38 protein-coding genes are annotated in these 42,466 nt (G+C 71.0%); 17 read left to right on the top strand and 21 right to left on the bottom strand.

What is annotated here, in order from left to right; all coding sequences use genetic code 11:
• Nucleotides 1-780 precede the first annotated feature (780 nt).
• The 3 genes from QSK30_RS29815 to QSK30_RS29805 all read right to left on the bottom strand — a co-directional run bounded on the left by QSK30_RS29815 (nucleotide 781) and on the right by QSK30_RS29805 (nucleotide 3,720).
• Nucleotides 781-1,686, bottom strand: a complete 906-nt coding sequence (locus QSK30_RS29815) for a glutaminase (RefSeq protein WP_285507921.1) — start codon at nucleotides 1,684-1,686, stop codon at nucleotides 781-783.
• A gap of 45 nt (nucleotides 1,687-1,731) precedes the next feature.
• Entirely contained in the window at nucleotides 1,732-2,670 is a 939-nt protein-coding gene (locus QSK30_RS29810) for an XRE family transcriptional regulator (protein ID WP_285507920.1), read from the bottom strand.
• A 66-nt stretch (nucleotides 2,671-2,736) separates the two neighbouring features.
• On the bottom strand, nucleotides 2,737-3,720 hold the full coding sequence (locus tag QSK30_RS29805) for a LysR family transcriptional regulator (RefSeq protein ID WP_285507918.1): 984 nt from the start codon (nucleotides 3,718-3,720) through the stop codon (nucleotides 2,737-2,739).
• Nucleotides 3,721-3,997: 277 nt separating this feature from the next.
• Here QSK30_RS29805 and QSK30_RS29800 point away from each other — a divergent pair, with 277 nt between their 5' ends.
• Nucleotides 3,998-5,251, top strand: coding sequence for a helix-turn-helix domain-containing protein (locus tag QSK30_RS29800; RefSeq protein ID WP_285507917.1), 1,254 nt, complete (start codon nucleotides 3,998-4,000; stop codon nucleotides 5,249-5,251).
• A gap of 183 nt (nucleotides 5,252-5,434) precedes the next feature.
• Here the strand turns inward: QSK30_RS29800 and QSK30_RS29795 are convergent, their stop codons facing one another.
• Genes QSK30_RS29795 through QSK30_RS29785 form a run of 3 tightly spaced genes read right to left on the bottom strand, consistent with a single transcriptional unit; the run spans nucleotide 5,435 to nucleotide 6,841 of the window.
• On the bottom strand, nucleotides 5,435-5,758 hold the full coding sequence (locus tag QSK30_RS29795; protein ID WP_285507915.1) for a hypothetical protein: 324 nt from the start codon (nucleotides 5,756-5,758) through the stop codon (nucleotides 5,435-5,437).
• Nucleotides 5,759-5,798: 40 nt separating this feature from the next.
• Nucleotides 5,799-6,272 (bottom strand): cupin domain-containing protein, encoded by a 474-nt coding sequence (locus QSK30_RS29790; RefSeq protein WP_285507914.1) that lies wholly within the window; start codon nucleotides 6,270-6,272, stop codon nucleotides 5,799-5,801.
• A gap of 59 nt (nucleotides 6,273-6,331) precedes the next feature.
• Entirely contained in the window at nucleotides 6,332-6,841 is a 510-nt protein-coding gene (locus tag QSK30_RS29785) for a hypothetical protein (RefSeq protein WP_285507912.1), read from the bottom strand.
• A gap of 70 nt (nucleotides 6,842-6,911) precedes the next feature.
• On the opposite strand from QSK30_RS29785, the gene QSK30_RS29780 reads away from it, so the two are divergent.
• Together QSK30_RS29780 and QSK30_RS29775 are read left to right on the top strand one after the other, a co-directional pair.
• On the top strand, nucleotides 6,912-7,331 hold the full coding sequence (locus QSK30_RS29780) for an SRPBCC family protein (RefSeq protein ID WP_285507911.1): 420 nt from the start codon (nucleotides 6,912-6,914) through the stop codon (nucleotides 7,329-7,331).
• A 75-nt stretch (nucleotides 7,332-7,406) separates the two neighbouring features.
• Complete coding sequence (locus tag QSK30_RS29775) at nucleotides 7,407-7,601, top strand: DUF5302 domain-containing protein (protein ID WP_285507910.1); 195 nt, start codon at nucleotides 7,407-7,409, stop codon at nucleotides 7,599-7,601.
• 27 nt (nucleotides 7,602-7,628) lie between these two features.
• Here QSK30_RS29775 and QSK30_RS29770 read toward each other — a convergent pair whose 3' ends face one another.
• The 5 genes from QSK30_RS29770 to QSK30_RS29750 all read right to left on the bottom strand — a co-directional run bounded on the left by QSK30_RS29770 (nucleotide 7,629) and on the right by QSK30_RS29750 (nucleotide 13,231).
• Entirely contained in the window at nucleotides 7,629-8,996 is a 1,368-nt protein-coding gene (locus QSK30_RS29770; protein ID WP_285507909.1) for a WS/DGAT/MGAT family O-acyltransferase, read from the bottom strand.
• A gap of 82 nt (nucleotides 8,997-9,078) precedes the next feature.
• Nucleotides 9,079-10,524 carry a serine/threonine-protein kinase gene (locus QSK30_RS29765; RefSeq protein ID WP_285507907.1) on the bottom strand — a complete coding sequence of 482 codons (1,446 nt, stop codon included), beginning with the start codon at nucleotides 10,522-10,524 and terminating at the stop codon, nucleotides 9,079-9,081.
• A gap of 488 nt (nucleotides 10,525-11,012) precedes the next feature.
• Entirely contained in the window at nucleotides 11,013-11,216 is a 204-nt protein-coding gene (locus QSK30_RS29760; protein WP_285507905.1) for a DUF397 domain-containing protein, read from the bottom strand.
• Nucleotides 11,217-11,226: 10 nt separating this feature from the next.
• Nucleotides 11,227-12,096: a helix-turn-helix domain-containing protein gene (locus QSK30_RS29755; RefSeq protein WP_285507903.1), complete on the bottom strand. Its 870-nt coding sequence runs from the start codon at nucleotides 12,094-12,096 to the stop codon at nucleotides 11,227-11,229.
• A 268-nt stretch (nucleotides 12,097-12,364) separates the two neighbouring features.
• The gene (locus QSK30_RS29750; protein WP_285507901.1) at nucleotides 12,365-13,231 is read right to left on the bottom strand and encodes a helix-turn-helix domain-containing protein; all 867 of its coding nucleotides are present in this window, start codon (nucleotides 13,229-13,231) and stop codon (nucleotides 12,365-12,367) included.
• A gap of 283 nt (nucleotides 13,232-13,514) precedes the next feature.
• Between QSK30_RS29750 and QSK30_RS29745 the strand changes: the two genes are divergently transcribed.
• The 3 genes from QSK30_RS29745 (at nucleotide 13,515) to QSK30_RS29735 (ending at nucleotide 16,921) form a co-directional block, all read left to right on the top strand.
• A complete protein-coding gene (locus tag QSK30_RS29745) occupies nucleotides 13,515-14,705 on the top strand; it encodes an OmpA family protein (protein WP_285507899.1) in 1,191 nt (396 codons plus the stop codon).
• Nucleotides 14,706-14,820: 115 nt separating this feature from the next.
• A complete protein-coding gene (locus tag QSK30_RS29740; protein ID WP_285507897.1) occupies nucleotides 14,821-16,146 on the top strand; it encodes a hypothetical protein in 1,326 nt (441 codons plus the stop codon).
• Between the two features lie 157 nt (nucleotides 16,147-16,303).
• Entirely contained in the window at nucleotides 16,304-16,921 is a 618-nt protein-coding gene (locus QSK30_RS29735) for a class I SAM-dependent methyltransferase (RefSeq protein WP_285507896.1), read from the top strand.
• 283 nt (nucleotides 16,922-17,204) lie between these two features.
• Here QSK30_RS29735 and shbA read toward each other — a convergent pair whose 3' ends face one another.
• Entirely contained in the window at nucleotides 17,205-17,771 is a 567-nt protein-coding gene (gene shbA, locus QSK30_RS29730; RefSeq protein ID WP_502871908.1) for an RNA polymerase sigma factor ShbA, read from the bottom strand.
• A gap of 788 nt (nucleotides 17,772-18,559) precedes the next feature.
• Here shbA and QSK30_RS29725 point away from each other — a divergent pair.
• From QSK30_RS29725 to QSK30_RS29705, 5 genes are all read left to right on the top strand, one after another.
• Nucleotides 18,560-19,525: a D-2-hydroxyacid dehydrogenase gene (locus QSK30_RS29725; protein WP_285507894.1), complete on the top strand. Its 966-nt coding sequence runs from the start codon at nucleotides 18,560-18,562 to the stop codon at nucleotides 19,523-19,525.
• A gap of 190 nt (nucleotides 19,526-19,715) precedes the next feature.
• The gene (locus tag QSK30_RS29720; RefSeq protein WP_285507925.1) at nucleotides 19,716-21,011 is read left to right on the top strand and encodes an acyl-CoA dehydrogenase family protein; all 1,296 of its coding nucleotides are present in this window, start codon (nucleotides 19,716-19,718) and stop codon (nucleotides 21,009-21,011) included.
• 23 nt (nucleotides 21,012-21,034) lie between these two features.
• The gene (locus QSK30_RS29715) at nucleotides 21,035-22,240 is read left to right on the top strand and encodes an acyl-CoA dehydrogenase family protein (protein ID WP_285507893.1); all 1,206 of its coding nucleotides are present in this window, start codon (nucleotides 21,035-21,037) and stop codon (nucleotides 22,238-22,240) included.
• Nucleotides 22,241-22,305: 65 nt separating this feature from the next.
• On the top strand, nucleotides 22,306-23,109 hold the full coding sequence (locus QSK30_RS29710) for an inositol monophosphatase family protein (RefSeq protein ID WP_285507891.1): 804 nt from the start codon (nucleotides 22,306-22,308) through the stop codon (nucleotides 23,107-23,109).
• A 314-nt stretch (nucleotides 23,110-23,423) separates the two neighbouring features.
• Complete coding sequence (locus QSK30_RS29705; RefSeq protein ID WP_285507889.1) at nucleotides 23,424-25,193, top strand: tetratricopeptide repeat protein; 1,770 nt, start codon at nucleotides 23,424-23,426, stop codon at nucleotides 25,191-25,193.
• Nucleotides 25,194-26,408: 1,215 nt separating this feature from the next.
• Here QSK30_RS29705 and QSK30_RS29700 read toward each other — a convergent pair.
• Entirely contained in the window at nucleotides 26,409-27,734 is a 1,326-nt protein-coding gene (locus QSK30_RS29700) for a helix-turn-helix domain-containing protein (RefSeq protein ID WP_285507888.1), read from the bottom strand.
• Nucleotides 27,735-27,910: 176 nt separating this feature from the next.
• Between QSK30_RS29700 and QSK30_RS29695 the strand changes: the two genes are divergently transcribed.
• Nucleotides 27,911-28,090 carry a hypothetical protein gene (locus QSK30_RS29695; RefSeq protein WP_285507887.1) on the top strand — a complete coding sequence of 60 codons (180 nt, stop codon included), beginning with the start codon at nucleotides 27,911-27,913 and terminating at the stop codon, nucleotides 28,088-28,090.
• Nucleotides 28,091-28,189: 99 nt separating this feature from the next.
• On the opposite strand, the gene QSK30_RS29690 is transcribed toward QSK30_RS29695, so the two are convergent.
• A complete protein-coding gene (locus QSK30_RS29690) occupies nucleotides 28,190-28,837 on the bottom strand; it encodes a TetR/AcrR family transcriptional regulator (RefSeq protein ID WP_285507886.1) in 648 nt (215 codons plus the stop codon).
• A 95-nt stretch (nucleotides 28,838-28,932) separates the two neighbouring features.
• Between QSK30_RS29690 and QSK30_RS29685 the strand changes: the two genes are divergently transcribed.
• Nucleotides 28,933-30,417, top strand: a complete 1,485-nt coding sequence (locus QSK30_RS29685; RefSeq protein WP_285507884.1) for an MFS transporter — start codon at nucleotides 28,933-28,935, stop codon at nucleotides 30,415-30,417.
• A gap of 367 nt (nucleotides 30,418-30,784) precedes the next feature.
• Here the strand turns inward: QSK30_RS29685 and QSK30_RS29680 are convergent, their stop codons facing one another.
• On the bottom strand, nucleotides 30,785-31,843 hold the full coding sequence (locus QSK30_RS29680; protein WP_285507882.1) for an alpha/beta fold hydrolase: 1,059 nt from the start codon (nucleotides 31,841-31,843) through the stop codon (nucleotides 30,785-30,787).
• A 71-nt stretch (nucleotides 31,844-31,914) separates the two neighbouring features.
• Here QSK30_RS29680 and QSK30_RS29675 point away from each other — a divergent pair, with 71 nt between their 5' ends.
• Both QSK30_RS29675 and QSK30_RS29670 read left to right on the top strand, forming a co-directional pair.
• Complete coding sequence (locus QSK30_RS29675) at nucleotides 31,915-32,676, top strand: SAM-dependent methyltransferase (protein ID WP_285507880.1); 762 nt, start codon at nucleotides 31,915-31,917, stop codon at nucleotides 32,674-32,676.
• 93 nt (nucleotides 32,677-32,769) lie between these two features.
• Nucleotides 32,770-33,348, top strand: a complete 579-nt coding sequence (locus QSK30_RS29670; protein WP_285507878.1) for an NlpC/P60 family protein — start codon at nucleotides 32,770-32,772, stop codon at nucleotides 33,346-33,348.
• Nucleotides 33,349-34,169: 821 nt separating this feature from the next.
• On the opposite strand, the gene QSK30_RS29665 is transcribed toward QSK30_RS29670, so the two are convergent.
• From QSK30_RS29665 to QSK30_RS29650, 4 genes are all read right to left on the bottom strand, one after another.
• On the bottom strand, nucleotides 34,170-35,324 hold the full coding sequence (locus QSK30_RS29665; protein WP_285507876.1) for an acyl-CoA dehydrogenase family protein: 1,155 nt from the start codon (nucleotides 35,322-35,324) through the stop codon (nucleotides 34,170-34,172).
• Nucleotides 35,321-37,306 (bottom strand): ATP-binding protein, encoded by a 1,986-nt coding sequence (locus QSK30_RS29660; protein ID WP_285507874.1) that lies wholly within the window; start codon nucleotides 37,304-37,306, stop codon nucleotides 35,321-35,323. The genes QSK30_RS29665 and QSK30_RS29660 overlap by 4 nt, the downstream gene beginning before the upstream one ends.
• A 2-nt stretch (nucleotides 37,307-37,308) precedes the next feature.
• Nucleotides 37,309-38,922, bottom strand: coding sequence for a carboxyl transferase domain-containing protein (locus QSK30_RS29655; protein WP_285507872.1), 1,614 nt, complete (start codon nucleotides 38,920-38,922; stop codon nucleotides 37,309-37,311).
• A gap of 139 nt (nucleotides 38,923-39,061) precedes the next feature.
• Nucleotides 39,062-39,652 carry a hypothetical protein gene (locus QSK30_RS29650; RefSeq protein WP_285507870.1) on the bottom strand — a complete coding sequence of 197 codons (591 nt, stop codon included), beginning with the start codon at nucleotides 39,650-39,652 and terminating at the stop codon, nucleotides 39,062-39,064.
• A 109-nt stretch (nucleotides 39,653-39,761) separates the two neighbouring features.
• Here QSK30_RS29650 and QSK30_RS29645 point away from each other — a divergent pair, with 109 nt between their 5' ends.
• Nucleotides 39,762-40,439 (top strand): alpha/beta fold hydrolase, encoded by a 678-nt coding sequence (locus QSK30_RS29645; protein ID WP_285507868.1) that lies wholly within the window; start codon nucleotides 39,762-39,764, stop codon nucleotides 40,437-40,439.
• 43 nt (nucleotides 40,440-40,482) lie between these two features.
• On the opposite strand, the gene QSK30_RS29640 is transcribed toward QSK30_RS29645, so the two are convergent.
• A complete protein-coding gene (locus QSK30_RS29640) occupies nucleotides 40,483-41,280 on the bottom strand; it encodes an SGNH/GDSL hydrolase family protein (RefSeq protein WP_285507867.1) in 798 nt (265 codons plus the stop codon).
• 153 nt (nucleotides 41,281-41,433) lie between these two features.
• Between QSK30_RS29640 and QSK30_RS29635 the strand changes: the two genes are divergently transcribed.
• Entirely contained in the window at nucleotides 41,434-42,021 is a 588-nt protein-coding gene (locus QSK30_RS29635; RefSeq protein WP_502871906.1) for an SACE_7040 family transcriptional regulator, read from the top strand.
• A gap of 15 nt (nucleotides 42,022-42,036) precedes the next feature.
• On the opposite strand, the gene QSK30_RS29630 is transcribed toward QSK30_RS29635, so the two are convergent.
• Nucleotides 42,037-42,231, bottom strand: coding sequence for a hypothetical protein (locus QSK30_RS29630; protein WP_285507863.1), 195 nt, complete (start codon nucleotides 42,229-42,231; stop codon nucleotides 42,037-42,039).
• Nucleotides 42,232-42,466: the final 235 nt, after the last annotated feature.

The raw sequence follows: 42,466 nt of genomic DNA, 5'->3' as shown, positions 1-42,466 counted from the left end.
GAGGCGGGGCGGGCGGCCCCGGCGGGGGCGCCCTCACCGGGGGGGTGGGGTGGGGGGGGGGGGGGGGGGTGGGGCAGCCATTAGATCGAGCATTCGTAGCGGGACTTGCGTACCAGCGGGGGTGGCCTCACCGCTGTGGGTGGGCGGTTGGGTGAGTGGGTGGCGGGCAGCCACTAGATCGAGTATCCGTGGCGGGCCCTGCATAGCCTGCCTGCTGCGGTTGGGTGGGTGGGTGGGTGGGCGGTCATGCCACCCCACACCGCAGCGGGAACGACCTCGCCGGCCCCAAGCGAGTCCCGGCCCGAGGCTGAGCCCGCACCCACACGAACGCCGGCAAGCCCGGCCCAGATCTCCCGCGCCTCTCGGCGGTGTGTGAGTGGCCGGGGTCGCGTTGCTGAGTTCAGCGTGCTTGATCTTGGCTGGCCGGTCGGGGCTGGGGCCGGGAGCGTCGGTGCCGTCGGTGGCCGTCGGGCGCGGTGGTGGCGCTGCGGGTGACGGGCCGGGCCGTTATGCGTGACAGGCCCCGGTGTCGGCTCCACCCGACCTCCGGGGCCCGCCGCCCCCATCGCGCGAGGGCGCGGAGCGCGGTGTCCCGGCCGCGGCTGCCGCAATGGCGATGAGAGCGGACGATGATCCGCCGCCGACCCTGCACGGCGCGGTTCATCGTTCCGGAGGCCATCGTCCCCGGTTTTGGGCGTCGACTGCAACGACGTCCATCACTTAGCGGGTGTTTATTACGTTAACTCACTGCTCACCGATCTCGGAGTACACTCGTTTGGCTTAAAACACCGACCAGCCGGTGCGGGCCGTGAGATGCTCCAAGGCTGCCACGCCCGCCACCGAGTTGCCGCACACGTCCAGTGCCGGGCTCCACACGCACAGCACGCAGCGGTTGGGCACGACCGCGATGATGCCGCCGCCGACCCCGCTCTTGGCCGGGAGGCCGACCCGGTAGGCGAACTCGCCCGCACCGTCATACATCCCACAAACAAGCATTGTTGCGTTAAGCCGCTTGGTCGCCTCCCGGGAGAGGACCGGGGTGCCGTCCGCCCCGACGCCGCCCCGGGCCAGGAACAGGCCCGCGAGGGCGAGGTCGGCGCACGAGGCCGACAGGGCGCAGCCGCGCACGTAGTGGTCGAGGACCTCCGGGACCGGGTTCTCCAGGTTGCCGTAGCTGGCGATCAGGTGCGCCAGGGAGGCGTTGCGGTGGCCGTGCGCCAGCTCGGAGTCGGCCACCCGCGGGTCCGAGTCCAGCGCCGGGTTGCCCGACTCCGCCCGCAGGAACCCGCGCAGCGCGCCCGCGGCGTCGCCGGTGAGGGTCAGCAGGCGGTCGGTGGTGACCAGGGCGCCCGCGTTGAGGAACGGGTTGCGCGGGACGCCGCGGTCGATCTCCAGCTGTACCAGGGAGTTGAACGGGTGCGTGGAGGGCTCCCGCCCGACCCGGCCCCAGATCTGGTCGCCGTCGGCGCCGAGCACCGCCGCCAGGGCGAACACCTTCGCCAGGCTCTGCACCGAGAACGGCACCCGGTAGTCGCCGACGCCGGTGACCTCGCCGTCGAGGGTGGCGACCGCCAGCCCGAACCGCCGCGGCTCGACCTCGGCCAGGGCCGGGATGTAGTCGGCCACCCGCCCCTGGCCGACCAGGGACCGGACCAACTCGTGGACGTCTTCGAGGACCTCGCGCACGGCGCCAGGATGGGCCGGCTCCACCAGACCGGACAGCATTAAGGGTTAACTCTCCCAATCCCAGCGGAACCCGTAGCAGCCCGGACCGAAGTTCAGCGCGACCCCGTGCACCGAGGAGTCCAGGCCCAGCTCGACCTCCTCGGACTCCTCGACGCCGTGCTCGTCGCGGGTGAACCGCACGCACGTCGAGGGCGGGAAGGCCGGGTCGAAGCAGACCTCCAGCACGAACTCGCGCACCGGCAGCCGGAACTTGCGCTCGTAGTTGCCGTCCACCGGCGGCGGCCAGCTGTTGACCAGCTCGTGCTCGGTGATCACCGTGTCGCCCTTGCGCAGCGGGCGGTCGAAGAGCAGCTCGGCCACCACCAGGCCCTCGTGCGGGCGGTCCACCACCCGGCCCAGCCGGCAGTGCCGCACCGGGAGCACGGTCGGCGGCTGCCGGTCCTGCTCGTCCAGGTGCATGATCGCCACCCAGCGGTCCGGCCCGTCGGCCTCGGCGCGCAGCACCTGCCGCGAGGTGTAGGACAGCTCGCCACCGTCGCGGCCGACCAGCACGCGGTCGTGCTGGCTGATCCGGGTGAGCCGGGCGTCCCAGGTGGTGTCCACCCCCTGGGCGGCCTCCTCGATGATCCGCGGGTCGTCCCAGAAGGCGCCGATCCGCGGGCTGTTGTCCGGTTGGCCGAGCCAGCGCCCGCGCGGGCGGGGCGGACCGAGCAGCGTGGTCAACGCGCCCTCGGGCAGCTCGAGCACCGCCTCCAGGTGCGCCAGCGCGGCCAGCGACTCGCGCCGCTCCGGCCTGCTGCGGCCGGTCTGCCAGTAGCTCAACGTGGCCAGGCTCAACGAGACACCGCGGGCGCGCAGGCGTTGCCGCAGTCGTTCCAGGCCGAGGCCGCGCGCCCGGATCGCCGCCCGCAGCGCGGGAGCGAACGGCCCGGTGTCGAGCAGTCGGGCCAGTTCGGCACCGGTCTCACGGGATTGGACGGTCATTCGGGGCTCCTGGGCGGTCACAGGAAACCGACGATAACCCGTGACACCACCCGCACGGCTAAGGAGTTAACTGTTAAGCGGCCCCGGTCCGTGCTCCGCCCACCACCGCGGGTAGTGGGGGTTGCGGTCGACCAGGCGCTCGTAGCTCTCGATGATCGCGCGGCGCAGCAGCATCGGGTCGATCGGGCACGGGTCGCGCCAGGCCAGTTCCAGCCGGGTGCGGATCGGGTCGCCGCGCAGCGGGCGCACGATCAGGCCGCGGCCCTCCCGGGAGGTCGGTTGGGCCAGGCTCACGCACTGGCCGCTGTTGACGAACTCGCGCGCGGAGTTGGCGTCGCTGATCTCGTGGGTGACCCGCGGCTCGAACCCGGCCGCCCGGCACGCGGCGCGCAGCGGACCGATACCGCCGTTGTCCTCCTGCGGGTCGATCATCCAGTTCTCCTGGGCCAGGTCGGCCAGGTCGATGACGTCCTGCGCGGCCAACGGGTGCCGCTCGGAGAGCGCGACGAAGTCCGGCTCCTGCTCGACCACGACGTCGCGGTGCACCCCCTCGGCCGGGCCGACCTCGTAGCCGATCACCTCGCAGAGCACCGCGGCGTCCAAGCGCCCCGCGCGCACCCGGCCCTGCAGGGCGGCCGCCGACGGGTCGGAGTGCACCTGCACGCTCGGCGTGGGCACCCCCGGGCCGTGGACCTCGATCCACAGCTCCACCAGCCGCGGCACCACCAGCGGGAGCAGCGCGCTCGGCCGCCCGCCCAGCCGCACCTCGACCGGGCTGTCCGGGGAGACCGCGATCTGCGCCTCCCCGCGCAGGTCGGCCATCTCGTTGACCACCGACCGCGCCTTGGCCAGCACCGTCCGGCCGAACGAGGTCGGCACCACCCCCGTCCGCGCGCGTTCGAACAGCGGCGCGCCCATGGCCCGCTCGATCCGCTGAAGTTGAGATGTCAACGATGGCTGTGACAGTCCTAGGGACGCGGCGGCCTTGGTGATACTGCCCTCGTCGGCCACCGCGATCACGATCCGCAGGTGTCGGAACTCGAGTTCCATGGTCGACATGTTATGGCCACGGGCTATGCGGCCGACACGGGGAACGGCCGCGCTGCCGGTTGCCGCACCGCGCCGCCGCCCGCGGCCGGTCCGCCGGTCGGCGCGCCCATCAGGGCGGCGGTCGGTCAAGGCCGCCCCAGAGTGTGGAACAGCGGCTCGGCCTCGGCGGATTGCGTTAACGTCGAGGGCCCGTGGTGATCATCCACCGGGCCTCGGCCCTGGCCCCTCGGCCCGTGCGGGTACCCGGAAGGCCTTGAGTCAGCATCGGAGTCGACAGGTGTCCCAACGGTCCGGAAAGGTCAGCCAGCCCGAGTTCGGCGTGCGCCTGCGGGGGCTGCGGGTGCGCCGCGGGCTCTCCCAGCGCGACCTGGTCGCCGACGGGGCCATCAGCGCCAGCTATGTCTCGCTGCTGGAGGCGGGCAGCCGGGTGCCGACGCTGGAGGTCGTGCACCAGCTCGCCCGCGTGCTGCAGGTGCGCCCGCGCGAGCTAGCGGGCGAGAGCTGGCCCGACGACGCCTTCCCGACCACACCGGTCGACGCCGGGCTGGTGGTGTCCCGGCTGCTGGTCCAGTCCGCGCTCGCCGCCGGTGACCTGGCCGACGCGCTGGCGCACGCCCGGGACGCCCACGACAGCGCCACCGAGCCCACCGCGGTGATCGAGACCGGGATGGCCCTGCAGCGGGTGCTCGGTCTCGCGGGCGAACCCCGCCAGCGGCTGGCTGTGCTCGACGACGTCGTCAAGGCCGCCGAGGAGGCCGCCCTGCCCGCGGTGCTGCTGACCGCCACCATCGACCTGGCCACGGCCTGCCACGCGGTGGGCGAGCTGTGCCGAGCACGCACGCTGCTGGACGAGGCGGTGCAAGCCCTGGCGGGCAGTCCACTGGCGGGCACCGCCGAGGAGGTCCGGCTGCACACCACGCACATCCGGGTGCTGTGCGAGCTCGACGAGACAGTCGCCGCGCTTGAGCTGATCACCCCGCTGCTGGCCGCGGCGGCCGCGGTCGACCAGCCCGCCACCACCGGCCGCGCGCACTGGACGGCCGCGGTGGCCTTCGGCCGCGCGGACAAGCGCGCCGAGGCGTTGGCGCACCTCGAACTCGCCCACGACGCGCTGACCGACACCATGCCGGTGCGGGACCTACTGCGCTTCTGCGCCGACGCCGCCGCGATCCATGTCGACTGCGGCGGCGACCTGGCCGCGGCCCGGGAGCTGATCGCCGAGGCCCGCGGCGTGGCGCGGCTGCTGGGCCTGTCCCCGCACCGCGACAGCCTGGCGGCGCGCTACGAACTGGCCGTGGGCAACCCGGCCGCCGCCGTGCGGATCTGCGCGGCCGTGCTGGAACGCGGTGAGGTCACCGGTTACGAGCTGCTGCGCACCCGCAAGACCCTGGCGCTGGCGGCCGAAGCGGTGGGCGAGGTGGCGGTCGCCGTGGAACAGCTGAGGATCCTGGCGGCGGACGCGGAAGAGGAAGGCGTGCTGCCGCTCGCGGTCTACGCGTGGAAGCGGCTGGAGTCGCTGCGCTCCGCCTGAGTCCAGCGCGCGTTGTTCCGGGAGCGCTCCCCCGAAGTGGAGCGGTAAGCCCCGGCGAGGGGGAGTGCCGGGGCCTACCGACCGGCCGTTCCGCGCCGCACCAGGGGGGAGGGGCACGACGGGCCGCGACCGGGGTCTTCGGGCTCCACCCAGTGGTTACCCGGTCCCGAAAAGATCGAAACGCTAGTCGGACACGACCAGCCTGGCGTTGCCGTCCTGCACCGCGCGCAGCTCGACCCGCACCCCGTCGACCACGGCGGCCTCCCCCGGGTTGAGCGTCACGTCCACGCCGCCGCCGGTGAGCCGCACCTGCCCGTTGCCCACCCGGGCCTTGAGCCGCGCGTCGAGCACCTCCAGCGTCGACGCCCCGGACACGGTCAGCTCACAGCGGTTCTCCGAGCACTTCCCCGCGTCGTCCGCCGGGGTCTCGCACGAGGCCAGGGCCGCGGCGACAACGGCGGCGAGGGCGGCGGCCAGGCCCGTGCGCAGCAACGATCTTCGCACCATGTGCCACACATCGCGGCGCCGCGCACGGGCGTAACGGACCTCAGACCATGTACTGGTCGTGCTTGGCGTAGAACGCGGTCCACTCCTGCGGGGTCAGCTCGCGACCGGACTCGGCCAACTCGGCCAGCTCGAGGAAGTACTCCTCGCGGGCCGGGCCGGGGGCGAAGACCATCAGCATGGACGCGGGCTCGTCGGACTCGTTGCCGAACGCGTGCACCCCGCCCTCGGGGACGTAGAGGAAGTCCCCCGGCGTCGCGGACACCCAGCGCTCCCCGTCGAAGAGGCGCACCGTGCCCTCGAGCACGTAGAAGGACTCGGAGAAGGTCTTGTGGAAGTGCGGCGCCGGGCCACCCGCCTGCGGCGCCATGTCCCACCGGAACAGGCCGAACTGGCCGTTGGTCAGCGAACCGGGCGCGACGAAGTGGGCCGAGACGGTCGGCCGGTCCAAGACGGTGATCTCGTCCACCGGACGCAAGCGCGCGCTGCGCTCACCGGTGGTCCCCAGGTACGACATCGGTGCTCCTCTCGGGTACGCGCCCGAGTAGACCGCGCGGCGGCGGTCCAGTCCAGTCCTCAGTCATCACACGGAAGTGGCCTTGAGCGGACCGGGCGGGGGATCCTGGTCAACGCCCGCACCCGGCGGGTGCGCCCGTGCACGGCCAGCAGCGCGAGGAGTTCCCCGTCCACCGCGGCGGCCAGCCTGCGCTGCGCCCAGTCGGAGGCGGCCAGCACCGCGCTCACCGGCACCGGCCTGCCCGCCAGCGCGTCGTGCAGCAGGCACCACTCGGAGAGCCGGGCGCGGACGAACTCGGCCCGCTCGACCGCGGGCGCGACGCGCGCGGCCCAGCCGTGGAAGTCGCCCGCCGCCTTGGCCCGGTCGTCGATCCGGGCGACCGCGGCGGCGACCGCCATCGGCTGGTCGGGGTCGCGCAGGACCAGGTCGAGGAACGCCCGCTCGTCGAGCGGGTCGGCGCCCCGGTACCACTCGAAGCGCAGGTGCTCGTCGGCGGCCAGCGCACCCGGATCGTGGTCCGCGCGGCCGGTCAGGGCAGCGGCCGCGGCGATGTGGTCCAGCAGGTTCACCGTGAAATCCTCCGCACGGAAGGGTAGTGGGGACCTACCCGCCGACGATCATCGGCGCTACCCTGCGCCGATGCGGTTCCAGCACGAGATCGCCATCGCCGCGCCGCCCGCGCGGGTCTGGGCGGTCTACCGCGACGTCGAGCGCTGGCCGGAGTGGACGGCCTCGGTCACCGAGGTCACCCGGCTCGACCACGGGCCGCTGCGGGTGGGGCACCGGGTGCGGATCCGCCAGCCCCGGCTGCCCACCGCGGTGTGGACGGTCACCGAACTCGTCGAGGGGCAGCACTGGACCTGGACCTCCGGTGGCCGCAGCGCCCGATCCGTGGCGCACCACCGGGTGGCGCCCGACGGCGACGGCGCGCGGGCCGAGCTGTGGGTGGACCTGTCCGGCCCGCTGGGCGTCCTGGTCGGCAAGGTCATCGGCGGCCTGACCGACCGGTACCTGGCGCTGGAGGCCGAGGGGCTCAAGGACCGGGCCGAGCGCGGCTGAAAACGATTCGACCGATGGGTGTCCGACGTGCGAGGCTGACCGGACCACTCGTTTGCTTCTCGTGGAGGTCCTCCCGTGTCCGAGCCAGAACAGCCCGAGACTGAGGTCGCCGCGGAGCCGGAGGATCTCAAGACCAAGTTCCGCGAGGCGTTGGCGCGCAAGCAGGCGCAGGCCAAGTCCGGGGAGGGGCACGCCAGCGGCGGGTCCAAGGTCCACGACTCGCACGGCAAGGTCGGTGGCAAGCGGCAGTTCCGCCGCAAGAGCGGCTGATCACCGCGCTCGGGGAGCGGGTGCCGGTCAGCCGAGCACCCGCTCCTCCAGGGCCAGCAGCTCCGCGTCGAGGTGGCCCAGCAGCCGCTGCAGGTGCGGCACGGTGCGCCTGCACCCGGTGAGGCCGAACTCCAGGGAACCGTTGTAGCTGGTCACGGTGATGTTGAGGGCCTGGCCCTCGTAGGGGACCGAGACCGGGTACACCCCCAGCATCCGCGCGCCGTTCCAGTAGAGCGGCTCGGTCGGTCCGGGGACGTTGCTGATCAGCAGGTTGAACGCGGGCGGCGCGATCTTCACCGCGCCCGGCACCAGCGCCACCGCGAGCGGGGCGAACGGGATGGCGCTCAGCGCGGTCACCTGCAGCTGGCTCATCCCCCGGTAGAACTCCTTGCCCCGCCGCATCGACTCGGTGATCAGGGCGAGCCGGTCGGCGGGGTCGGGCACGTCGGTGGCCAGGGTGCTCAGGATCAGACCGACCGCGTTCCCGCCCGCGCCGTCGTCGGTCCGCAGCGACACCGGGACCGCCGCGACCAGCGGCTTGTCCGGCAGGGCACCGAGTTCGAGCAGGTACTGGCGCAGCGCGCCCGCGCACATGGCCAGCATCACGTCGTTCACCGTCGCGCCCGCCGCCTCCCCCACGGCGCGGATCCGGGCCAGCGGCCAGCCCTGGGCGGCGAAGCGGCGGGCGCCGGTGATCGGGACGTTGAACACCGACTTGGGCGCCTCGAACGGCAGCGTCGCCGACTGCTCGCGGAACACCTGGTTGGCGTACTTGGCCACGGCGGGGCCGATGCCCACCACGTCGCGCACGCCCGCGGCGAAGGCGGCGAGCGGGTCGGTGTCGCGGCGGGCCCGGGGCGCCGCGGCGGCGTCGGTGCGCACCGGCGGCGACCACGGCGGGCGCATGCCGCGCTCGGCCGGGTCGGTGGACAGCGAGGCCTGCAGCACGCGCAGCGCGGAGACGCCGTCGAGCAGCGCGTGGTGCACCTTGGTGTAGATGGCGAACCTGTTGCCCTGCAAGCCTTCGATCAGGTGCGACTCCCACAGCGGCCGGTGCCGGTCGAGCAGCGAGCCGTGCAGCCGGGAGACCAGCTCGAGCAGTTCGCGGACCCGCCCGGGGGTGGGCAGGGCGGAGAGCCGGACGTGGTACTCCAGGTCGAGCAGGTCGTCGTCGGCCCAGAACAACTGGCCCACCGTGCTCACCGGGCCGCGCGGCCTGCGGCGGAACAGCGGGCGGATGTCCACCTCGGTCAGCAGCGCGCGGTGCAGGTCGCCGACGTAGTCACCGTCCGCCCCCTCGGGCAGCTCGAAGAGCTGCAGGCCGCCCACGTGCAGCGGGTGCTCACGCGACTCGCCGAGCAGGAACATCGAATCGGTCACCGGCATCAGCGGCATGGGCGTCCTCCTCGACGGCGCGTGGTGGGCACGCTGCCATCCCGGCGGTCATCCCGCAATCAGTCCGGGATGGACACGCGGGTCAGCGCGAGTCCGAGTCGATCAGGTAGTTGCCGTTGACCGACACCACCCGCACGGTCTTCTTGGTGGTGGACTCCCCGCCCGCCGACTTGACCGTGACGTCCACCGGGACGGTCACCGAGCCGTCGGCGTTCGACGTGACGCCCTTGGCGTTGCGCGAGGACACGTACTGGAACTGCGACCAGTACTGCCCGAACCCGGCCAGGTCCCCGAAGGCGGCCTTGCCGTTGGGGCCGAGCATCGCCCAGCGCTGCTCGGCCGAGGCGTCGCCGTAGTAGTCGATCACCAGCCTGCCCGCGGTGGAGAAGTCGGTGACCTTCTGGCTCGACACCTGGGTGGTCGGCGGCGGGGCCGAGGACGGCGGCTGGGTCGCCGACTGGCTGACCGTGACCACACTGGTGATGGTGTTGGGCAGCGTGGTGACCTCGCGCCCGGAGTTGGACAGCACGAGGGTGACCGCGCCCGCGAGCACCACGACAGCGAGCAGCGCCAGGACGAGCACCCCGCGCTTGGGCCCGGGTGCCTGCACCCGGGCGGTCTCCGGCTCGTGCACGGGCTGCTGCTGCTGCTTCGGCCCGCGGACGTTGAGCACCGGGCGGGCCGGGCGGGCGGGCACGGTGCGCTGCTCGAAGGCGGGCACCTTCAGCGGCGCGGTCGGCAGCGCGAGCACGGAGGCGGCCTCCTCCATGGTCGGCCGGTCGGTGGGATCGGCGCGCAGCAACGACATCAGCGTCGGCGCGAACGGCCCGGCACCGCGCGGCGGGGAGATCTCGCCGGAGGCCACCGCGTGCAGCAGCGCCAGCGGGTTGGGGTTCATCCCGAACGGCGGCGCGCCCTCGACCGCGTGGTAGAGGGTGGCGCCGAGGGAGAACACGTCGGAGGCCTGGCTCGGGTCCTGGCCGCGGGCGATCTCCGGGGCCAGGTAGGCCGGGGTGCCCGCGAGCATGCCGGTCTCGGTGATGGTGCCGTCGTCGATGGCCCGGGAGATGCCGAAGTCGGTGATCTTCACCGTGCCGTGCTCGTCGAGCAGGATGTTGCCGGGCTTGACGTCGCGGTGAACGATCCCGGCCGCGTGCGCGGCGGCCAGCGCGGCGGCGACCTGCGAGCCGATCGCGGCGACCTGCTCCGGGGGCAGGGTGCCCTCCTCGGCGAGCACCGCGGACAGGCTGCGCGAGGGCAGGAACTCCATCACCAGCAACGGGTCGCCGTCGTGCTCGGCCACGTCGAGCATCGAGATCGCGTTGCGGTGCTGCAGCCGGGCGGCGATCCGCGCCTCGCGCATCGCCCGGCGCCGGGCCTCCTGCGCCTGGGCCTCGGTCAGGCCGGGCCGCAGGATCAGCCGCTTGATCGCGATGACCCGCTCGAGCCGCTCGTCCCTGGCCCGCCAGACGACCCCCATGGCACCGCTGCCGACCGCCTCCAGCAGCCGATAACGCCCGGCGACCAACTCACCCTGTTCGATGACCAGGTACTCCTCGCGTGTGTGGACACAAGCCTCGACTGTGGGATCCGAGACTAGCGAACCACCCCGACGGGCCGATCATTCGTCCACACGACTGACAGCGGCTTCCCCGACGGTGACGGGGAGTTCACCTCCCGGCACGCTCAGCCAGGTCGAACCGGCCACCCCTGACCGCAGCCAGGAACGCGACCCGAGCGTCCGCGTCAACCCGCACGATCGCGCCGCCGCGGGCGCGGACCACCAGCGCCGAGCCGTCGTAACCGATCTCGACACAACTGCCGGTGGCACAGCGCGAACTTTTCCGGAATGAGACCGACATGGTCGCACCCCTCCTCCAGTTGACGTTTCCGCACATAAACAGGGAATGCGAGTCACGCACCGTCGAGCGACCGTGCACCCAGTTTACCGGAATGTAACGGAACAAACCAGTACCCCGGCGCGCGCGCACCGGGGTATGGCCACGTCAACCGAGGTCAGCGGGGGTCCGCCTGCGGGCGGACGAGGGCGCCGGAGGCGACCTGGGCGGCGAAAGTACGCCAGTGTGCGGGATTCGCGAAGGGCGTCAGGCCCACCGCGCTCTTGGAATCCCGGACCGTGACGACCCCGCCGAGGGGGAAGTCCACCTGCAGGCAGGCCCCACTGGTGCAGAAGCTGCTCTGCCGAAAACGCACACTCATCGGACGGCACTCATCTTTCATCGGAATATTTCTTCAACATGTCCTCGATGACCGCGCGGGATCCGTCCGGGTCAGGACATTTCCGCACGAGGTCGGTGAAAATCGTGGTGTAGCGGGAGACCTCGGCCTCCTGCTCCAGCCAGCGGTCGTCCAGGCTGGCTTCGATGTTGACCGCGTTCCGGTCGTTCTCACTCTCGAAGGTGAACACCACGAACGTGCATTGACCTGCGATATCAGGCCCGGCACGGAACGGGAAGACCCGCAGCTGCACGTGCGGCAGGCGCGAGGCCTCGATCAGGGCGGCGAGCTGGTCGCGCATCACGGCGGCGGACCCGACCCGGCGGTGCAGCACCGCCTCGTCGATCACGAAGTTCAGGTGCAGCGGTTCCTCGCGCTCGGTCACCATGTCCTGGCGGCGCATCCGCATCCGGACCCGGTTCTCGTTCTCACCCGCCTTGGGGCGCGGGTAGATCGCCTGGAACAGCTCGCGCGCGTAGTCCTCGGTCTGCAGCAGGCCGGGCACCGTCGAGCTGACGAACCCGCGCAGCTTGGACGCCTCGGCCTCGAGCGACATGTAGATGTCGACGTTGGGCGTCACGACGCTGGAGAAGTCCTGCCACCAGCCCTGCCTGCGGCCCTCGCCCGCCAGCCGCACCAGCCGGTCGCGGACCTTCTGGTCGTCGACCTGGTAGAGCCCGAGCAGGTCGCGCACGTCGCGCGCCTTGGGCACCCCCTGGCCGGTCTCCAGCCTGCTGACCTTCGAGGTCGAGCACTCGAGGTGCGCGGCCGCGTCCTCGAGCGCCAGGCCCGCGGCCATCCGCAGCCTGCGCAGCTCGGCACCGAGCCTGCGCCGCGGGATCAGCGGTCCCTGCAATGGCATCGGTCCTCCCGACCGGACGGCGTTCGCCATCCTGCAATTGCGCGGCGAGATTGCTCGCCGATGGCGGGCAAGTTACCACTTGGGCCGACCGTGCGCGGACACCGGCCGGACCCGGTTCATGATCAGTGCACCGGCAACTTCTCCCAGCTAGGAGCGCAAATCCGCGGCGCATCGGTCCACTGGGGACAGCTCCCGGCGGGCAACCGCGTGGACCGAAGTGTCGCAATTGCACGGTGACAGCCGGGAGAACCACCCGATCGTGTGGCGGTTACCCGGGGCCGCGCGCGTGCTCGGCGACCACCGACCGGATGAGGCGGTGGGCGTCATCCCGGCACAGGCACCGGGTCGCGAGCCGGTCGAAGACCGCGCTGTAGCGCCGCACGTCCCGCTCGTGCTCCAGCCAGCGGTCGCCCGCGCTCAGCTCGATGTGGACGGCGTTGCGGTCGATCTCACTGTCGAAGGTGAACACCGCGTACGCGCACTGGATCGCGATGTCCGGTCCCGCGGCGAACGGGTAGACGCGCACGTCGACACCGGGTCGCGGGGACAGCAGGGCCAGCAGTTGGTCCGCCATGACCGCGGTCGAGCCGACCAGCACGCGCAGCGCCGCCTCGTGCAGGACCACCCGCGTGCGCGGCTCGTCGGTGCGCTCCTCGTAGATGCGCTGCCTGCCCGAGCGCAGCAGCACGCGCTTGGCGCGGTCGTCGGTCGTGTCGTCGGGGTAGACGGCGCGGATGAGCGCGTTCGCGTAGTCCGGGGTCTGCAACAGGCCGGGGATGGCGGTGCTCGCGTAGAGGCGGATGTCGGAGGCCTCGGCCTCCAGCGCGATGAACGCGTCCATGTTCGCCGACACCACCTCGGCCATGTCCCGCCACCACGCCTGGCGGCGGCCCTCCCCCGCGAGCCGGACGAGTCGGTCGCGCACCCGCTGGTCGTCGACGCGGTAGAGGTCGAGCAGCGCCCGGACGTCGCGCGGCTTGGGCACCCCGTGCCCGGTCTCCAGCCTGCTGATCTTCGACGGCGAGCACTCCAGGAACTCGGCCGGGGCCTCCAGGTTGAGCTCGGCCGCCTCGCGCAGCCTGCGCAGCTCCACCCCCAGCCTGCGCCTGGGGATCAACGGGCTCGGTGACGGCATGACCCACCTCAGCTCTGCACTTGTGCCGTGACATTGCTGGATGACACTTGAACGTAGCACTACTGACCCCACCCGTACCCAGGATCGACCAGGTTTTCCCAGCTCAGGAGCGACAATGCGCGAACCTCACCCGGTTGGGCCATTCGAGTGGAAGATCGACCAAGCTTGCGTGCAATTGCATGAGGGTATTGCTTGACGCTAGTTCCATGACGCAACCTAAGCCTGAGGTTGCGCGGCGGAGCGGATCGGGGTCCGCTCCGCCCGACCGACGGGAGGTCGGGTCATGGACGGAAGGACAGGCAACGGACGGGTCGCCCCCGCCCTCGGCACAGTTGCGCCGCGCACGGGCATCCTGCTGGGCGCGGTGCTGGTGGGCGCAGCGGTGCTGGCGAGCGGGTGCGGTGCGGCACCCGCCGCGGACGCGGGCGAGACACTGGTGATCGCGGTGACCGCGGTCGCGAACGAGCCCGCGCCGACGCTGACGACGGCGGCGCGCACGGCGGTCCAGGACGCCCTGAACACCGACCACGCACGCCTGCGGGTCGTGGTCAGCGGCATGGAACGTCCGACGGTCGTCGCGGACGAGGACCTGCGGCTGCTGCGCGGTTCCCAGGTCGAGAATGACGCGGCCCGCCGCGCGGAACTGACCGCGCGCAGGATGTCCCAGGTCGCCGAGGTCGTCGGCGGTGCGGCGGGCCAGGTGCCCAACCTCGACCTGTTCACCCTGCTCGACCACGTCGCGCGCACACCGGGCCGGGTCACCGCGGTGGTGATCAGCTCCGGCGTGCAGACCACGGGGCCGCTCGCCCTGGCCCGCCTCGGTTGGGACCAGGTCGGCACCGCCCAGGTCGTGGCGCAGGCGGAGCACGAGGGGCTGGTGCCCGACCTGCGCGGCAAGCGCGTCGTGTTCTCCTCCCTCGGCGAGGTGCGCCAGCCGCAGGAGGTGCTGCCCCCGCCGCTGCGCGAGCGGCTGGCGCGGATGTGGCTGGGCATCTGCGAGGCGGGCGGCGGTGACTGCTCGGTCGACCGGGAACCGGTGACCGGTGGCCCGCCGCACTCGAGCACGCCGGTGCCCACGGTGCCGGTGCCGCACGCACCCGCCCTCACCGCGCCCGCCGCGGCGCCGGTCGAGCTGCCCAGCGACATCCTGTTCGGTCCGGACTCCGCCGACCTGCTCCCGGACGCGGAACCCCTGTTGCGCCAAGTGGTCCAGGCCCTGCCGCCCGGGGCGCACCTGAGGCTGGAGGGCCGCACCGCCTCGGTCGGGCCCGCCGACACCGCCCGCGACCTGAGCTTGCGCCGCGCCGAAGCGGTGCGGGACTCCCTTGTGCTACAAGGAATCCCAGCGAACACCATCACCACGACCGGCCTCGGGTTCGACCGTCCACTCGCGCCTGACCGGGACACGACCGGGAACCTCATCCCCACTGCCGCACAACGCAACCGCACCGTCACCCTGGCAGTGCGGCCGTGACGTGCCGCGGCCCAGCACCCCACGAGACCAACGGCGATTTCGCGGGGCGGGCCGGAGCGGAATCCCCAAGCAGCAAGATGTCTCGACTTCCCCAGTCACAGACGGGAGTCCTGCCGTGCTCCGACGCATCGCACCACTGAACAGGCAAGCCGAACCCCGACCCGCGGAAGGGAGAACCCCCACGGCGCCACGGCACCTGCCCACGTCGCTGTGGTTGCGCAGGCCGATCACCGCCGCCACCGCCACCTTCCTCGCCCGCGGTGCCGACCACGGCGAGCTCGCCCTGGAGAGCCGCGGTCTGGCGCGCGCCGCCCGGCTCGTGCACCGGCGCGCCCGGCGCGTCGGCGCGTGGAGCGGGCGGGCCAGTGCCGCCGCCATCCGCGCGACCGACCTGTGCACCCGCGCCCTGGCCGCCGACGACCGGGAGCGGGTCGTCGGCGACGCGCGGCACGCGACCGCCGCGACGGGCTGGGCGATCAGCGCGCGGGCGGCCCGCCCGCTGCTCGACGAGACCCTGCGGCGCATCGACCACGAGGTGTCGGCTGGCGTGACCACCCACCACCAGTCCCGCGGCCGGGCGATGACCGTGGTGGCCTACGTCCTGCTGGTGGTCGACGCCGTCGCGCTGTTCACCGTCTTCGGGTTGCTGCTCAACATCGACTGGACCGCCCCGGCGGCCGTCCCCCTGGTCACCGCCGCGGCGTTCGCCCTCTTCGGCGCGGGGGTGCAGGCGAAGCTGGCGGTGGAGTTGGGCAGGCGGGTGTGGGCTTGGCGCGCCTCGGCCGCTCCCCGCGACGACGACGTCGACGAGTTCCCGCCGCGCGGGGCCGTGGTCGGGTTGTGCGCGGTGGCGCTGTTCGGGGTGAGCGTGCTCGCGGCGCTGTCGATCCTGCTGCGGGTCCGGTACGAGGGCGTGCTGGCCGAGCAGGTGGGCGTGGCCACGGTCATCGGTCTGGCGCTGGCGGGCTGCGCGCTGGCCGCGCCGTGGATCATCGTCGCGCACGAGGCGTTCGACGGCTCGCCGCTCACCCGGCTCGCGGGCGCGCTCACCCGGGTGGTCACCGCCGCCCGCGCCGAGCGGGAACGCGCCCTGGCCCGGGCCGACCGCGCGATCGCCCGGGCCCGCGCCCTCGACGACCGGGCCCGCCGCGAGCGCGCCCGGCTCCGGCTCCGGGTCGGCCGCTGCTACCTGCCCGCGCACCGGGTGATCCTGCTGGCCCGCGACCTGGCGCGCGCGGCCGTCCCGAGCCAGCCGCCGGACACCGAGCCGCCCAGCTCGGCGCTGCCGATCCGACTGCCGGTCGACGAGGCGGCGCTGACCGTGGCGCTGGCCCAGTCGGGCACCGCCATCGCCGAGGCGCGGGCCGCCCGCACGGCGGTGACCAGCACGCTGTCCCCGCCCGCCGAGCGCATCGGCACCCCGGTCCATCCCGACTGGTGACCCGCGGGGAGGTCACCAGGGACGGCGGGCCACCGGAACACCGGTGGCCCGCCGCTTCCTTTCCGTCCACAGTGGACTCACGCGGGTTACCCGCAGGTAGCGCGCTCCCCCGTTCGGCCACTGGACCTGCCGGGCGGGCGGCGGCATGCTGTGCGGCGTGGCTACCCAGAACCCCGCCCCCGCGTTCGACCTGATCGGCAGTCGCTACGACGAGTCCTTCGTGGAACGCGATGTCCAGATCGCCGAGGCGGAGTGGTTGATCTCGGCGGTGCCCGCGGGCGCCCGCGTGCTCGACCTCGGCTGCGGCAGCGGCCTGCCGACCGCCAAGCAGCTCGTCGACGCGGGCCTCGACGTGGTCGGCGTGGACGAGTCCCCGGTCATGCTCGACCTCGCCCGCGCGCAGGCCCCCGGCGCGGACTACCGGCTCGGCGACCTGCGCGCGCTCACCGACCTGGGTGAGTTCGACGCCGTGGTCACCTTCTTCGCGCTGCTGATGCTGCCCAAGGCCGACATCGAGCAGACGCTGCGCGACATCCGCGCGCTGCTGCGCGGCCCCCGGGTGCTGCTGCTGAGCATGGTGCAGGGCGACTTCGACACCTTCCCGGTCAACTTCCTCGGCTCGCCCACCACCGTCTCGGCCTACCCGCCCGACGAGCTCAAGCGGATCGTCACCGAGGCGGGCTTCACCGACGTGCGGCTGCGCGAGTTCGAGGCCGAGGCCGAGCCGGGCCGGATCGAGGTGCAGCTCTACCTGCGCGCCACCGCCCAGTCCTGACCCAACACCTCCACGTCCTGACCGAACACCCCCAGGTCACCGTTCAGGCCCGCCGGCTGTCAAACAAGGACCCTCTAGTCCTAAATTAGGACTAGAGGGTCCTCGATTAGTACCACGTGGTCCTGGGTCCGACACCGGGTGGACCTGGACAGACACCGGTGGGGACGGACGAAGCACCGCACAGTCCTGAACAGACACCGATCTGGACGGACACCGGTCCGAACAGACACCGAGGGGTGCAGGCCCGCCGCCCGCACCCCTCGATTCCCTGCGTGTCAGAGCTTTAGAGCCAGTCCCCGGCGGACAGTCCGCCGCGCAGCCGGGTGAGCGCCCGGTGCTGGGCGACGCGCACGGCGGTGGCGGTGAGTCCGATGGCGACGGCGGTCTCCTGGGCGGAGAGGCCCACGACCAGGCGCAGCACGAGGATCTCGCGCTGGCGGGGGGCGAGGGTGTCGAGCAGCTTGACCAGCCGGGTGCGCATCTCGGCGCGCAGGGTGATCTGCTCGGGGCCCAGGCCGTGGTCGATGGTGTCGGGCACGTCGGCGACGGGGTCGGAGCGATCCCGGCCGGAGCGGCGGTAGTAGTCGGCGACCTTGTGCGAGGCGATGCCGTAGACGAACGGCAGGAACGACTCGCGGTCGTCGGAGTAGCGCGGCAGCGCGCCGAGCACGGCCAGCAGGATCTCCTGGGCCACGTCGTCGGCGGAGGAGAAGGCCGACCCGGTCCGCCCGATGCGCGCGCGGCAGTACCGGATGATGGCCGGGTTGATCCAGGCGAACAGCGTCCCGATGGCCTCCTGGTCACCGGCCAGCGAGGCGGCGACCAGCTCGTGGAAGGCCGAGCTCTTCAGTCGGGCGAAGACGGCGTCGGTACTCTGACCCCGGCCCGCGGGCTGGGTCTCCGGAAGCGTCTCCGACGCGGAGGAGGAAGCTGTCGAACTCACATGAGCCCCCAGATATAGCGGCGCACCGATAGGGGAGGAACGCCGTCGAGGTCCGGAACGGCGCGGGGTGTCCCGGCTCACCGCCCCATCCGCTCACTTGACCGTCGGATTCGATGGTGGCCCTGACGGAGAGTGATGTTAGCCGGGGAAGAGGCTGTGCACCAGGGGTATCGCTGCTGCATACGAGCGATGTTTTCGTATTCAACCTCACAGCGGTAAGAGTCCAACGGCCCTATGCGCCACTCAGTGTGTTCGAAACCGCCGAACGGCCGACACCGCGGGCTGAGCTGGCGACCCCGCCGACCGGGCCGGACCCGACCCCGCCGAAGCGAGGAAACCCCAGGTGGGACCTACCCTAGCGGCTGACGGCGACGGGCGGAACAGCGCCGGCGGGGTCGCTTTCCCGCCGGCAACCCCTGCAAGATCAAGTAAGTACCCGGCCTGCACGGAAGAGTGATCATGGCTGTTACTCCATTCGAGTGGTTGGTGTCACGAATGGAGTAGCGGCCGGTCTACCGAGGCGAGCACCCTGAGGTGTGCGACCGCTGACCCGGGTGGGCGAACGCTCACCCGGACCTCCTGCCACCTGGCGAATCCGGGGCCGGCCCCGGCACGTTTGACACCACCGGGCACGCTTCCTAGCGTTGCCTGGGTTCACCCGGCCAGGCCCACCCGAATTGGGGACGCAGCCCACGATGGACTCCAGCCCACGACCGACCGTCGTGGTCCTGCACGGCACCGACCGACCGCCCGCGATGGGCCAGGTCGGCCTCCGCGCCACCGTTCGCCACACCACCGCCGACAACTTGGGCACCGCGCTCGAGGGCGCCGATGTCCTGTTCGTGTGGGATTCCCGTTCCACCGCGCTATCCCGGGTGTGGCCCGCCGCCGGCAGGCTGCGCTGGGTCCACTCGGCGGGCGCGAGCGTGGCCCCGCTGCTGTTCCCGGCCCTGCGGGACAGCCCGGTGGCGGTCACCGGCTCCCCCGGCGTCTTCGACGAGCCGATGGCCGAGTACGTCCTCGGCCTGCTGCTCGCCTTCGCCAAGGAGCTCCCGGCGACCCTGCGCGACCAGCAGCGCAGGCGGTGGCAGCGCCGGGAGACCGAGCGGTTGTCCGGCTCGTCGGCGTTGGTCGTGGGCACCGGCCCGATCGCCCGGGCCATCGGGCGCAAGCTCACCGCGGTCGGCGTGCGGGTCTCGGCGGTCGGCCCGGCCGCTCGAACGGGCGACCCCGATCTGGGTGAAATCGTCCCGATGGGACATCTGCGGCCCGCGGTCGCCCGGAACGACTGGGTGATCCTCTCCGCCGCGCTCACCCCGCAGACCACGGGACTGTTCGACGCCACCGTGCTGCGCGCCATGCGCCCGACCGCACGGCTGGTCAACATCGGCCGCGGCGGCCTGGTCGTGCAGGCCGACCTGATCGACGCGCTGGACGCGGGCATGCTCTCCGGCGCGGCGTTCGACGTGTTCGCCGACGAGCCGCTGCCGACGTCCTCGACGCTGTGGGACATGCCCAACGTGCTCATCTCCCCGCACATGACCGGCGACGTCGCCGGGTGGCGCGAGGAGCTGGTGCGGCGCTTCGTGGAGAACCTGGACCGCTTCATCGCGGGCGAGCCGCTCACCGGCGTCGTCGACAAGGCCCGCCTGCTGCGCTGACCGGGTTGCCACCCTGACCGGTTGCCGCCCTGACCAGTTGCTGCCCTGACCGGGTGACCCGGGCCACAGGGGTCGATCGAACCCACTTCCTACTCTAGAGTAGGTAGCGCGGTCGAGACGGTCCGAGACGAGGTGGCGGCACATGGTGGCGAACGAGGGAGCGGGCGGGCGGGTACCCAGGCGCGACGCCATGGGGTCGGCGCTCGCCGTGCTGAACCGGCTGGCGGGCACCGCGGTGCTCGACCGGTTCGGGCTGCGCAAGCCGGTGGAGCGCGGGGTCTACGGGGCCACCCGCACCGGCTTCGGCGCCGTGGGCGCGGCCAGTCGCACCTTCGCCGCTACCCAGCGGTTGACCAAGCCGCAGCGGCTGCCCGCGGCCGCCGACCGCGGCCAGTTCGACCTCACCCCGGACGACGAGCAGCAGCTGATCCGCTCGACGGTGGTCGAGTTCGCCGCCGAGCAACTGCGCCCGCTCGCCGCCGAGGCCGACACCGCGTGCACGGCACCGGCGGGTCTGCTGGCCAAGGCCACCGAGCTAGGTGTGACGCTGGTGGGCGTCCCGGAGCAGCTGGGCGGGCTGGGCACCGAGCGGTCGGCGGTCACCGGTGTGCTCGTCGCGGAGGCTATGGCGCACGGGGACATGGGCTTGGCCGTGGCGTGCCTGGCACCGTCGGCGGTGAGCACCGCGCTGGTGCTGTGGGGCGACGAGCAGCAGCAGGCGACGTACCTGCCCGCGTTCGTCGGCGACGACGTGCCCGCCGCCGCACTGGCCGTGCAGGAGCCACGGGCGCTGTTCGACCCGTTCACGTTGCACACCAAGGCATACCGGACGGCGGGCGGCTTCGTCCTCGACGGCGTCAAGTCGCTGGTCCCGCGCGCGGCGCAGGCCGAGCTGTTCATCGTGGCGGCCGACCTCGACGGCCGTGGTCCCGCGCTGTTCGTCGTGGAGTCGAGCACCGCCGGGGTGGGCGTCGAGTCCGAGCCCGCCATGGGCCTGCGCGCCGCCGGCATGGGCAGGCTGCGACTCGACCAGGTGGCCCTGCCCGCGACGGCACTGCTCGGCGAAGGATCGTCCGCTGTGTACGCAGAGTGCGTGCGCCTGTCGCGGATCGCTTGGTGCGCACTGGCCGTGGGCACCGCGCAAGCGGTGCTGGACTACGTGATCCCATACGTCAACGACCGCGTGGCCTTCGGCGAGCCGGTGAGCCACCGGCAGGGCGTCGCCTTCAAGGTCGCCGACATCGGCATCGAGCTCGAGGGCATGCGACTGTTGACCTACCGGGCTGCTTCCCGTGCCGAGCAAGGGAAGTCGTACGCGCGGGAGGCGGGCCTGGCCCGCAGGTTGTGCGCGGAGAAGGGCATGCTGATCGGCAACGACGGCGTGCAGTTGTTGGGCGGTCACGGTTTCGTCAAGGAGCACCCGGTGGAGCGGTGGTACCGGGACCTGCGGGCCATCGGCCTGGTCGAGGGGAGCGTCCTCGTCTGAGGGCGGTCGGGAGGAGCGCAAGCATGATCAACCTTGAGATCCCGGGCAAGTTCCAGCAGTTGGTCGACCAGGCCCACCAGGCGGCGGCGGAGTTCTTCCGACCCAACTCGCGCAAGTACGACCAGGCCGAGCACACCTACCCCAAGGAACTCGACATGTTGGCGGCGCTGCTCGACGGCCTGTCGGCCGCAGGCGGCGGCGCCGGCGCGGGCGGCGTCCGGCGCGGCTCGGACGACAGCGGGAAGGGCAACAAGAACGGCGCCAACCTCCGCCTGCTGCTCGGCACCATCGAGATGTGCTGGGGCGACGTGGGTCTACTGCTGTCCATGCCCCGCCAGGGCCTGGGCAACGCCGCCATCGGCTCGGTCGCCACGGACGAGCAACTGGCTCGCTACCAGGGCAAATGGGCCGCGATGGCGATCACCGAACCGGACACCGGCTCAGACTCAGGCGCCATCCGCACCACCGCGGTCCTCGACGGCGACCACTACGTCCTCAACGGCGAGAAGATCTTCGTGACCGCGGGCGAACGAGCGGACTGCGTGGTCGTCTGGGCCACTTTGGACAGATCACTGGGCAAGGCGGCGATCAAGTCCTTTGTGGTCGACCGCGACACTCCCGGCTTCGAACTCGTTCGCCTGGAACACAAACTGGGCATCCGCGCCTCCGACACAGCCCACTTCCGGCTCGACAACGTGCGCGTGCACAAGGACAACCTACTGGGCAGCCCGGAGATCAACACCGAACAGGGCTTCGCCGGGGTCATGCAGACCTTCGACAACACCCGCCCCCTGGTAGCCGCCATGGCCGTCGGCGTCGCCCGCGCGGCCCTGGAGGAAACCCGCCGAATCCTGGAAGAGTCAGGCGTGGCAATCGACTACGACCGCCCCGCTTTCGCCCAGTCCGCCGCGGCCGCCACCTTCCTCCAACTGGAAGCCGACTGGGAAGCCGCCTACCTGCTGTCCCTGGAAGCCGCCTGGATGGCCGACAACCGCAAGCCGAACTCCCTCCAGGCCAGCATGGCCAAGGCAAAAGCAGGCCGCTCCGCCTCAGACATCACCCTCCGGTGCGTGGAACTGACGGGTTCGTTGGGCTACAGCGAGAACTCCCTGCTGGAGAAATGGGCCCGCGATTCAAAGATCCTGGACATCTTCGAAGGCACCCAACAAATCCAGCAACTCATCGTGGCCCGCCGCCTACTCGGGAAGTCGTCGTCCGAGCTGAAGTGACCTTCTGCCAACGGTTCTACGCACCAGCCCCCTGACTCCTTTGTGGGTCAGGGGGCCGTTGGTACATGAACGAGCACCAGGCGCACCTCAAGATCGCCGAAGACGCCGTCACCATCGCCCGCGACCTCATCGCCAACGCAGGCCCCCTCACCGTCCGCGACAAAGGCGACCGCGACCGCGTCACCAACCTCGACATCACCATCGAACGCACCGTCCGCGCCTACCTAGCCGACCAAACCCCCGACATCGGCTTCCTAGGCGAAGAAGAAGGCACCACGCCGTCCACTGGTGACTCCGTCTGGACCCTCGACCCCATCGACGGCACCTCCAACCTCGTCCACGGCCTCCCCCTCTACGCCGTCTCCCTAGCCCTCGTCACCAACGGCCGCCCAGTAGTCGCCGTCATCGACCTCCCCGCCCTCAACATGCACTACACCGCCACCGAAGGCGGAGGCGCCCACAACCAACACGGCCCCATCACCGCCAGCACCACCACCAACCTCTCCTCCGCCATCGTCTCCCTAGGCGACTACGCCGTAGGCCCCAACGCAGAGAAGAAGAACCAACACCGCCTAGCGGTAACAGCCCGTCTGGCCGCCAAAGTCGAACGCATCCGCATGTTCGGCTCCGCCGCCATCGACCTAGCCTGGCTCGCCGAAGGCCGCACTGATGCCGCCATCATCCTGTCCAATAGCCCGTGGGACATTGCCGCTGGCACACTTGTCGCAGGGGAAGCCGGAGCGCGAATTGCAGACACTGCCGGCAACCCATACTGGCTTGCTTCATCCAGCGTATCCGCCGCCGGAGGCGGTGTGGCCAGCGAGCTGATAGCGGTTCTCAATAGGGCATCTTCAACCGAGGAGGGCTGACCCTGGCTCGCGTAGACCACGCGAACGACCCTGCGGCCCCCGTCGTGAACAGCGGTTGTTGTCACAGCTAGCGGCGATAGGACGATGATGACGTTGTGTCGGGTGCCAGGTGGGTGGTGTGTGTCGTCGCGGGTGTGGCCGTGGCGGCTGTGGGTGGTGTGCTGATCTGGCGGGGGCTTGATGTCGCTGACCAGGCATCCAGTGTTGTCGGTGCGGTGTGCGCTGTGATGGGGCTGGCGTTGGCGGTGTGGCAGTGGGCGCGTCCTAGACCGGAGCACTCGAAGCCGGTGGAATCAGGGCCGGTGGATTCGTCCGTGAGCATCAACACGATCACCGGTCCGGTAGTGGCGCCGGTGGCGCAGGCGAGGTCGGTGGGTGGGCCGATGGTGACCGGCACCGGCAACCAGGTTCGTGTTGTGGAGGCGGGGGCGGTCTCGGTCGAGGCTGGTGGGCAAGTAGTGCTTCCCGCTGTGCAGCAGGTGGTGGAGCCGTTGCCTGCTCCGGCGGTGGACGTGTGCATCGGGCGTGACGAGCCGGTAGCGCGTGTGGTGGACGGGTGGCTCTCGGGTGAGTTGGTGGCGGTGCTGGGTGGGCCGGGGATCGGCAAGTCAACGGTGCTGGGCCGTGCATTGACCGAGGCGCGGATGGTGTCGCTGTTCGGAGATCGCCGGTTCGTGGTCTCGTGCGAAGGCGCACCCTCGGCCGATGCGGTGGTGGACAAACTCGCGCTGGTGCTGGGCTTGGTGCATGGTGGCCCAGGATTGCGAAACCTGGTGCTGGCCTTCGTGCGGCGCCAACCGTGCGTGCTGGTGTTGGACAACTTCGAGACCGTCGCCGATGCGGACCCCGATGGCGCGCACACCCTGGTACGTGAACTCCGCGCATCCCCAGCGGACGTTCGGGTGGGGTTGGGCTACCGCGGTGGAGCGGTCCCGGGCATCCACGGCGCGCTCGACATCCGGCTGAACCCCCTGACCCCCGAGGCAGCGGTTGACCTGTTCGTCACCACCGCGGGCGAGCAGCACCGTGGCGACCCCAACCTTGCTCCCTTGGTCGCCGAACTCGACGGAGTGCCGTTGGCGATCGTGTTGCTGGCCGGCCTGGCCCGCTCGATGTCGACTCTGGCCACACTGCGGTCGGCCTGGCAGGACAAACACACCGCACTGCTGCACCGCCACCCGACCCGGACATCGAGCCTGCCGGTGTCGATCGAGCTGTCCTGGGACACCCTGACGCCCGACGCACGATCCGCGCTCACTCTCGCCGCTCTCTTGCCCGACGGCTGGCCAACCGACGGCCACACCACCTACCTGCCCGACACGCTCAACGCGGGCGTCATCGAACTCGGCACTCGGGCGCTACTGCACGATGACGACACCCGCCAACGGTGCCTGGCCCCCATCCGCGAACACATCCGCACCCAACACACCCCCACGCCCCAAGACCACCGTCACCTCGTGGAAAAAGTCCGCACTCTCGCCGCCCAGGCAGACCGGATAGGACACGTGGGCGGCGCGGCGGTGACCGCGGAACTGGTCCCGGAGTTCACCAACATCACGGCCATCCTGACCACCGCACTCGACCACAACCCCACTCTCGCCACCATCATCCCCGGCTTGGTCCGACTACAGATGTTCACCGGGCTAGGCACACCACGGCTCGCCGAACACGCTCTCACCCTCGCACCCACCACACCCGACAAAGCCGCTATCACTCGTGCCCTTGCCCAGCTCTACCACGCACGCGCCGATGACCGGGCCCGCGAGCTGTTCAACGAGGCGCTGCCGCTCTACCGGAAAATCGGCGACGTGCTCGGTGAGGCCAACTGCCTGAGCAACCTCGGCCAGGTCGAGTTCATCGAATCGCGCAACGACCGGGCCCGCGAGCTGTTCAATCGAGCGTTGATCCTCTATCAACAAATCCGAGACCGCTACTCGCAGGCGATCACCCACGCGTACCTGTGCAGACTTACCACCGGCGATCAACGAACCATCCATCGACGCAAAACCAACCAGCTCGCTGACGAGATAAAGCTTGACCTAAACACTCGCGGGGCGCTTCAAGCGATAGCCGACCACGAATAGGCACGCGAAACGACACCCGCTGTAGGGCGTTGCCGAACTTGCCTCTATGAGATCAAGGCCGCGCCGCCCGCGCGGCGCGGCGGGCGGGCCGGTCACCTGGGTGGGTGGTCCACATCCATCGCGCCACGGCGCGGGCTCCCGCTCCGCTCCGCCCGCGCGGGCGCGCGGCACGGCTGAGCGACCGGGGCCGGGACGCTGCACCGCGCAGGCGACGCGGCGTAGGTCGATGAGGGCCAGGCGCACGAGGACGGGGCTTCCTCTCGCCGTAATCGTCTAACACTGGCAGGGCGCCATCAAGGGCGCCTACGGCGTCGCTACGCGATGGAGCGGGCTCCACCCTTGACACCACCCTCCCAGCGCTAGGGCGGCCAGTGCGAGGAAGCGGGGGCGACCAAGCCCCGCGAACTCCACTCAGGTTGTCGAGTCACCGTAGGGAGCAGCCAGATGCTCAACAGCCGCCGCGACCCTGGACCCACCCAGATCGCCATATGGAACCGCTATCAACTGGCAGAGCGGGCCACCTACGAAGCTCCGCGCTCTGCCCGGGCCGCGGCTTCAAGGTCGGCCAGAACCAGGCCGACGCCCCGCAAGGTCAGCGACACCGCGCCCCGCCGATACACGGCAACTGGGGATAAGAACGCCTCTGACTATCGGGCTCGCACCACGACGACACAGGCTGACAACCAGCGTCGATACGAAGGCCGGTGACAAGGGCTCAGGCCGTCTCCCGGCCGTCAGACGTCAAACGGTGTTGACCGACAACGACCGTCGACGACCGGAAATGCCCATGTCAGAAGCCATATGCCCAACAAGACCCCAAGGCAGCGATTCCGGCGAATAAGAACCTGGACATCTTCGAAGGAACCCCGCAGATCCAGCAACTCATCGTCGCCCGCCGCCTACTCGGGAAGTCGTCGTCCGAGCTGAAGTAGCTGGACGTCACTCTTACGGTTATATGCTTTGATTCGCACGCCCCTCCCGGGCCCGGCCGTCGTTGGCATCGGCCGAACCGGGAGGCGCACGACAGTGACCGAACCGCCTACATTCGACATCATCGGCAACGGCCTGTCGCAAGCAGTGCAAACCAGCCGAGGCAGCGGTGCCGGCACGTGCTCAGTGACATGGCGGTGTCGATCGCTTCCCGGGTCTCCACGGAAGTCGTAGCAGGCACCGCTCAGGACAAGGCTTGCCGGCTCGCACTCCAGGTGGCGCAGCTCATCGAGCCTGAGTTGCCGTAGCGGGTGGGAGCAGGGTGGTGATCCGCTGGTTCAACTCCCGAACCTGCGGAATCGACCGATACCGCTGCCCAGCAACCCGCAACTGCCGAAAAGCCGCGAACACCCGCTCCGACCGCACCAACCCCACCGAATCAACCGCACTATGCCCCAACGACACCGCCTCAACCGGATCAGCACGAACCATCGTCAGATGAGCCAGATTCGCCATGGTCAAAGACTTCGCGCGGGAGGACCCCGCCGGGAACTTGGCCACCGCCGAGTGCAGCCGCTGCTGCGCGGCACCGTAGTCCCCACCCTGAACCGCGAGGCAGAGCATCGCCCGGCCGATGTCCCGTTCAAGGTGCGCCGCCAGGTAGGGCCGCACCTGACTCTCATCCGAGGTGTGCCGAGCGAAGTGGGTCTCCGCCTGCCCTACCGCCGCCAGGCAATCTCCCGCTCGGTGTCTTCCGCTCAGCCCAAGCGCCCTGGCGTGCTTGGTGTGCACGATCGCCCGCACAACCGGGGGCAACCGGTCGGCTCGGACCAAGGCCAGTTCGGCATAGCTCAACGCGTCCTCGGCATTGCCCTGGTGAACCGAAAGACTTGTCAGCCCGGCGAGCGCCTTCGCCCGCAGCGACCAGTCTTCGCACTCAGTGGCACAGCTGACCGCGAACCGGAAACAGCGCTCCGCCTCACGCAACGCACCACTGTCCAGACACATACCCGCCGTCAGGTCAGCCAACTCGGCGACTGCGGCGAACAACTGTCGCCGCACCGCGTCCTGAGCGAATCGCCTGTTGAGCAACTGCCGCGACATGGACAGCTGCGCGACCACGGCTTCCGCCGACAGGCCGCCCGCCGTCCCACTGTCCTGGCCGGCGAACATCCTGGTCATCGACCGAACCTGCTCTACCTCCACCTGCCCGACCCGCTGCCCGCCCGTGCCTGCCCCAGCCCCGAACCCACCCAGCAAGTCACCAGCCACTACCCCGACAGCAGTTCCGGTGAGCACTCGCAAGAAGGCTTTGCGTTCCACGTCGTCCCCTTCCTCGCCCTGCGGGACCCCCGAACGGGACCGCGTGCAGTGCAGGCCCAAGTCCGCGTCGGTGCGCACCGCGAGCACCTGTCGCAGGGCTGCCCGGTAGTCGCGGTTGGGCCAGCGGTGGATGCCGCGTTCCAGCTTGCCCACGTAGTCGGCGTCCATCGCGCCGGGCTTGCCGGTGGCTCGTTCGACCTCGGTGTTCGCCAGGTCGGCCAGCTGGCCCTGGGTCAGGCCCCGGCTCGCACGCGCGGCCCGCAACAGGGCGTTCGGGTCGATCGACACCCGCGTCCTCTCTGTGCTGACTCCGTCTCCGAGAGTAACACCGGACCGCGCCCGCGCAGCCGTTCCTCGACCAGTCCTCCGGCTAATCCTCCGGGTTGACAGCGCCCGCCTGCGGTGCCGTGACCTGCGCTTTCGCCACCGTTCCGGAACACCGACCGGCCGGCCACACTGTCCCCATGAGCGAACAGACCACCGATCTCATCGAAGATCTCGTCACCGTCGGCAAGGCCATTGACCGCTACCTCGAGCAGATCCCGCACAACCCGGCCATCACCGACCGGATGGACCTGACGCTGGGCAACGCCCTGGTCGAGGTCGGCAACGCCCTGCAAGCCGCGGTCATCGACCGGTCATGACCACCGTTCGGCCCTCGCGGCGCGACCCCGCCGCTGCGGTGTCGCCCTGGAACCGTTGCGGTGCAAGCGAATCAGGACGACCACGCCGACGTCGAGCGGTCAGGCCTCCCCGCAGCACATGGCGTCCTTGAGTTCCTCGTGGGACAGCGGGTGCCCGGGCAGCGGGGTCGCGCCCGGCGCGCGCAGGCCGTCGAGCAGCAGGATGAGGTAGCGGCGCCAGGCGTCCGGGTCGACTTGGCGGGTGTTCTCGGAGACGGCCGCGATCATCAGGATCATCGGGCCGATGTCGTTGGTGGAGAAGTCCGGGCGCAGCGAGCCCTCGGCCTGCGCGCGGGACACCAGGGCCTCGGCGGCCGGGGTGAAGTGCGCGGCGATGCGGTCCATCTGGCCGAAGTCGGACTTGGTGCAGAGCTCGTAGAGGCCGCGGTCGCCGGACTGCCGCTCGGCGATCTCGGTGATCAGCTCGGTCAGCCCGCGCCAGGCGTCCACATTGGACACATGGCCGTGGATCATGTTGATGAGCTCGGCGATGACGTGGTCGAAGACCGCCGAGACCAGGGCCTCCTTGTTGGGGAAGCGCCGGTAGACGGTGCCGACGCCGACGCCCGCGTGCCGGGCGACGTCGTCCAGCGTCACACCTAGGCCGTGCTGGGCGAACACCTCGCGCGCGGCCACCACGACGCGGGCGCGGTTGCGTTCGGCGTCGGCGCGGAGGGGGCGGATGAGCGCGTGGGTGTCGGATGTCACGCTCTCAGCTTAGCACGAAACCGGAGATAACCCCTCCGCTTCTGTGTTAGCGTCGCCACCGAAACCACAGAGGACTTTTCTCCCAGGGGGCGACCATGACCACATCCGAATCACTGTCCACATCGGCACCGCCCACCCCGGGCGCCGAGCACTCGGGCAACAAGCGCTGGCTGATCCTGGCGGTCATCGCCATCGCGCAGGTCATGGTCATCCTGGACGCGACCGTGGTCAACATCGCGCTGCCCTCGGCGCAGCGCGACCTCGGCTTCTCCGACGACCAGCGGCAGTGGCTGATCACCGGCTACGCGCTCAGCTTCGGCAGCCTGCTGCTCATCGGCGGCCGGATCGCCGACCTGTTCGGCCGCCGGATCACCTTCCTCACCGGCGTCGCGGGCTTCGCGGTCGCCTCCGCGATCGGCGGCGCGGCGGGCAGCTTCGGCATGCTCGTCGCGGCCCGCGTCGGCCAGGGCGTGTTCGCCGCGCTGCTGGCGCCCGCCGCGCTCTCGCTGCTCACCACCACGTTCACCGACCCGGCCGAGCGCGGCAAGGCGTTCGGCATCTTCGGCGCCATCTCCGGCGCGGGCGGCGCGATCGGTCTGCTGCTCGGCGGCGTGCTCACCGAGTACCTCGACTGGCGCTGGTGCATGTTCGTCAACCTGATCTTCGCGGGCATCGGCTTCGTCGGCGGCCTGCTGCTGCTGGGCCCGAGCGACGCCGAGGAGCGCCCGCGGCTCGACCTGATCGGCGTGGTGACCGCCACCGCGGGCATGTTCGCGCTGGTCTACGGCCTGGGCAACGCCGCGTCGAAGTCGTGGGGCTCGGTGGACACCTGGGGCTTCCTGGTCGCGGGCGGCGTCCTGCTGATCGCCTTCGTCTACTCCCAGACCAAGGTCGCCCACCCGCTGCTCCCGCTGCGGATCCTGCTGCACCGCAACCGGGGCGGGTCCTTCCTGTCCATCTTCGTGCTGTGCGCGGGGATGTTCGTGATCTTCCTGTTCCTCACCTACTTCATGCAGCAGAACCTGCGCTTCGGCCCGGTCGAGAGCGGCGTCGCCTTCCTGCCGATGATCGGCACCCTGATGGTCGGCGCCACCATGGCCACCACCGTCCTGCTGCCCAAGATCGGCCCCCGCCTGCTGGTCACCGTCGGCATGCTGCTGGCGGGCGCGGGCACCGGCCTGCTGGCCCTGCTCGACGAGACCAGCACCTACTCCGCCAACGTACTGCCGGGCCTGCTGGTCTCCGGCTTCGGCATCGGCCTGACCATGGCCTCGTCGATGAACGTCGGCATCGCGGGCGTCGACCCGCACGACTCCGGCGCGGCCTCGGCGGCGATCAACGCGGTCCAGCAGATCGGCGGCTCGATCGGCACGGCCCTGTTCAGCACGGTCGCGACGAACGTGGTCACCAGCCAACTGCTCAGCGGCAAGAACCCGGCCACGGCGGCGATCGCGGGCTACAGCGCGGCCTTCACCTGGAGCGCGGTCCTGTTCGGCGTGGGCGCCGTCATCTGCGCGTTCGTCCTGCGCCCCGGCGTCTCGGCGGAGCTGAGCACCGCGGGCCCCGTCGTCCACATGTAAGAAGTCCACACTGGACAGAAAGACGGACGTCCACGCGAACCCGCCACAACGGGCGGCCACCCCCCGTGAGGACATCCCAACTACCGCACTCCCAAGTTCCACAACACAGCGCTCGATTGGGCGAAGTGGCTTTGTTTGGGGAGAAAAGAGGCGCTAGCCTGGCTTCGGGGTGGGTGATCCCTTTCCCACCCGCTTCGCCCCGGCGCCTCTTTTCTTAGGGGCCCCAAACAAAGCCACTTCGCCCAATCGAGCATTTCCAGCTCAGCGAGCGCCGGCGTGCCATGCCGGCGCTCGCTCTGCTATTACCCCGTGCCGGCTGCCGTCGGGGTTTGGTGTCGTGGTGCTCGATGGGGAACTCGCGTGCTCACTACCTGGGGTTGTGCGTGTTCTGGAAGTTGTCCAGGTGGTGCCAGGTGGTTGTCCTGGCCGCCCTGCCGGTCAGCACCCCCAGGTGGCCGCCCGGGCACACCTGGAAGCTCACGTCCGTGGCGTTGTCCAGGACGTCGACCAAGTGGCCCACGGCGCGCTTGGGGGCGATGGTGTCGTTGTCGCCCGCGATGACCAGGATCGGGATCTTCAGCTCTTCCAACGAGATCCGCCGTCCACCCAGGTCCAACTGGCCCTCCGCCAGGTCGTTCGCCCGGAAGAAGTGGTGGTAGATCTGGCCGAAGGTCCGGCCCGGGTAGGCGATCATGTTGTCGGTGAACCGGTCCACCGCCTCCAACTGTGCCAGGAAGTCTGCGTCGGCCAGGTTGCGGAGCACGGCGTAGGGCTTGGTGATCACCTTGTCGATCGCCGAGAGCTGGAAGGCCCGCTTCACCAGTGCCCGGGGTGCGCCGCCGAGCAGTCGGTAGGCCGGGGTCAGGATCCAGCCGTTGGTGAGGTCCACCAGGGGTTTGAACGGGGCGACCAGGGGGATGGCCGTCATGTCGATCGGGGCGGCGATGGTGGCGATGGAGGCGATCGGCAGGTCTGATTTGTCCGCGGCGGTGAGCAGCGACATGATCCCGCCCAGGCACCAGGCCACCACGTGCACCGGGCGTCCGCCCGCGTCCGCGCTGACCGCGCGGATGGTGTGTGGGAGGACGTCGTCGATCCAGTGTTCGAGGCCGAGTCCGCGGTCGGCGAAGCTGACGGTGCCGTAGTCGACCAGGTAGACCTTGCGACCGGCGTCGACCAGGTGCTCCGCGAGGCTGCAGCCCCGCCTGAGGTCGAAGCACAGGGCGGGGGCGGCCAGCGGTGGGACCAGTAGGACCGGGTCGCCCGCCGCCGGTTCGGTGCCGGGGGCGAAGCGGTAGACCGAGCGCAGTCGGCCCTTGTCGATGAGGGCGCGGGGCAGGGGGCGCAGGTCCGCCAGTCCGCCGCGCAGGAGCTTGGCTGCCACGTTCGTGGTAGCTGATGCCACCCAGTCAGGTGCCGTCGGCATCACTGCCCCTTCCGTTGGGTACGCGCGCGACTAGTATCCCCACGGCGGGACGACCACGGGGGAGGCGCGGAGTGACCGAGATCGATCCTGAGCGGCCGCACCCGGCCCGGATCTACGACTACCTGCTCGGTGGCGCCTGCAACTTCGAGCCGGACCGGGCCTTCGCCGAGCGGTTCCTGACCGTGATGCCCAACGCCGCCGCGGCGGCCCGGACGAACCGGGCGTTCCTGCGGCGGGTGGTCGAGTACTACCTGAGCCAGGGTGTGCGGCAGTTCCTCGACCTCGGCTCCGGCATCCCGTCGGTGGGCAACGTGCACGAGATCGCACCCGGCGCACCGGTGGTCTACGTCGACAACGACCCGATCGCGGTCGCGCACAGCGAGATCGTGCTGCGCGAGGTGCCCAACGCCGCGGCCGTGCTGGGGGACCTGCGCGAACCGGAGGCGGTGCTGGCCACCGACGCGGTGTCCCGGCTGCTGGACCTCGACCAGCCGGTCGGTGTGCTGATGCTGGCCGTGCTGCACTTCGTCGCCGACGCGGGCCAGGCGATCGACCGCTACGCCGCCGCGGTGGCCCCGGGCAGCCACTTCGCCATCACGCACGGCACCGCCGACGCCCAGCCGGAGGCCGAGGCCGACGTGCTGCGCCTGTACGCGGGCACCGGCTCCCCCGCGGTCCCGCGCAACCTGGCAGAGGTGGGCGGGCTGTGCGCGGGTTTGACGGTCATCGACCCCGGCGTGGTGTGGACGCCGCTCTGGCGGCCGGACGCCCCGGCCTCGGGCGATCCGACCATGGCGATGACCTACGCGGTCGTCGCCCGCAAGGACCTATAGCGAACCTCAAGGTGCTTCCAGGAGTTCTGGAGGAAACCTGCACGCGGGAGCGCGAACATCCAGGTATCCGAAGTTGATCCTGGAGAACCCCAGATGCGCGTCCACCTCACCATCGCGGCCGTCCTGGTCTGCGCCGCCGTCACCCCCGCCCCTGGTCCACCCGTCGTCAAGGCGAGCTTCTCGAACACCGGCGCGCTCGCCCTGGCCATTCCCACCTCGACCACCCGCGCGGAGATCATCAACCGGGCGCGCGGCTGGCTGGCCCCGTCGGTCCCGTACAGCCAGGACGCCTTCCACACCACCCCGCACGGCCGCTACCGCACCGACTGCTCCGGCTACGTCTCGATGGCCTGGGAACTGCCCACCGCGCCCTACGGCGGGACCAGTACCCAGGGGCTCGCGAGCCTGGCCGACCCGGTGGCCAAGGAAGACCTGCGCACCGGCGACGCGCTGATCGATGCCGTCGGTACCAACGACACCCGGCACGTCGCGCTGTTCGACCAGTGGGCCGACGCCGCCCGGACCGAGTACTGGGGCTACGAGCAGGCGAGTGGCACCGGCACGGTCTACCGCAAGATCCGGTACCCGTACGACAGCACGCCGCAGGACTACCGCCCGTACCGGCGGCCGAACCTGGCCCGTGAGAGCGGAGAACCCCAGTGGCCGAGCTGAGCCGCACCCGGTCGACCTATAGATTTCCTATAGGTCCCCACGAACCGCCGCATCCAGGCGAAATCCGTTCACGTACCACCGGCAACCCTTGCGCTACCGGCAACTCGTGGCAGGCGCGGGGCCGAAGTTGCCGCCAGGCCTATAGGCGTCCTCTAGACCGCACCGGAAGCCTTGGCGCATCAAGGTTGGGGGGAGCCGTGGTGTGTGACACCGGCATGTCGACCACCACCGCCACGCAGGCCGCGTTCGCGCCGCGGGCGGTTTCCACCGGCCCGGTCGCCGCGGGGAGACCCGGAGGGGAGCCGGGCACCCCCGTCAGTCCAGCCTCGTCAGTGTGAGTGCTGGTGGCGGCCGGGCCGACCACTCCCGCGCGGATCATCACCCGGGCGCGGAGCTGGTTCCCACCGGTCCCCTACGACCAGCGGGCCCACCACACCAACCACTGCGGCACCTACCGGACCGACTGCTCGGGCTACGTCTCGATGGCCTGGGGTCTGCCGGGCAGGCCCGCCGACCCCGGTGGCGGGCTGAACACCCGGGGCCTGGTGGCCATCGCGACCGAGATCGACAAGGGCGAGCTGCGCGCCGGTGACGCGCTGATCGACCCGATAGGTGACCACAACTCCCGGCACGCCGTGCTCTTCGAGCGGTGGGCCGACACCGGGCACTGCTCGTACTGGGGGTACGAGCAGGCCGGTGGCGTGGGAACCCGGTACCGCCGGATCAGCTACCCGTACGAACGCGTACCCGGCGAGTACCGGGCCTACCGCAGGCCCCGGTTGCTTGAGCCCGTCGCCGCCGACCGCGGCCTGCGGACCGCCTCAGCGCAGGCCGAGCTCGCGCGCGATGAGCATGCGCTGCACCTCGCTGGTGCCCTCGCCGATCTCCAGGATCTTGGCGTCGCGGTAGAAGCGGCCGACCGGGAACTCGTTCATGAAGCCGTACCCGCCGAAGATCTGGGTGGCGTCGCGGGCGTTGTCCATCGCGGCGTTGGAGGCCACCAGCTTGGCGATCGCGGCCTCGCGCTTGAACGGCTCGCCGCGCACCATCTTCGCCGCCGCGGCGTAGTAGGCCAGCCGGGAGGTGTGCACCCGGGTCTCCATGTCGGCGATCTTGAACTGGATCGCCTGGTACTGGCCGATCTTGCGGCCGAACGCCTCGCGCTCGCCCACGTAGCGCAGCGACTCGTCCACGCAGCCCTGCGCCAGACCCACTGACAGCGCGGCGATCGCCACCCGTCCCTCGTCCAAAGTGGACAGGAACTGCGCGTAGCCGCGGCCCACCTGGCCGAGCACGTTCTCGGCGGGCACACGCACGTCGGCGAAGGAGAGCTCACGGGTGTCGGAGGCGTTCCAGCCGACCTTGGAGTACTTCTTCGACACCGCGAACCCGGGCGTGCCCGCCGGGATGATGATCGCCGAGATCTCCTTGCGGCCGTCGTCCTTGACCCCGGTGACCGCGGTGGCGGTGACCAGGGTGGTGATGTCGGTGCCGGAGTTGGTGATGAACGCCTTGGAGCCGTTGACGACCCACTCGCCGCCGTCGAGCTTGGCGGTGGTGCGGGTGGCACCCGCGTCCGAGCCGCCGCCGGGCTCGGTGAGCCCGAACGCGCCGAGCTTGGTGCCCGCGGCCAGCTCCGGCAGCCAGCGCCGCTTCTGCTCCTCGGTGCCGAACCGGTAGAGCGGCATCGCGCCCAGCGACACCCCGGCCTCCAGCGTGATCGCCACCGACGAGTCGACCCTGGCCAACTCCTCCAGCGCCAGGCACAGCGCGAAGTAGTCCCCGCCCATGCCGCCGTACTCCTCGCTGATGGGCAGGCCGAACAGGCCCATGGCGCCCATCTTGGCGACGATCTCGTACGGGAACTCCTCGCGCTCGTAGAAGTCGCCGATGACCGGGGCGACCTCCTCGCGGGCGAACTCTTGGACGGTCTTGCGGAGCGCCTCGTGCTCCTCGTCCAGCGTCAGGTCGATCACGTCAGGTCCTCCGATGGGGTCACCACGGCCAGGATCTGGTTCAGCGCGACCTGTTGGCCCGCCTGAACCGGGAGTTCGGAGACCACACCGTCGACCTTCGCGGTGATGGTGTGCTCCATCTTCATCGCCTCGACCACGAGCAGCGGCGTGCCCGCGGTCACCGCGTCGCCGGTCGAGACCTTGACGACCAGCACGGTGCCGGGCATCGGGCTGGTGACCGGTCCGCCCGCGCCAGCCGCCGCCGCGGCGCCCTCGAGCACCGAGTGCTCGGCGACCGCCCAGGCCCGGCCATCCCTGGCCAGCCACCGGGTGTCACCGTCCACAGCGGACGCGAAGCGCACCGCGCGACCGTTGTGGGTCACCCGCAGCTCATCGTCCACAGCGGACACAGAAGCCGACACGGCCTCGCCGTCGTCCACGGAAACCGTTGCCGCCGAAGGCGTGCCAGTCACCCGAACCGTCACCGCACGGTCACCACAGGTGAACCGCAGGGCGACCGGGGCAGGCTGACCGAGACGCCACCCGTTGGGCACGGCCCACGGGTCGACGACCGCGCCGGTCGGCTGCATCGACGCCAGCTCGGCGAGCGCGGCGGCGGCGAACACCTCGTCCGGCACATCCTCGACCCTGGTCAGCTCGGCGAGCCTGCGCTCGACCAGCTGGGTGTCGAGCCGACCCGCGCGCACGTCGGCGTCGGCCAGCAGCGCCCGCAGGAACGCGATGTTGGTGCCCACGCCCAGGACCGCGGTGGCCCCCAGCGCGGCGGAGAGCCGGTCGATCGCCTGGGCGCGGTCGGCACCGGTGGCGATGACCTTGGCCAGCATCGGGTCGTAGTCCGAGCCGACCACCGAACCGGGCAGCAGCCCCGAGTCCAGCCGTGCCCAGTCCGCGCTGGACTGGCGCAGCCCGAGAACGCGGCCACCGGTGGGCAGGAACCCGGTGGCCGGGTCCTCGGCGTACACCCGGGCCTCGATCGCGTGGCCGCGCAGCACCACGTCGTCCTGCGTGAGCCCGAGCCGCTCCCCTGCGGCGACCCGGACCTGCAGCTCGACGAGGTCGAGGCCGGTGACCTGCTCGGTGACCGGGTGCTCCACCTGCAGCCGGGTGTTCATCTCCATGAAGAAGAACTCGTCCGGCCGGTCGGCGGAGACGATGAACTCCACCGTGCCCGCGCCGCTGTAGTCGACCGCCTTGGCCGCGTCCACCGCCGCCGCGCCCATCCGGGCCCGGGTGGCCGCGTCGAGCAGCGGCGACGGCGCCTCCTCGATGATCTTCTGGTGCCGCCGCTGCAGGCTGCACTCGCGCTCGCCGAGGTGGATGGCGTGCCCGTGCGAGTCGGCCATGACCTGGATCTCGATGTGCCGGGGCCGCAGCACGAACCGCTCGATCAGCAGCGTCTCGTCGCCGAAGGACCCGCGGGCCTCCCGGCGCGCCGACTCGATCGCCGCGCGCAGCCCGGACGCCTCCTCGACCAGCCGCATCCCCTTGCCACCGCCACCGGCGGACGGCTTGAGCAGCACCGGGAAGCCGATCTCCGCGGCGGCGGCGACCAGGTCGTCGTCGGACATGTCCGGCTCGGTGCGGCCGGGCACGACCGGCACACCCGCCGCGCTCACCGTCAGCTTGGCCCGGATCTTGTCGCCCATCGCATCGATGGCCGCGGCGGGCGGGCCGATGAAGATCAGCCCCGCAGCGGCGCACGCGCGGGCGAACTCGACGTTCTCGGCGAGGAACCCGTAGCCCGGGTGCACCGCCTCGGCGCCGGTCTCGAGCGCGGCGGCGACCACCTTGTCGATCGACAGGTAGCTCTCTCGGGCGGACGCGGGCCCGATGCGCACGGCCTCGTCGGCCTCACGCACGTGCCGCGCGCCCGCGTCGGCGTCGCTGTAGACCGCGACCGAGCGGATGCCCAGGCGGCGCAGGGTGGAGATCACGCGGACCGCGATCTCGCCCCGGTTGGCGATCAGAACGCTGGAGAACATGCTCACATCCGGAAGACGCCGTAGCGGACAGGGGCCAGGGGCGCGTTGGCCGCGGCCGACAGCGCGAGGCCGAGCACCTGGCGGGTGTCGGCCGGGTCGATCACGCCGTCGTCCCACAGCCGCGCGGTCGAGTAGTACGGGTTGCCCTGCTCCTCGTACTGCGCGCGGATCGGGTCCTTGAAGGCGTCCTCGTCCTCAGCGGACCACTCGCCGCCCGCGCCCTCGATCTGGTCGCGGCGGACGGTGGAGAGCACCGAGGCGGCCTGCTCGCCGCCCATCACGCTGATCCGCGCGTTCGGCCACATCCAGAGGAAGCGGGGCGAGTACGCCCGGCCGCACATCGAGTAGTTGCCCGCGCCGAACGAGCCGCCGATGACCACGGTGAACTTCGGCACCCGCGCGCACGCCGTGGCGGTGACCATCTTGGCACCGTGCTTGGCGATGCCGCCCGCCTCGTAGTCGCGGCCGACCATGAAGCCGGTGATGTTCTGCAGGTAGAGCAGCGGGATGCTGCGCTGGTCGCACAGCTCGATGAAGTGCGCGCCCTTCATGGCCGACTCGGAGAACAGCACCCCGTTGTTGGCCACGATGCCGACCGGGTGGCCGTGCACCCGGGCGAACCCGGTGACCAGGGTCGAGCCGTACTCCTTCTTGAACTCGCGGAACCGGCTGCCGTCGACGATCCGCGCGATGACCTCGCGCACGTCGTAGGGGGTGCGCGAGTCGGTGGGCACGACGCCGTAGAGGGTCGACGGGTCGACCGCGGGCTCCTCGACCGGCGCCACGTCCCACGGGCGGGCGGCGCGCGGACCGAGGGTGCTGACGATGGAGCGGACGATGTTGAGGGCGTGCGTGTCGTCGTCGGCCAGGTGGTCGGTGACCCCGGAGACCCGGGAGTGCACGTCGCCGCCGCCGAGGTCCTCGGCGCTGACCACCTCGCCGGTCGCGGCCTTCACCAGCGGGGGGCCGCCGAGGAAGATCGTGCCCTGCTCGCGGACGATGACGGCCTCGTCGCTCATCGCGGGCACGTACGCGCCACCGGCGGTGCAGGAACCCAGCACAGCCGCGATCTGCGGGATGGCCTGCGCCGACATGGTGGCCTGGTTGAAGAAGATCCGGCCGAAGTGGTCCCGGTCGGGAAAGACGTCGTCCTGTTTGGGCAGGAACGCGCCGCCGGAGTCCACGAGGTAGACGCACGGCAGGTTGTTCTGCAGGGCGACCTCTTGGGCGCGCAGGTGCTTCTTGACCGTGAGCGGGTAGTAGGTGCCGCCCTTGACGGTGGCGTCGTTGGCCACGACGACCACCTCGCGGCCGGACACCCGGCCCACGCCGGTGATGATCCCGGCGGCCGGGGCGTCGTCGCCGTAGAGGCCGGTGGCCGCCAGCGGGGACAGCTCCAGGAACGGCGACCCCGGGTCGAGCAGGGTGTCGACCCGGTCGCGGGGCAGCAGCTTGCCGCGCGCGACGTGCCGGGCCCTGGCCTTCTCCGGGCCGCCGAGGGCGGCCTGAGCCAGCCGGTCGCGCAGGTCGTTGACCAGCTCGGCGTGCCCCTTGGCGTTGCGCTGGAACGCCTCGTCGGCGGGATCCGCTGAGCTGCGCAGAACGGGCGCGTCCATCTCGCTCCTCGCGCGGTTAGTCGTCGTTAACTACTGGGTCGATGTTAGCGCTCGCTAACGTCCACGGTCCAGTATCGGCCGTCACACCCGAGCGGGCGCGCCCGGGTGGTGCGGGAGTGGGGCCTGGGGTGAGCGGGGCTCAGCGGGCGCGGGGGTCGGTGAACTGGACCCGGATGGTGTAGGAGATCGAGCTGGTCCTGGTGAGGGTGGCAGACCTCGCCAGACCGGTCACCCAGCACGTCTCGGACGTGCGGTCCGGGGGCACCGGGCACCGCACCTGGGTCGGGGTGCCGCCGAGGGTCAGGGCCTCGGTCGCCCACCTGACCTTCGCGTCGATCAGCTTGGCCAGGACGGGCTCGGTGTCGGCGTTGAGCGGGGTGTCGAGGAAGAGGTCCGGACCCAGGCGGTAGTCGTAGGTGGTGTTGAACTCCGGGTCGAACCACTCGTGGAAGCTGGGGACGCCCTGGCGGCCCTTTGACAGCTCGTCGCGCACGGTGACCGAGCGGCCGTACCGGCCGGCGTCGTCGCGCAGGAGGCACCTGAAGTAGGCCTCGCCGGTGGGTTCGGTGCAGGTGACACTGCGTGCGCCGGTGTAGTCGGCGACCATGCTCTCGGCCCCGGACTTGGTCGGCCGGTTCCACCGGAACACCACCGAGCAGCTGGTGACGACGCCCGCCACGACCAGCGTGATGACCAGCCAACGCGGTATCCGCCGCAGCACAACAGGCATGGGGACACGCTAGCGCCGGCCCACTCCGCCGGACCGGCGAATGATCAATCCTCCCGGCCCGGTTAGCGCTCGATAACCGGACGACCTGGTTCCCGGCTACGGTGAGGGCATGGCTGAGCACGTGGACGTCGGCGGGATCCGGTTGGCGTACCAGGTGTTCGGCGACGCCAACTCCGCGCCGCTGGTGCTGCTGCACGGGCTGGGCGACAGCGCGGCGGGGTGGTCCGAGGTGGCCACCAAGCTCGCCGACCACCGCCGGGTCTACGCCCTCGACCTGCGCGGCCACGGCGAAAGCGAGCACACCCCCGAGTACAGCTACGAGCTCATGCGCGACGACGTCATCGGCTTCCTGGACGCGCTGGGCGTCGACAGCGCCACCCTGGTCGGCCACTCGACGGGCGGGCTGGTGGCGCTGCTGGTCGCCGAGGAGGTCCCGCGGCGCGTCGAGCGGCTGGTCGTCGAGGACGCCCCGCTGCCGTACCCGCGGCAGCGCGACGTGCCGGACCGGCCCGCCGACCCGATCGACTACGACTGGGCCGCCGTGGCACCGCTGCTGGCGCAGGTGGCGAACCCGGACCCGCGCTGGCGCGAGCGGCTCACCGAGGTCACCGCGCCCACCCTGGTCATCGCGGGTGGGCCGACCAGCCACATGCCGCAGGAGTGGGTGCTCGAACTCGCCGAACGGCTGCCGCACGGGCGCGCCGTCACCATCGCGGTGGGGCACGAGGTGCACAGGACCGACCCGCAGGGGTTCCTCACCGCGGTGCTGACGTTCCTGACGCCGTGAACGGCCGCCTCCCCGGCACGGGAGACGGCCGTCCCGGTGGCGATCAGCCCGTGACCGCGACCAACCCGGCGTAGTAGCCGCCGCTCTGGCCACCGGCGGTCGGGTGGTAGGACTCCTCGATCGGCCAGGTCACGCTGTTGATCCAGCGGGTGCCCGCGGCGCACACCTCGTGCCCGGCGAACGCGGTGCGCGCGTCGACGAAGCTGAAGCCGTACGCGGCGGCCTTCCCGGAGATCACGCTCGCGAGCACGTCGGAGGACTGGTTGATGGCCGCCCTCTTGGTCTCGCTCAGCCCGACAACGCAAGAGCCGCCGGTCTTGTAGATGCGCGGGTAGCCCAAGACCACGACCCGGGCGGACGGCGCGCGGTTGCGGATCTGGGTGTAGACCGCGTCCAGCCGCGCGGGGAGCGTTGTGCGCGCGAAGTTCTGCGCCGCCTGGTTCTTGCTCACGCAGGTCGAGTCCGACCCGAGGTTGCAGTCGGTCATGACGCTGACGAAGCCCGCGTCGTTGCCACCGATGGAGATGGTGACCAGCGCGGTGTCGGCGGTGATCGCGGACACCTGGCTGTTGAGGACGTCCTGGGTCACCGCGCCGGAGCACGCGACGAACGAGAACGCCGACGGCGCGTGCGCGTTGGCCCACAGCTGGGCGTAGGCGTTGCTGCTGCGCTTGCAACTGCCGCTGCTGCCGTAGCTGCCCGCGCCGAGGCCGGAGGAGTAGGAGTCACCGAGTGCCACGTACTTCCCCGCGGCGGCCGGGGCGGCCAGCGCGGTGGAGGAGAGCCCGAGCAGGGATAAGGCCGCGAGCACCGCGACGGCCAAGGAGCGAGGGACACGCATTTCTAGCCTCCGACGTTGGAGGGATTCCCGACATGGTCATCACTACCAGCCACCAACCCAACACGGAACCGTTCGGTAACTTCTTCACACTTACCAGTAGGTGAACAGGAGACGGTTAGCGGTCGCTAACCGGCCTGCCATACGATGTATCGCGTGTCACCAGCAGCGGAACCCGTCCCGGCCAAGCCGAGCAGACGCGAACAGATCCTCGCCGCGGCCGCCGAGCTGTTCGCCCGGCACGGCTTCCACGGCGTCGGCATCGACGACATCGGCTCCGCGGTCGGCATCTCCGGACCGGCCCTCTACCGGCACTTCCGCTCCAAGGACGCCATGCTCGGCGAGATGCTGACCTCGATCAGCGAGGTCCTGCTCGACGGCGGCCAGTCCCGGGTAGGCCTGACCAGGGGCGCGCGCGACACGCTCGAGGAACTGGTCCGCTTCCACGTCGACTTCGCCCTGGACAACCCGGCGCTGATCACGGTGCAGGAGCGCAACCTCGGCAACCTGACGGATCCCGACCGCCGCAAGGTCCGCGGCCTGCAACGCCGCTACGTGGAAACCTGGGTGGAGGTCATCCGCGGCGCCGTCCCGACCACCGCGGAACCGACGGCCCGAGCCGCGGCGCACGCGGTGTTCGGGCTGATCAACTCGACCCCGCACAGCAGGCACCTGGACCGAGCCCAGATGGCCGACCTGCTCACCGGCATGGCCCTGGCCGCCCTGATCCACACCCCGAACTGAGCAGCGGGCGCGGTCTCACGCGGCCGAAGTCGTCCTGACCACTTCGATCGGGTACGTGGTGACGAGGTGCTCGTCGGCGCCCTCGATGTCCAGGTCGACCGTCACCCACACCTTCGGTCCCGTCTTGGAGACACGGACAACGAGGCCTTCGATGTCGTGCAGCCCGAACGGCACGACGACCCGACGACCGACTTCGATGTCATCAGCCACGACGCCTCCTCTCACCACGGCGCGCTCCCGAGAAGCGACTGGAGGTGCGCCTGGCACACAGTGTCCATGCCCTTCGCCAGGGCCTCCAACGCGCTGCCCCCGCACCGCCGCACCGCCGCACCGCCGCACCGCCGCACCGCCGCACCGCCGCACCGCCGCACCGCCGCACCGCCGCACCGCCGCACCGCCGCACCGCCGCACCGCCGCACCGCCGCACCGCCGCACCGCCGCACCG

It is taken from the genome of Actinokineospora sp. NBRC 105648, assembly GCF_030269645.1.
GTDB lineage: Bacteria > Actinomycetota > Actinomycetes > Mycobacteriales > Pseudonocardiaceae > Actinokineospora.
The sequence above is the reverse complement of the archived record's forward strand: the minus strand, read 5'-3'. Positions and strand labels throughout refer to the sequence as shown.

Coding starts and splice junctions, on each gene's coding strand:
- QSK30_RS29640 (WP_285507867.1), bottom strand. CDS start 41,280: ATGCGTGTCCCTCGCTCCTTGGCCGTCGCGGTGCTCGCGGCCTTATCC.
- QSK30_RS29810 (WP_285507920.1), bottom strand. CDS start 2,670: ATGACCGTCCAATCCCGTGAGACCGGTGCCGAACTGGCCCGACTGCTC.
- QSK30_RS29760 (WP_285507905.1), bottom strand. CDS start 11,216: ATGAGTGTGCGTTTTCGGCAGAGCAGCTTCTGCACCAGTGGGGCCTGC.
- QSK30_RS29670 (WP_285507878.1), top strand. CDS start 32,770: ATGCGCGTCCACCTCACCATCGCGGCCGTCCTGGTCTGCGCCGCCGTC.
- QSK30_RS29710 (WP_285507891.1), top strand. CDS start 22,306: ATGAACGAGCACCAGGCGCACCTCAAGATCGCCGAAGACGCCGTCACC.
- QSK30_RS29750 (WP_285507901.1), bottom strand. CDS start 13,231: ATGCCGTCACCGAGCCCGTTGATCCCCAGGCGCAGGCTGGGGGTGGAG.
- QSK30_RS29755 (WP_285507903.1), bottom strand. CDS start 12,096: ATGCCATTGCAGGGACCGCTGATCCCGCGGCGCAGGCTCGGTGCCGAG.
- QSK30_RS29655 (WP_285507872.1), bottom strand. CDS start 38,922: ATGGACGCGCCCGTTCTGCGCAGCTCAGCGGATCCCGCCGACGAGGCG.
- QSK30_RS29720 (WP_285507925.1), top strand. CDS start 19,716: ATGGGGTCGGCGCTCGCCGTGCTGAACCGGCTGGCGGGCACCGCGGTG.
- QSK30_RS29805 (WP_285507918.1), bottom strand. CDS start 3,720: ATGGAACTCGAGTTCCGACACCTGCGGATCGTGATCGCGGTGGCCGAC.
- QSK30_RS29795 (WP_285507915.1), bottom strand. CDS start 5,758: ATGGTGCGAAGATCGTTGCTGCGCACGGGCCTGGCCGCCGCCCTCGCC.
- QSK30_RS29680 (WP_285507882.1), bottom strand. CDS start 31,843: ATGCCGACGGCACCTGACTGGGTGGCATCAGCTACCACGAACGTGGCA.
- QSK30_RS29770 (WP_285507909.1), bottom strand. CDS start 8,996: ATGCCGCTGATGCCGGTGACCGATTCGATGTTCCTGCTCGGCGAGTCG.
- QSK30_RS29790 (WP_285507914.1), bottom strand. CDS start 6,272: ATGTCGTACCTGGGGACCACCGGTGAGCGCAGCGCGCGCTTGCGTCCG.
- QSK30_RS29715 (WP_285507893.1), top strand. CDS start 21,035: ATGATCAACCTTGAGATCCCGGGCAAGTTCCAGCAGTTGGTCGACCAG.
- QSK30_RS29780 (WP_285507911.1), top strand. CDS start 6,912: ATGCGGTTCCAGCACGAGATCGCCATCGCCGCGCCGCCCGCGCGGGTC.
- QSK30_RS29695 (WP_285507887.1), top strand. CDS start 27,911: ATGAGCGAACAGACCACCGATCTCATCGAAGATCTCGTCACCGTCGGC.
- QSK30_RS29645 (WP_285507868.1), top strand. CDS start 39,762: ATGGCTGAGCACGTGGACGTCGGCGGGATCCGGTTGGCGTACCAGGTG.
- QSK30_RS29745 (WP_285507899.1), top strand. CDS start 13,515: ATGGACGGAAGGACAGGCAACGGACGGGTCGCCCCCGCCCTCGGCACA.
- QSK30_RS29650 (WP_285507870.1), bottom strand. CDS start 39,652: ATGCCTGTTGTGCTGCGGCGGATACCGCGTTGGCTGGTCATCACGCTG.
- QSK30_RS29725 (WP_285507894.1), top strand. CDS start 18,560: ATGGACTCCAGCCCACGACCGACCGTCGTGGTCCTGCACGGCACCGAC.
- QSK30_RS29660 (WP_285507874.1), bottom strand. CDS start 37,306: ATGTTCTCCAGCGTTCTGATCGCCAACCGGGGCGAGATCGCGGTCCGC.
- QSK30_RS29685 (WP_285507884.1), top strand. CDS start 28,933: ATGACCACATCCGAATCACTGTCCACATCGGCACCGCCCACCCCGGGC.